The organism is Stenotrophomonas sp. GD03819 (assembly GCF_029841665.1).
In the GTDB taxonomy this organism is placed as follows: Bacteria; Pseudomonadota; Gammaproteobacteria; order Xanthomonadales; family Xanthomonadaceae; genus Stenotrophomonas; species Stenotrophomonas geniculata.
On sequence record NZ_JAOCEW010000009.1, the window covers coordinates 1 to 57,027 of the forward strand.

52 protein-coding genes and 1 tRNA gene (1 of these 53 only partly in view) are annotated in these 57,027 nt (G+C 67.9%); 15 read left to right on the forward strand and 38 right to left on the reverse strand.

Features of this window, described 5'->3' with window-relative positions; genetic code table 11:
• Positions 1–157 precede the first annotated feature (157 nt).
• From N5D45_RS07090 to N5D45_RS07100, 3 genes are all read left to right on the forward strand, one after another.
• Positions 158–925, forward strand: coding sequence for a hypothetical protein (locus N5D45_RS07090; protein ID WP_279938668.1), 768 nt, complete (start codon positions 158–160; stop codon positions 923–925).
• A gap of 188 nt (positions 926–1,113) precedes the next feature.
• Complete coding sequence (gene panE, locus N5D45_RS07095) at positions 1,114–2,052, forward strand: 2-dehydropantoate 2-reductase (RefSeq protein ID WP_197656332.1); 939 nt, start codon at positions 1,114–1,116, stop codon at positions 2,050–2,052.
• On the forward strand, positions 2,049–2,975 hold the full coding sequence (locus N5D45_RS07100; RefSeq protein ID WP_228354924.1) for an epimerase: 927 nt from the start codon (positions 2,049–2,051) through the stop codon (positions 2,973–2,975). Before panE ends, N5D45_RS07100 begins: the two co-directional genes overlap by 4 nt.
• 78 nt (positions 2,976–3,053) lie before the next feature.
• Here N5D45_RS07100 and N5D45_RS07105 read toward each other — a convergent pair whose 3' ends face one another.
• Positions 3,054–3,851: a TatD family hydrolase gene (locus N5D45_RS07105; protein ID WP_057504419.1), complete on the reverse strand. Its 798-nt coding sequence runs from the start codon at positions 3,849–3,851 to the stop codon at positions 3,054–3,056.
• 67 nt (positions 3,852–3,918) lie between these two features.
• On the opposite strand from N5D45_RS07105, the gene hrpB reads away from it, so the two are divergent.
• Both hrpB and N5D45_RS07115 read left to right on the forward strand, forming a co-directional pair.
• Positions 3,919–6,423: an ATP-dependent helicase HrpB gene (gene hrpB / locus N5D45_RS07110; RefSeq protein WP_228354925.1), complete on the forward strand. Its 2,505-nt coding sequence runs from the start codon at positions 3,919–3,921 to the stop codon at positions 6,421–6,423.
• A gap of 144 nt (positions 6,424–6,567) precedes the next feature.
• Positions 6,568–6,942 carry a hypothetical protein gene (locus N5D45_RS07115; protein WP_005411574.1) on the forward strand — a complete coding sequence of 125 codons (375 nt, stop codon included), beginning with the start codon at positions 6,568–6,570 and terminating at the stop codon, positions 6,940–6,942.
• 60 nt (positions 6,943–7,002) lie between these two features.
• Here N5D45_RS07115 and N5D45_RS07120 read toward each other — a convergent pair whose 3' ends face one another.
• The 3 genes from N5D45_RS07120 to N5D45_RS07130 form a co-directional block, all read right to left on the reverse strand.
• A complete protein-coding gene (locus N5D45_RS07120; RefSeq protein ID WP_191862667.1) occupies positions 7,003–7,542 on the reverse strand; it encodes a pseudouridine synthase in 540 nt (179 codons plus the stop codon).
• An 88-nt stretch (positions 7,543–7,630) separates the two neighbouring features.
• Positions 7,631–7,882 carry a hypothetical protein gene (locus N5D45_RS07125; RefSeq protein WP_224329425.1) on the reverse strand — a complete coding sequence of 84 codons (252 nt, stop codon included), beginning with the start codon at positions 7,880–7,882 and terminating at the stop codon, positions 7,631–7,633.
• Positions 7,883–7,994: 112 nt separating this feature from the next.
• On the reverse strand, positions 7,995–8,852 hold the full coding sequence (locus N5D45_RS07130) for a class I SAM-dependent methyltransferase (RefSeq protein ID WP_010482267.1): 858 nt from the start codon (positions 8,850–8,852) through the stop codon (positions 7,995–7,997).
• A gap of 169 nt (positions 8,853–9,021) precedes the next feature.
• Here N5D45_RS07130 and N5D45_RS07135 point away from each other — a divergent pair, with 169 nt between their 5' ends.
• The 4 genes from N5D45_RS07135 to N5D45_RS07150 all read left to right on the forward strand — a co-directional run bounded on the left by N5D45_RS07135 (position 9,022) and on the right by N5D45_RS07150 (position 13,456).
• Positions 9,022–9,978: an aldo/keto reductase gene (locus N5D45_RS07135; RefSeq protein WP_159360727.1), complete on the forward strand. Its 957-nt coding sequence runs from the start codon at positions 9,022–9,024 to the stop codon at positions 9,976–9,978.
• Between the two features lie 644 nt (positions 9,979–10,622).
• A tRNA-Thr gene (locus tag N5D45_RS07140) sits at positions 10,623–10,696 on the forward strand.
• A gap of 357 nt (positions 10,697–11,053) precedes the next feature.
• Positions 11,054–12,178: a slipin family protein gene (locus N5D45_RS07145; RefSeq protein WP_057504412.1), complete on the forward strand. Its 1,125-nt coding sequence runs from the start codon at positions 11,054–11,056 to the stop codon at positions 12,176–12,178.
• 57 nt (positions 12,179–12,235) lie between these two features.
• Positions 12,236–13,456, forward strand: a complete 1,221-nt coding sequence (locus N5D45_RS07150; RefSeq protein WP_279938669.1) for an RtcB family protein — start codon at positions 12,236–12,238, stop codon at positions 13,454–13,456.
• Positions 13,457–13,497: 41 nt separating this feature from the next.
• Here N5D45_RS07150 and N5D45_RS07155 read toward each other — a convergent pair whose 3' ends face one another.
• Positions 13,498–14,403 (reverse strand): NAD(P)/FAD-dependent oxidoreductase, encoded by a 906-nt coding sequence (locus tag N5D45_RS07155; protein ID WP_227200573.1) that lies wholly within the window; start codon positions 14,401–14,403, stop codon positions 13,498–13,500.
• Positions 14,393–14,848, reverse strand: a complete 456-nt coding sequence (locus N5D45_RS07160; protein ID WP_279938670.1) for an Rrf2 family transcriptional regulator — start codon at positions 14,846–14,848, stop codon at positions 14,393–14,395. Before N5D45_RS07160 ends, N5D45_RS07155 begins: the two co-directional genes overlap by 11 nt.
• A gap of 183 nt (positions 14,849–15,031) precedes the next feature.
• Here N5D45_RS07160 and N5D45_RS07165 point away from each other — a divergent pair, with 183 nt between their 5' ends.
• Positions 15,032–17,152, forward strand: a complete 2,121-nt coding sequence (locus tag N5D45_RS07165) for a methyl-accepting chemotaxis protein (protein ID WP_279938671.1) — start codon at positions 15,032–15,034, stop codon at positions 17,150–17,152.
• 102 nt (positions 17,153–17,254) lie between these two features.
• Here N5D45_RS07165 and N5D45_RS07170 read toward each other — a convergent pair whose 3' ends face one another.
• Positions 17,255–18,157: a LysR family transcriptional regulator gene (locus N5D45_RS07170; RefSeq protein ID WP_049454144.1), complete on the reverse strand. Its 903-nt coding sequence runs from the start codon at positions 18,155–18,157 to the stop codon at positions 17,255–17,257.
• Between the two features lie 105 nt (positions 18,158–18,262).
• Between N5D45_RS07170 and N5D45_RS07175 the strand changes: the two genes are divergently transcribed.
• Both N5D45_RS07175 and dkgB read left to right on the forward strand, forming a co-directional pair.
• The gene (locus N5D45_RS07175; RefSeq protein ID WP_164192916.1) at positions 18,263–19,477 is read left to right on the forward strand and encodes an MFS transporter; all 1,215 of its coding nucleotides are present in this window, start codon (positions 18,263–18,265) and stop codon (positions 19,475–19,477) included.
• Between the two features lie 125 nt (positions 19,478–19,602).
• Positions 19,603–20,412 (forward strand): 2,5-didehydrogluconate reductase DkgB, encoded by an 810-nt coding sequence (gene dkgB / locus N5D45_RS07180; RefSeq protein ID WP_228354929.1) that lies wholly within the window; start codon positions 19,603–19,605, stop codon positions 20,410–20,412.
• Between the two features lie 106 nt (positions 20,413–20,518).
• Here the strand turns inward: dkgB and N5D45_RS07185 are convergent, their stop codons facing one another.
• Complete coding sequence (locus N5D45_RS07185; protein WP_049454148.1) at positions 20,519–21,226, reverse strand: alpha/beta hydrolase; 708 nt, start codon at positions 21,224–21,226, stop codon at positions 20,519–20,521.
• Positions 21,227–21,324: 98 nt separating this feature from the next.
• Here N5D45_RS07185 and N5D45_RS07190 point away from each other — a divergent pair, with 98 nt between their 5' ends.
• Positions 21,325–21,705, forward strand: a complete 381-nt coding sequence (locus N5D45_RS07190) for a YbjQ family protein (protein ID WP_010482286.1) — start codon at positions 21,325–21,327, stop codon at positions 21,703–21,705.
• Positions 21,706–21,778: 73 nt separating this feature from the next.
• Here the strand turns inward: N5D45_RS07190 and N5D45_RS07195 are convergent, their stop codons facing one another.
• Together N5D45_RS07195 and mgtE are read right to left on the reverse strand one after the other, a co-directional pair.
• Entirely contained in the window at positions 21,779–24,499 is a 2,721-nt protein-coding gene (locus N5D45_RS07195; RefSeq protein ID WP_279938672.1) for a bifunctional acetate--CoA ligase family protein/GNAT family N-acetyltransferase, read from the reverse strand.
• Positions 24,500–24,583: 84 nt separating this feature from the next.
• Complete coding sequence (gene mgtE / locus N5D45_RS07200) at positions 24,584–25,954, reverse strand: magnesium transporter (RefSeq protein ID WP_010482288.1); 1,371 nt, start codon at positions 25,952–25,954, stop codon at positions 24,584–24,586.
• A gap of 346 nt (positions 25,955–26,300) precedes the next feature.
• Between mgtE and N5D45_RS07205 the strand changes: the two genes are divergently transcribed.
• On the forward strand, positions 26,301–28,079 hold the full coding sequence (locus tag N5D45_RS07205; protein WP_279938673.1) for a monovalent cation:proton antiporter-2 (CPA2) family protein: 1,779 nt from the start codon (positions 26,301–26,303) through the stop codon (positions 28,077–28,079).
• A gap of 75 nt (positions 28,080–28,154) precedes the next feature.
• On the opposite strand, the gene N5D45_RS07210 is transcribed toward N5D45_RS07205, so the two are convergent.
• From N5D45_RS07210 to N5D45_RS07345, 28 genes are all read right to left on the reverse strand, one after another.
• Positions 28,155–31,493 carry an ankyrin repeat domain-containing protein gene (locus N5D45_RS07210; RefSeq protein ID WP_043399547.1) on the reverse strand — a complete coding sequence of 1,113 codons (3,339 nt, stop codon included), beginning with the start codon at positions 31,491–31,493 and terminating at the stop codon, positions 28,155–28,157.
• The gene (locus N5D45_RS07215) at positions 31,486–31,746 is read right to left on the reverse strand and encodes a YcgL domain-containing protein (RefSeq protein ID WP_010482302.1); all 261 of its coding nucleotides are present in this window, start codon (positions 31,744–31,746) and stop codon (positions 31,486–31,488) included. The genes N5D45_RS07210 and N5D45_RS07215 overlap by 8 nt, the downstream gene beginning before the upstream one ends.
• Before the next feature lie 160 nt (positions 31,747–31,906).
• Entirely contained in the window at positions 31,907–32,347 is a 441-nt protein-coding gene (locus tag N5D45_RS07220; RefSeq protein ID WP_010482305.1) for a hypothetical protein, read from the reverse strand.
• Between the two features lie 62 nt (positions 32,348–32,409).
• Positions 32,410–33,648, reverse strand: a complete 1,239-nt coding sequence (locus N5D45_RS07225; RefSeq protein WP_010482307.1) for a beta-ketoacyl-ACP synthase — start codon at positions 33,646–33,648, stop codon at positions 32,410–32,412.
• On the reverse strand, positions 33,648–34,379 hold the full coding sequence (locus N5D45_RS07230; protein ID WP_006401885.1) for a 3-ketoacyl-ACP reductase FabG2: 732 nt from the start codon (positions 34,377–34,379) through the stop codon (positions 33,648–33,650). Before N5D45_RS07230 ends, N5D45_RS07225 begins: the two co-directional genes overlap by 1 nt.
• Positions 34,376–34,831 (reverse strand): hypothetical protein, encoded by a 456-nt coding sequence (locus tag N5D45_RS07235; protein ID WP_010482310.1) that lies wholly within the window; start codon positions 34,829–34,831, stop codon positions 34,376–34,378. Before N5D45_RS07235 ends, N5D45_RS07230 begins: the two co-directional genes overlap by 4 nt.
• Entirely contained in the window at positions 34,828–36,012 is a 1,185-nt protein-coding gene (locus tag N5D45_RS07240) for a beta-ketoacyl-ACP synthase (RefSeq protein ID WP_053443714.1), read from the reverse strand. Before N5D45_RS07240 ends, N5D45_RS07235 begins: the two co-directional genes overlap by 4 nt.
• A complete protein-coding gene (locus tag N5D45_RS07245) occupies positions 36,009–36,566 on the reverse strand; it encodes a DUF3261 domain-containing protein (RefSeq protein ID WP_053443715.1) in 558 nt (185 codons plus the stop codon). Before N5D45_RS07245 ends, N5D45_RS07240 begins: the two co-directional genes overlap by 4 nt.
• Positions 36,554–37,804, reverse strand: coding sequence for an NAD(P)/FAD-dependent oxidoreductase (locus N5D45_RS07250; RefSeq protein WP_049413136.1), 1,251 nt, complete (start codon positions 37,802–37,804; stop codon positions 36,554–36,556). The genes N5D45_RS07245 and N5D45_RS07250 overlap by 13 nt, the downstream gene beginning before the upstream one ends.
• A 53-nt stretch (positions 37,805–37,857) precedes the next feature.
• Positions 37,858–40,212, reverse strand: a complete 2,355-nt coding sequence (locus N5D45_RS07255) for an MMPL family transporter (RefSeq protein WP_029379817.1) — start codon at positions 40,210–40,212, stop codon at positions 37,858–37,860.
• Positions 40,205–40,828, reverse strand: coding sequence for an outer membrane lipoprotein carrier protein LolA (locus N5D45_RS07260; protein WP_173581534.1), 624 nt, complete (start codon positions 40,826–40,828; stop codon positions 40,205–40,207). The genes N5D45_RS07255 and N5D45_RS07260 overlap by 8 nt, the downstream gene beginning before the upstream one ends.
• A gap of 2 nt (positions 40,829–40,830) precedes the next feature.
• Entirely contained in the window at positions 40,831–41,262 is a 432-nt protein-coding gene (locus tag N5D45_RS07265; RefSeq protein WP_010482317.1) for an acyl-CoA thioesterase, read from the reverse strand.
• Positions 41,249–42,799 (reverse strand): aromatic amino acid ammonia-lyase, encoded by a 1,551-nt coding sequence (locus N5D45_RS07270; RefSeq protein ID WP_010482319.1) that lies wholly within the window; start codon positions 42,797–42,799, stop codon positions 41,249–41,251. The genes N5D45_RS07265 and N5D45_RS07270 overlap by 14 nt, the downstream gene beginning before the upstream one ends.
• Positions 42,789–43,730: an acyltransferase gene (locus N5D45_RS07275; protein WP_010482320.1), complete on the reverse strand. Its 942-nt coding sequence runs from the start codon at positions 43,728–43,730 to the stop codon at positions 42,789–42,791. Before N5D45_RS07275 ends, N5D45_RS07270 begins: the two co-directional genes overlap by 11 nt.
• A gap of 1 nt (position 43,731) precedes the next feature.
• Positions 43,732–44,502 (reverse strand): glycosyltransferase family 2 protein, encoded by a 771-nt coding sequence (locus N5D45_RS07280; RefSeq protein ID WP_010482322.1) that lies wholly within the window; start codon positions 44,500–44,502, stop codon positions 43,732–43,734.
• Positions 44,492–46,177, reverse strand: a complete 1,686-nt coding sequence (locus tag N5D45_RS07285; protein ID WP_010482324.1) for an AMP-binding protein — start codon at positions 46,175–46,177, stop codon at positions 44,492–44,494. Before N5D45_RS07285 ends, N5D45_RS07280 begins: the two co-directional genes overlap by 11 nt.
• A complete protein-coding gene (locus N5D45_RS07290) occupies positions 46,170–46,721 on the reverse strand; it encodes a membrane protein (protein ID WP_010482325.1) in 552 nt (183 codons plus the stop codon). The genes N5D45_RS07285 and N5D45_RS07290 overlap by 8 nt, the downstream gene beginning before the upstream one ends.
• 22 nt (positions 46,722–46,743) lie before the next feature.
• Positions 46,744–47,001 carry an acyl carrier protein gene (locus N5D45_RS07295; protein ID WP_006402206.1) on the reverse strand — a complete coding sequence of 86 codons (258 nt, stop codon included), beginning with the start codon at positions 46,999–47,001 and terminating at the stop codon, positions 46,744–46,746.
• Positions 47,002–47,018: 17 nt separating this feature from the next.
• Entirely contained in the window at positions 47,019–47,276 is a 258-nt protein-coding gene (locus N5D45_RS07300) for a phosphopantetheine-binding protein (RefSeq protein WP_005411610.1), read from the reverse strand.
• The gene (locus tag N5D45_RS07305) at positions 47,263–48,060 is read right to left on the reverse strand and encodes a lysophospholipid acyltransferase family protein (RefSeq protein WP_010482327.1); all 798 of its coding nucleotides are present in this window, start codon (positions 48,058–48,060) and stop codon (positions 47,263–47,265) included. The genes N5D45_RS07300 and N5D45_RS07305 overlap by 14 nt, the downstream gene beginning before the upstream one ends.
• Entirely contained in the window at positions 48,053–48,796 is a 744-nt protein-coding gene (locus N5D45_RS07310) for a beta-ketoacyl synthase chain length factor (protein WP_043399566.1), read from the reverse strand. The genes N5D45_RS07305 and N5D45_RS07310 overlap by 8 nt, the downstream gene beginning before the upstream one ends.
• 217 nt (positions 48,797–49,013) lie before the next feature.
• The gene (gene cydB / locus N5D45_RS07315) at positions 49,014–50,027 is read right to left on the reverse strand and encodes a cytochrome d ubiquinol oxidase subunit II (protein ID WP_049480315.1); all 1,014 of its coding nucleotides are present in this window, start codon (positions 50,025–50,027) and stop codon (positions 49,014–49,016) included.
• 1 nt (position 50,028) lies between these two features.
• Positions 50,029–51,426 (reverse strand): cytochrome ubiquinol oxidase subunit I, encoded by a 1,398-nt coding sequence (locus N5D45_RS07320; protein ID WP_049413148.1) that lies wholly within the window; start codon positions 51,424–51,426, stop codon positions 50,029–50,031.
• Between the two features lie 129 nt (positions 51,427–51,555).
• On the reverse strand, positions 51,556–52,755 hold the full coding sequence (locus N5D45_RS07325; protein ID WP_049413150.1) for an ABC transporter permease: 1,200 nt from the start codon (positions 52,753–52,755) through the stop codon (positions 51,556–51,558).
• Position 52,756: 1 nt separating this feature from the next.
• Complete coding sequence (locus N5D45_RS07330; protein WP_279938679.1) at positions 52,757–54,055, reverse strand: FtsX-like permease family protein; 1,299 nt, start codon at positions 54,053–54,055, stop codon at positions 52,757–52,759.
• A 471-nt stretch (positions 54,056–54,526) separates the two neighbouring features.
• Positions 54,527–54,742, reverse strand: a complete 216-nt coding sequence (locus N5D45_RS07335; RefSeq protein ID WP_049413155.1) for a hypothetical protein — start codon at positions 54,740–54,742, stop codon at positions 54,527–54,529.
• The gene (locus N5D45_RS07340; RefSeq protein ID WP_279938681.1) at positions 54,739–55,392 is read right to left on the reverse strand and encodes a sigma-70 family RNA polymerase sigma factor; all 654 of its coding nucleotides are present in this window, start codon (positions 55,390–55,392) and stop codon (positions 54,739–54,741) included. Before N5D45_RS07340 ends, N5D45_RS07335 begins: the two co-directional genes overlap by 4 nt.
• 37 nt (positions 55,393–55,429) lie before the next feature.
• On the reverse strand, positions 55,430–55,759 hold the full coding sequence (locus N5D45_RS07345; protein ID WP_279938682.1) for a hypothetical protein: 330 nt from the start codon (positions 55,757–55,759) through the stop codon (positions 55,430–55,432).
• 167 nt (positions 55,760–55,926) lie between these two features.
• Between N5D45_RS07345 and N5D45_RS07350 the strand changes: the two genes are divergently transcribed.
• Positions 55,927–57,027, forward strand: the start of a protein-coding gene (locus tag N5D45_RS07350; RefSeq protein ID WP_057503001.1) for a S9 family peptidase. It continues 1,269 nt past the right edge of the window; the window shows 1,101 of its 2,370 coding nt (coding positions 1–1,101); its start codon is at positions 55,927–55,929; the stop codon falls past the right edge of the window.

The following is a 57,027-nucleotide window of genomic DNA, read 5'->3' on the forward strand; positions in this document are numbered from 1 at the left end:
ACCCCCGCAATCGGACCCACCCCGCCTTCGACAGATTGCCGCCGCTGTGGGTAGGTGTCGACCTTGGTCGACACGATGGATCCACGCCATGCGTGAATGAAGCGTTCCAAGCCGATGCTCGGCGCTTTTCGTCTGGGATTGCGGCTAGGCTGTGGCGATGAAGATCACTTCCATTCCATTGGACAAGGCCGTGTCGGACGGCCCCATCGATGCCTTCAGCCATGTGTTGCTGGGCGATTCGTCCACGCTGGATGAGGTACTGGATTGCCTGGCGTCGCTGCACGTGGCCAATCCCCGCCATCGCTATCTGTGCACGCTCGACGATGTCGGTCAGTGCCGTTACACCAGCATGCACGCGTCCGACGACGAGCGCATCGCACTGTACGAGGACGAAGACCCGGCGACCCCAGAAGATGCGTTGGCGGCACGCGAGCGGTTGCTGGCGCATGTCGTCGCGCAGCTCGAACATTCCTCTCATCGGCTGGAATGGACCATCCTGCCGGGTACCTTGCTGTGCAATGACGCAGACATCGAGGCGCTGGTCACGGCCAATGCCGCGCCGGACCTGGTCGTCGACGAGGTGGTCTGCGTGCAGCAGGTGCCCGTGGACCGCGATGACCTGCTGATCGCCGCCCTGCCCAATGGCTACTTCAGCGCGGACTGGGACATCTTCCAGAACCACGCCCTGATACGGCACCTGCAGGAGCGCTACGACTACCGCCTGTTCGGACTCGGCGCATCGTGGCTTGGCTTCCAGCGCGACAGCGCGCCGTCGCCAGCAGAGGCGAATGCGTTGGTCGCTGACCTGCAGCGTGTCTACGCTGCCGGAACGCAGGACACCTGGTCACAACTGGCTGCAAACCTGGCCACCCGAACCACGCTTCTATTGGGATACACCGAAGACTTCAGCGAACAGCTGCGCTGAGCACCGCTCTACACGAGCGAGCGCAGCGAACGACCCGCTTCCGCTCTTGATCTGGTTCCCGTGGTCGCCGCGCCCGGCCAACCCCAATGAACAGTGCTTTCCGCGAACCACCACGGGGGACACCGCCGTTGGCCGCAATCTCCGGCACAATCGGACTCATGATTCCCCCAGCAAACGGTGAACGTGCAATGCGTATCCTGATCCTTGGCGCCGGCGGTACCGGCGGTTACTTCGGTGGTCGCCTGGCCCAGGCCGGCGTGGACGTGACCTTCCTCGTACGCCCCGCGCGCGCCGCACAGCTGGACCGCGATGGCCTGGTCATCCGCAGCCCGATCGGCGATGCCCGCTTCCCGGTGCAGCACGTCACCGCCGATGCGCTGCCCGCGCTCGCCGCGCAGAAGCCGTTCGATCTGGTCATCCTCAGCTGCAAGGCCTACGACCTGGACAGCTCGATCGACGCCATTGCGCCGGCCGTAAGCGCGAACACCACCGTGCTGCCGATCCTCAACGGCCTGCACCACTACAACGCACTGGATCTGCGCTTCGGCCGCGAGGCGGTGCTCGGCGGCCTGTGCTTCATCAGCGCCACCAAGGCCGCTGACGGCGCCGTGCTGCATCTGGGCAAGCCAGCCAAGCTCACCTTCGGCGAGCGCGATGGCGGCGCGATCTCCGCGCGAGTGCGTGCCTTCGCTGCTGCCTGCGCACAGGCCAACCTCGACCACCTGGCCAGCGAGCGCATCGGTCAGGAGCAGTGGATCAAGTACACCTTCCTGACCGCACTGGCCGCCGCCACCTGCCTGCTGCGCGCGGACATCGGCACCATCGTCGCCACCGATGATGGCGAGGCGATCGTGCGCGGCCTGTACGACGAATGCCTGGCCGTGGCCGAAGCGGCCGGTGAGCCGATTCCCGATGCCGCGCAGGACACCGCACGCGGCACCCTCACCCAGGCGGGCTCGGCGTTGAAGGCATCGATGCTGCGTGATCTGGAGGCTGGCCAGCAGGTGGAGGCCGAACAGATCGTCGGCGACATGCTGGTGCGTGCGCGCAAAGCCGACCAGGAAGGCCTGCTGCTGCAGGTGGCGTACAGCAGCCTGCAGGCCTATCAGGCACTGCGCGGCGCGTGAGCCTCCCGTTGCAGGCCAGCGCGCTGCCTACGCGGGTGCTGATCCTTGGCATGGGCTGGAGTGGGTGCGTGCTGGCCCAACATCTGCAAGCATCGGGCGTACGGGTCGTCGGCACCGCGCGCGACCCCTCGTCGGCACCGGACGATGGCCTGCTGCGGCATCAGCTGCGCGCCGACGCGCCACCTTCGTCAGCCCTGCTCGATGAGATTGCACAGGCGGAGTTCGTGCTGTGCAGCGTACCGCCAGATGCCGAGGGCGACCCGGCACTGCGTCTGCTGCTGCCGGCACTGCAGGACAGCCCGGCACTGCGCTGGGTGGGCTATCTGTCATCCACGTCGGTGTATGCCGACCGGGCCGGCGGCTGGGTTGACGAGCGCAGCGCAGCCGATGCCACTGAAGCAGCCGGCGTGCAGCGCCTGCGTGCCGAAGCGCAATGGCGTGCGCTTGCAGAAGAACGTGGCATTGCCTCTGCGGTGTTCCGCCTGCCTGGCCTGTACGGTCCCGGACGCAACGCACTGCTGCAATTGGCCGAAGGCCGTGCCCGCCATGTGATTCGGCCGGGCCTGGTGTTCAATCGCCTGCACGTAGAGGATCTTGCGGCAGTGATCATCGCGGCGATGCAGCGACCGACCCACCAGGGCCTGTACCTGCCCAGCGACGACGAACCGGCACCACCACAGGATGTGCTGGCCTTCGCCGCGCAGCTGGGCGGGTTTGCGCTGCCCCCTGCCGTGGCCTGGGACGATCCAGCGCTGAGCCCGACGCTGCAGCGCTTCTACCAGAGCAACAAGCGCATCGACAGTCGTGGCACGCGTGCGGCGCTGGGGTGGGCACCGCGGTTTCCGACATATCGGGAAGGACTGCAGGCGCTGGCCGCTTCGCTCGCCGGGCATGGCCCGGCGCTACCGGACAGCGCTTTGTAGAGCCGAGCCCATGCTCGGCTGCTCTTTGCGTCTTTCGCGCTGCGCGCGATAAGCCGAGCCTGGGCTCGGCTCTACGGATCAACCCGCGTCGGGCAGCCGGAAGAAAGTGCGCGTGGCCGCCGTGGCATTGGCCGCCGTCACCGCAACGTCCTCGCCACGGTCGCGCGCCAGCTCTTCCACGATGTGCGAGAGGAACATCGGTTCGTTGCGGCGATCCTTCGGCATCGGCTTCAGCGTGCGCGGCAGCAGATACGGCGCGTCGGTCTCGATCATTAGGCGGTTGGCCGGGATGTTCTTCACCAGTTCGCGCAGGTGCGCGCCGCGGCGCTCGTCACACAGCCAGCCGGTGATGCCGATGTACCAGTCCTGGTCCAGGTAATCGAACAGCTCATCGCGTTCGCCGGTGAAGCAATGCACCACCGCCGGGCCGATGCGGCCTTCGAAGTTCTTCATCTGTGCCATGAAATCGGCATGCGCATCGCGCTGGTGCAGGAACAGCGGCTTTCCATTCTCAGCGGCCAGCTGCAGCTGTCGCTCGAAGGCGCGGTGCTGAGCCGGGCGCGGCGAGAAATCACGGAAGTAGTCCAACCCACACTCCCCCACCGCCACTACTTCCGCGTGGGCATGCAGCGCGCGCATTTCGGCATCGCATTCCTCGGTGTATTCCACCGCGTGGTGCGGGTGCACGCCGGCCGTTGCGTACAGGAAGCCCGGATGCTGCTGGGCCAGCTGCACCGCCAACGGCGAGTGCTCGCGGCTGGCGCCGGTGATGACCATCTGCACCACGCCGGCCTGGCGCGCGCGGTCCAGCACGGCGTCACGGTCGCGGTCGAAGGAATCGTGGGTCAGGTTGGCGCCGATATCGATCAGGTGCATGGTCATCGCGGGGGAAAAGTGCCCGCGCATTGTACCTGCGCCCGCCGTGGCCCCTTATCCTTTGCACATGAACGCCCCGCTCTTCCCCATTTCCCCGCTGCTGCCACAGATCCAGCAGCACCTGGCCGCGCAGCCGCGACTGGTGCTGGAAGCCCCGCCCGGCGCCGGCAAGACCACCCAGGTACCGCTGGCACTGCTGGATGCACCGTGGCTGCAGGGCCGGAAGATCATCCTGCTGGAACCGCGCCGGGTGGCCGCGCGCAGCGCCGCGCTGTTCATGGCGCGGCAGCTCGGTGAAGAGGTGGGTGGCACCGTCGGCTATCGCATCCGCTTCGAGAACAAGGTCTCGGCGCGCACCCGCATTGAAGTCGTCACCGAAGGCATCCTCACCCGCATGCTGCAGGACGACCCGATGCTGGAAGAGGTCGGTGCGATCCTGTTCGACGAATTCCACGAGCGCCATCTCAGCGGTGATCTCGGCCTGGCACTGGCGCTCGACGTGCAGGCACAGCTGCGCGATGACCTGCGCCTGGTGGTGATGTCGGCCACGCTGGATGGCGAACGGCTGGCACGCTTCCTCGATGCGCCGCGGCTGAGCAGCGAAGGCCGCAGCTACCCGGTGACGGTCAGCCATTTCCCGGCGCGCCGCGATGAGGCGCTGGAACTGCAGGTGCGCCGCGCGGTGCAGCAGGCCCTGGCCGAACACCCCGGTGACCTGCTGGTGTTCCTGCCCGGCCAGCGCGAGATCGCGCGGGTGCAGACTGGCCTGCAGGAATCACTGGATGCCGGCGTCGAAGTGCTGGCGCTGCACGGTGAACTGCCGGTGGAACAACAGGCGCGCGTGCTGCAGGCCGCCAGCGATGGTCGCCGCCGCGTGGTGCTGGCCACCAACGTGGCCGAGTCCTCGGTGACCCTGCCCGGCGTGCGCGTGGTGATCGACAGCGGCCAGGCACGCGAGCCGCGCTACGACCCCAACAGCGGTTTTACCCGGCTGGACGTGGTGGCCATCGCGCAGGCGTCGGCCGACCAGCGCGCCGGCCGCGCCGGACGCGTGGCCGAGGGCGTGGCCTGGCGGTTGTGGCCGCAGTCGCAGCGGTTGGAGCCACAGCGTCGCGCCGAGATCGACCAGGTGGAACTGGCAGGACTGGCACTGGAACTGGCGGCCTGGGGCAGCAGCGACCTGCGCTTCCTCGACCCGCCGTCGGCCGGCCCGATGGGCGCGGCACGCGAACTGCTGCAACGGCTCGGCGCCCTGGCCAGCAGCGGTGCGATCACCGCACTTGGCCGGCGCGTGCTGGCGTTGGGCACGCATCCGCGGATGGCGGCGATGCTGCTGGCGGCGCCCGATGCACGTGCGCAGGCGCTGGCCGCTGATCTGGCCGCCCTGCTGGAGGCGCGCGACCCATTGCGCCAGGGCGGTGATGCGCTGGCCGCACGCTGGCGTGCGCTGGCCGCGTTCCGCAATGGTCGTGCGCCGTCCGATGCCAACCGCAGTGGTCTCGCCGCCATCGATGCGGCCGCCAAGCAGTGGCGACGTCGCCTGCGCTGTGATGCCGCGCCGCCCGCCAGCATCGAGGCCCACGAACTGGGTGACCTGCTCGTACATGCCTTCCCCGACCGGATCGGTTTCCAGCATCCCAGCGATCCATTGCGCTACCTGCTGGCCAATGGTCGCAGCGCGCGCCTGCACGAACTGAGCGACCTGCGTGGCGAACCGTGGCTGGTGGCCAGCGAGCTTCGCTTCGAGGCACGCGATGCGCTGCTGCTGCGTGCCGCACCGGTGGACGAAGGCCAGCTGCGCAAGGCGTGGCCGGAGCGCTTCGTCACCGAAGATGTGGTCCGCTGGGACAGCGAGCGCCGCGCCCTGGTGGCCCTGCGCGAGACCCGTTTCGACCGCGTCGTGCTGGACAGCCGCTCGGCCGGCCGGGTCGATCCGCAGCACGCCGCGCAGGCGCTGACTGACGCGGTGGCCGAGCTCGGCCTGCAGGCGCTGCCATGGACCGAAGGCCTGCGCCAGTGGCAGGCACGGGTGGAATCACTGCGGCGCTGGATGCCGGAGTTGGATCTGCCCGACTGCAGCGACGCGGCCCTGCTGGCCAACCGTGCGCAGTGGCTGCAGCCCGCGTTCGCCGGCAAGAGCCGTCTGGATGCGCTGGACGAGTCCAGCTTCGGCGAGGCGCTGAAGTCGCCGCTGGAGTGGTCGCAGCGGCAGCTGGTCGAGCGCCATGCGCCGACCCGCATCACCGTACCTTCAGGCTTGGAACGGCCGATCACCTACGCGTTGGACAGCGAAAGTGGCGAGCCGTTGCCGCCGGTGCTGGCGGTGAAGCTGCAGGAACTGTTCGGCCTGGCTGATACGCCGCGCATCGCCGATGGGCGCGTGCCGCTGACCCTGCACCTGCTGTCGCCCGGTGGCCGGCCGCTGCAGGTCACCCAGGACCTGCGCAACTTCTGGGAAAACACCTACGCCGAAGTGAAAAAGGAGATGAAGGGCCGCTACCCGCGCCATCCGTGGCCGGATGACCCGTGGACGGCCACGGCCACGCACCGGGCCAAGCCACGCGGGACCTGACCGGCCCTGCCGGCACCACCGGTTGCGGACCCTGCCTGATCCTGAATGGCTGCGGTAAAGTCACGCCACGTGCGGCCTCGACTGACATACCGTTTACGGGCAACACGCGACACTGGACTTCGACCCGAGGCAAAGGACCCCCGCATGAGCAAGCTGACCGTAATCACCGACCGCGCTCTGGAGCGCGCCCTGGAGCTGGCCCACACCGCCGGCGATGGCCTGAAGAGCGCCGGTGGTAGCCTGCGCAACGCGGACTGGATCAAGACCGGCGCCGCCCTCGGCGCAGTGAAGACCGGCGGCAAGGTCGCCACCAAGTTCGCCCGCCGCAATCCGGCCGTGACCATTGCCGCGGCTGCCGTCGGCGTCGGCCTGCTCGGCTATGCGCTGTACCGCAAGCAGCAGAAGAAGAAGGCTGCCAATGGCCACGTGGTGAATGGGCAGGCGCAGCGCATCAATGCACGTGACCGCCGCAATGACACCGTGGTGGATGAGCACAGCGATATCGGCAGCGACGCCTGAGATCGTCGGCCGCTGCCAGGGCCGGGGTCCTTCCGCAGGAAGGGCTCCGGCCTTTTCATTTCAACCGATCTGCCGCCACTGGCCCGGCTGCAGGTCGTCCAGCCGGTAGGGTCCCATCGACACGCGGACCAGCCGCAGCGTCGGCAGGTTCACCGCCGCGGTCATCCGCCGCACCTGGCGGTTGCGGCCCTCGCGGATTGTGATCGCCAACCAGCTGTCAGGCACGGTCTTGCGGAAACGTACCGGCGGATCCCGCGTCCACAGCGACGGCGCCGGATCGAGGCGCTCGATCTTCGCCGGCAGGGTCGGCCCGTCGTTCAGCTCAACGCCGTCGCGCAGCCGCTGCAGCTGCTCGTCGCTGGGGGTGCCTTCCACCTGCACCCAGTACGTCTTGTCGGCCTTGTGCTTCGGGTCGGTCAGCTTGTGCGCCAGCGCACCGTTGTCGGTCAGCAGCAGCAGGCCCTCGCTGTCATGGTCCAGGCGGCCGGCGGCATACACGCGCGGCGGCAGGCCAAACCCGGCCAGGGTCGGCCGCGGCGGCACGCTGCGGTCGGTGAACTGGCAGAGCACGTTGAAGGGCTTGTTGAAGGCAATCAGCATTGCGGGCACGGCGGGCGGCAGATGGCGCATTGTCCCACGCCGCGCTGCTCGCTCGCCGGGCACCGCTTTGGCCGAGGCTGCGGCGGGATCAGCCGAAGACCTTCCACTCCAGCAGGAACGAACCCAACACCAGTGCGATGCCGCACGCCGCGATGACATTGGCCCGGCGCCGCAGGCGGACCGGTGGCGGATTCATGGCACGCGCACGTTCCTCCAGCAGCGCACCGGCGAACAGCACGGCAAACCCCACCGTCGCCACCAGGTCGTAGGCATGGCCACCGTAGAACACGAAATCAATCAGCCGCGCCAGCACCAGCACGGCCACGGCGATGTAGAACACTTTCTTCAACAGTCCACTCCATGGATGGTAGCGCCGGGCCATGCCCGGCGGATGCACATTGCGTCGATTGCCACGCCGCTGCGCTCGCCGGGCGTGGCCCGGCCCTGCCGATTTACGGCTTGATGAAGCGCAGGGTCATGCGATCGCTCTCGCCGATCGCCTGGTACTTCGCATCGTCGGCCTTGTCGTGCTGGTTGGTCGGCGGGAGCGTCCACACGCCGTTCGGGTGGTCCTTGGTGTCCCGCGGGTTGGCGTTGACCTCGCTGCGCGCATCCAGCTTGAAACCAGCCGCCTCGGCCATCGCGATCACCTGCTGCTGGCCGACATAGCCGGTGTCATCGTCGTCGGCCACATCGGCCTTGGCGCGATGCTCGACCACGCCCAGCACGCCGCCCGGCTTGAGCACGTTGAAGAAGCCCTGGAACATGCCCTGCGCCTGGCCGGCCTTGCGCCAGTTGTGCACGTTGCGGAAGGTCAGCACCACGTCGGCTGAATTGGCCGGGCCGAACACCGGCTTGGCCGGATCGTAGGCGACCACGGCAGTCTTGCCGAACTGCGCCGGTGCGCCGGCGTACTTCTTTTCCAGGCTGTCGCGGCTGCGCTGCTGGTAGTCACGGCCGCGGCCTTCGGGTACGGCCATCGGGTCGACCACGGCGGCGACGTAATGACCCTTGTCATGCAGCAGCGGCGCCAGGATCTCCGAGTACCAGCCGTTGCCGGGGGTGATCTCGATGACGGTCTTTTCCGGAGCCACCCTGAAGAACGACAGCGTCTGCGCCGGATGACGGAAGCCATCGCGCTTGACGTTGTTGGCATCGCGGGTGGGCGCCTTCACCGCCGCGTCGATGGCCGGCGAGACCTCGATCTTCGCCGGCGCGACCGTGGCCGGTGCGGCGAACGCGGGAACAGCAGCAAGCAGGGCCGAAGCAAGCAGCAGTCGGCAACCACGCAGGGACGAAGCAGGCATCATCGGGACGACTCCAGCGGAAGATGCGGCGAGACTAGCAGTCACAGCGTCCCAGGTGTTCACAAAACGTTAGCTGCGTGCGCGCCGCGGAACACTGTTTTGTGGTCGTCGCCGCAGCACGGTCACACATCGCGTTCTATTCTGGAGCACTTCCCCCAAGGAGTCCGTGCCCATGACGGCAACCCGCGAACTGGGCCGTTCCGGCCTGCATGTACGTCCGCTCGCCTTCGGTGGCAACGTGTTCGGCTGGAGCGCCGATGAGAAGGCCAGCTTCGCCCTGCTCGATGCCTTCGTCGACGCCGGTTTCAATCTGGTCGACACCGCCGATGTGTACTCGGCCTGGGTGCCGGGCAACGCCGGCGGCGAATCGGAAACACTGATCGGCAAGTGGTTCGCGCGCAGCGGCAAGCGTGACAAGGTGGTGCTGGCGACCAAGGTGGCCAAGTGGGCCGAACGCCCCGGCCTGACCCCGGACAACATCACTGCGGCGGTCGAGGATTCGCTGCGCCGCCTGCAGACCGACGTGATCGATCTGTACCAGGCCCACGAGGATGACGAGTCGACGCCGCTGGAAGCCACGCTGGCTGCGTTCGGCCGCCTGATCGAAGCCGGCAAGGTACGTGCGATCGGTGCCTCCAACTACAGCGCCACGCGCCTGGCCGATGCGCTGAAGGTGTCCACCGACTACAAGCTGCCGCGTTACGAAACCCTGCAGCCGGAGTACAACCTGTATGACCGCGCCGGCTACGAAAAGGAACTGGAACCGCTGGTGCAGCGCGAGCAGATCGGCGTGATCGGCTACTACGCGCTGGCCAGTGGCTTCCTCAGCGGCAAGTACCGCACGCCGGCCGATGCAGCCAAGAGCCCGGCGCGTGGCGAGAACGTAGTGAAGCGCTATCTGAACCCGCGCGGCCTGCGCATCCTGCAGGCGCTGGATGACGTGGCCAGCAAGCACGGCGCCAGCGCCGCACAGATCGCGCTGGCGTGGCAGATCGCGCGGCCGTCGATCACTGCGCCGATCGTCAGCGCCACCAGCGTCGAACAGCTGCACGATCTGCTGGCAGCGGCCAACCTGTCGTTGAGCGTGCAGGACGTCGCGCAGCTGGATGCCGCCAGCGCGGAAGCCTGAGTTGTAGTGCCGGCCGCTGGCCGGCATTGCACAACAGCGAAGAAAATAATTGAACAAAATGGTTGCGCGCGACTAAATCGTGGTTTATCGTGCGCACCTCGTTTCAACGACCACTGGAAAACTCCCTTGAACGCGCATTCCGTCGCCACCGCCAAACTACTGCCATGCCTGCGCATGGACGTGCTGGCGCGCGCGTTCGGCAAGGAAGACCAGCTGACAACGGCCTGATACCCGCCCTGCGGAGATCGGCCACCCCGATCTCCGAGGCCTGACGACGCCCTCGGAACGCAAGTCCCGGGGGCGTTTTCGTTTGCGTCGGCACAAGGACCCGCGATGCCAGAACTGCACCCCGCGCGGCAACCCGCCGCTCACTGACCCAGGTTTCTTCGCCGCACCGGAGGATTTTCTCCGCGTGCATGGCAACGCCTGGACATTATCTGCATCGCACCCAAACATTATCGCTCGCCGATAATGTCGGTGGCCTGCATCTTCGATTCTCCAACGGTCCCGTTTCCACCACGGGCTGGTGCGCGCGGCGTTGCCGTGGCGTATGCCGGAGGTCGCGGACATGCCATCGCCTGGATCGCCTGCTGGAGGCAGGCACCGGTTCGCCGGTACGCGGTTCGATTCCGCGCGGTCCCCAACTGGATAGCTCAGCTTGGTCAGAGCAACGGATCCGTAATCCGTCTGTCGTGGGTTCGATTCCCACTCCAAACCACATGACCTGTCACGTCATGACTTGAAGCAACACCCGGGGCGCAAGCCCCAGCGGCCATCGTCGCCGTCCATCGTCATTGCCTTCGGGCAGGAACGTGGAAGGCAACGGACCGCACGCCGGGCCTCGGCCTGTCACCACTACCTGCCCCACTCTGCTCCGGTGCTGTCTGCCGGCAGCGATGGCCGCAAGGGTGATGACGCACCGAAGGCTCCGCGCGCGGACCGTCCGCCGATGGCCGCCCTCTTCCGCCGCCTGCACGTGGTGTGCAGGCGGCCTCGCCACGACCTGATCGACCCGGGTCATGGTGATTCATCCGCATCGGGTCGAACCACCAGAGCCATACAAGGAGAGACTCCCATGTTCTGGACCATCAAGGTCGTGATCGGCGACGGCGAGCGCGGCCTGGTGTATCGCAACCGTCGTTTCCAGCAGATCCTGCTGCCGGGCGTGCACCGCCTGTCGCCGTTCGGCGGCCGGCCGCACGTGGACCTCCACAACGCATCGAAGGGCGCGGCCTACACCGGCAGCGACCAGGACAGCCTGATCGAAGCGCTGGACGCACAGCTGGACACGCACTTCGTACTGGCCAACGTCGGCGCCGGCGAAGTCGGCCTGTTGCTGCGCAACGGCCGCATCGACGAGGTGCTGCCGCCGGGCAGCCGCCGTCTGTACTGGCGCGGTTCGGTCGACACCCAGGTACGGGTGATGGCGCTGGGTGACGAGCCGCGCATCCCGCTGGACGTGCAGCAGCGCCTGGGCCAGCTGGGCGTGCTGCCGCGTGTCGCGGTGATCAGCACCGTGCCGAGCGAGTCGGTCGGCCTGCTGTTCATCGATGGCACGCTGCGCCAGACGCTGGACGCCGGCCTGCACGCGTTCTGGAACTTCAACGGCAACGTGTCGGTGGAGCGCGTGGAGCTGCGTGCGCGTTCGCTGGACGTGTCCGGCCAGGAACTGCTCAGCCGCGACAAGGTGACCCTGCGGGTGAACCTGGCCGCGACCGTGCAGGTGGTCGACCCGGTGCGTGCACACCGCACGCTGAGCAATGCCGATGAGTTCATCTATCGGCAGCTGCAGTTCGGCCTGCGCCAGGCGATCGCCGCACGCAGCCTGGACGAGCTGCTGGGCGACAAGGCGGCACTGGACGGCGAGATCGCTGCCCATGTGCAGGCGGCGATCGAGGGCCATGGCGTGCGGCTGCTCGGCGTGGGCATCAAGGACGTGATCCTGCCGGGCGAGATGAAGGAGATCCTCAACGGCGTGGTGCTGGCCGAGAAGCAGGCCCAGGCCAGCGTGATCCGTCGCCGCGAGGAGGCCAACGCCACGCGTTCGCAGCTCAACACCGCAAAGCTGATCGAGGACAACCCGGTGCTGATGCGCTTGAAGGAGCTGGAGGCGCTGGAGAAGGTCACCGAGAAGATCGACAAGCTCACCGTGTTTGGCGGCCTGGAGGGCGTGCTGAAGCAGCTGGTGACGATCAGGTAGGGGGTCGCGGCGGCGCAGGGACGCGCCGCCGGCCCATCAAGGACATTCAACAAGACAATGGACACGCAACAGAACTATCAATGGCTGCACGCCGAGGGCACCACGCCGATCAAGGGCTGGGTCAACGGTGTGCCGCTGGAGGCACAGGCCCACGAGCAGCTGCGCAACATCGCCGCGATCCCGTTCGTCGGGCCGTGGGTGGCGGTGATGCCCGACGTGCACCTGGGCAAGGGCGCGACCGTGGGCTCGGTGATCCCGACCCGTGGCGCGATCATTCCGGCCGCGGTCGGCGTCGACATCGGCTGCGGCATGGCGGCGGTGCGTACCACGCTGCGCGCCAACGACCTGCCCGATGACCTGCGGCAACTGCGCAACAGCATCGAGCGCAGCATCCCGGTCGGCAACGGGCGCGGCGGCGAGCATCGCCGCATGCCCGACAGCATCCACACCCGGTTGGTGCGGTCCGGGCTGGCCAACGGCCTGGAGAAGATCAAGGACAAGCACCGCAGGATCCGCACCGATAAGCTGGACCGCCAGCTGGGTACGCTGGGCGGCGGCAACCACTTCATCGAACTGTGCCTGGACGAGACGGATACGGTGTGGGTGATGCTGCACAGCGGCTCGCGCGGCACCGGCAACCTGATCGGCACCTACTTCATCGAGAAGGCGCGCGAGGAGCTGGCACGGCGCGTGCTGGGCTTCCACCTGCCGGACAAGGACCTGGCGTTCTTCATGGAAGGCGAGCCGCTGTTCGATGACTACGTTGAAGCGGTGTCGTGGGCGCAGGACTACGCGCGGCAGAACCGCGAGGCGATGATGTCGCGCGTGCTGGCCGAGATGCGCCACCGCTTGCCGAAGTTCCAGCTGGCGGCGATGGCGGTGAACTGCCACCACAACTACGTGCAGAAGGAAACGCATCACGGCCAGGAGCTGCTGGTGACACGCAAGGGCGCCGTCAGTGCCCGCGAGGGCGAACTGGGCATCATTCCCGGCAGCATGGGCACGCGCAGCTACATCGTGCGCGGCAAGGGCAGCGCGGACAGCTTCCACAGCTGCAGCCACGGTGCCGGCCGGGCGATGAGCCGTGGCACGGCGCGCCAGCAGATCACGCTGGCCCAGCACCGCGAGGCCACCGCACACGTTGAGTGCCGCAAGGACAGCGGCGTGCTGGACGAGTCACCGGCGGCGTACAAGTCGATCGATGATGTCATGGCCGCCCAGCTGGACCTGGTGGACGTGGTGCACACACTGCGGCAGGTGCTGTGCGTGAAAGGGTAATGGAACGGTGCCGGCCAAGGCCGGCACCCACCGGAACACGTTCAGCGCGCCACGCTGTCTTCAGTCACCAGCGCGTGGTGCACGCCGATGCCCGCACGCACGCCCTCGGCAGCAGCCAGGGTGATGTTGCCAACTGTGGTTGCATCGCCGGCGGCGTACACGTTCGGCAACGAGGTCTGCTTCATCGCATCGACCTCGATCAGCACGCCCAGCGGGCTTTCCACCAGGGTGCAGCCCAGCTGCTGCACCAGCGGCGTCGCCATCGTCTGCGTGGCCGGCACGAACAGCGCGCGTTGCGCGATGCGGCGGCCATCAGCCAACTCCACTTCCAGCCAGGTCGGCTGGTCGCCCTGCACGCCCACCACCGGCGCGGTCTCGATCTGCACGCCGCGCTGCTGCATGGCGGCCCGCTCCTCATCGGTGATCGGCAGGCCCTGGCTGAAGAAGGTGACATTTCCCCAATCGGCGAACAGCGGCGCCTTGCTGGCGGACATCGGGTGCCCACCAAGCAGACCGATTGCGCCACCACCCACTTCGTAGCCATGGCAGTAGGGACAATGCAGCACGGTGCTGCCCCAGCGCTCGGCCAGCCCCGGCAGTTCCGGTAGCTGGTCGGTGATACCACTGGCCAGCAGCAGCTTGCGAGCAGCCAGCACCTGGCCATCAGCGGTGTGCACTTCGACGCCCGCGGCGGTGGCGGATGCCTGCACGGCCTCGGCGTGCAGCCAGCGTACGCTGGGGTAGTCCAGCAGTTGCTGGCGCGCGGTCTTCAGCAGCTCGGCGCCACTGGTGCCATCCAGCCCCAGCACGCCATGCGAATGGCTTGCGAAGCGGTTGCGCGGCAATCCGGCGTCGATGACCGTGACCGGGCGGCGGGCGCGGGCGAGGATCAGGCCGGCGGCAATGCCGGCATAGCTGCCGCCAACGATGAGCACATCAGGATTCATGATGACCTTCCAGGGAACGGTGATGGGCGAGATGGCGGGCGAAGTCGGCGCCGAGCTGGTCCAGCGTGGTCGCCTGCAGCCGCTGTTCGAGAAGGCGCTGTGCTTCGCGCGCCCCTTCGAGCAGGGCGCTGTTGACCAGCTGCTGGATAGGGCAGCCGCCGCCGGAATCGCGGGCGCCGACCTGCACCAGCGGTGGTGCGCCCACGGCCAGATAGATGTCATGCAGGGTGATCGTTGCGGGATCGCGTGCCAGCAGGCTGCCACCGCCGTGGCCACGGGTGCTGCGCACCAGACCGGCCTTGTGCATCTGCGCCAGCAGGCGGCGGATCACCACCGGATGGGTCGGCAGGCACGCGGCCAGCTGTTCGGAGGTGCGCGGGCCCGGCTGGCCGACCAGATGGGCCATCACGTGCAGCGCATCGGAGAGCGGGTTCGCGGATTTCATGTAACAAGAATAGTTACATTTAAATCGCCTGTCGAGGGTCTGCTTTCGTTCCATATGGACACATCTGTCCTATGAAACACTTCCTTCACATCGCTAAACGAAACGGTAATGTGATACACGTCGCACTTCAGAGGGGCCCACACGGGTCGATACCGAATCGCCCCTTCCCGAGAGTCCTTCCACATGAATGCGTCTGTCCGTGCACCGCGCCTGCAGTCCAAGCTGCTTGGTGCGGTCTCCGTTGGCTTGGCCGTGGTCCTGTTGTGCGCCCTCGCCGGCCTGGCCTCCGCCTGGTTGAAACTGTCCACCGAGGTTCCACCCGAAGTCGCGCACAGCCGCGATGCAGAACGCCTGCAGCGCGAGTTCCGCGGCCAGGTGCAGGAATGGAAGAATGTGCTGCTGCGCAGCCACGACGATGCGCTGCGCCAGCGCCATCTGGACGCCTTCGACAGCGAGGGCCGTCTGGTCGAGCAGCTGGCCAAGGGCCTGCTGGCCAGCCCGGACGCGCGCACGCGTGATCTGGCACAGGCCTTCATCGGCCTGCATGCGCAGCTGCAGAAGGACTATCACGCCGCCCTGCAGGCATTTGCGGAGGCCGGCTACGATCCCGCTGCCGGCGACAACCTCGTGCGCGGAAGGGATCGCCCCGTGGCGACCGCACTGGATGCGCTGAGCACGCACGCCACGCAGGTTGCCGAAGCGGCGGTGACGGCACGCTCGCAGCAGGCACGCCAGACCCTGCTGCTGTGTGCGGCGCTGACCGTGCTGGCTGCCGTGCTGCTGTTGATGGGCCTGGCCTGGTGGCTGCGGCGCGCGGTGGTGCAGCCGGTACTGGCGGTGGAAGCCGCTGCACGTGCAGTGGCTGCCGGCGACCTGCAACACGTGGTGCAGGTGCGCAGCCGCGACGAGATCGGCCGCCTCGCGCAGGCCATGCAGGCGGTGCAGTCCACGCTGCGCGGCGTGCTGGATGCACAGGCCACGATGGCGCAGGCGCATGAGGCCGGCACCATCAGCCACCGCATGGACGCCAGCGCCTTCCCCGGCGCGTTCGGCACCATGGTGGCCGACAGCAACACGCTGGTGGATGCGCACATCCAGGTGAAGATGCGCGCGATCGCGATCATGGGGCGTTACGCCGTCGGCGACCTCAGCCAGGACATGGAACGCCTGCCCGGCGAAAAGGCCGTGATCACCAACGCGTTGGATACCGCCAAGGCCAATCTCGGCATGATCAACGGCGAGATCCGCCGCCTGGCCGAAGCAGCCGCCGCCGGCGACTTCAGCCAGCGTGGCGACAGCGCGCGCTTCGAGCATGACTTCCGCGTGATGGTCGACGGCCTGAACCGCCTGATGCAGGCCACCGAGCTGAACCTGGGCGAGGTTTCCAGCATGCTGCGCGCGATTGCCGACGGCCGCCTCGGCGCGCGCATGCACGGTGATTTCCAGGGCGTGTTCGCGCGCATCGCCGGTGACGCCAACACCACCGCCGCGCAGCTGGCGACCATCGTCACCGACATCAAGCACGCGTCCGGCAACATCCACACCGCCGCCGCGGAGATCGCCGCCGGCAACAATGACCTGTCGCGCCGCACCGAGCAGCAGGCCGCCAACCTGGAGGAGACGGCGGCATCGATGGAGGAGCTGACCTCCACCGTGCGCCAGAACGCCGAACATGCGCGCCAGGCCAACCAGCTCGCGATCGGCGCGCACGCGGTCGCCTCGCAGGGCGGCAGCGTGATCGGCCAGGTGGTGGCGACGATGGGCGCGATCGAAACCTCGTCACGGCAGATCGCCGAGATCATCAGCGTGATCGATGGCATCGCCTTCCAGACCAACATCCTGGCATTGAACGCTGCGGTGGAAGCCGCGCGTGCCGGCGAGCAGGGCCGTGGCTTCGCGGTGGTTGCCAGCGAGGTCCGCACGCTGGCGCAGCGTTCGGCGGCGGCGGCGAAGGAGATCAAGTCGCTGATCGAAGCCTCGGTGGAACAGGTGGGGCACGGTGCACAGCGCGTGCGTGAGGCCGGTGACACCATGGCCGAGATCGTGGCCTCGGTGCAGCGCGTGACCGACATCATGGCCGAGATTTCCGCCGCCTCGCAGGAACAGAGCGCGGGCATCGAGCAGGTCAGCCAGACCGTGATCCAGATGGACGGCACCACCCAGCAGAACGCTGCGCTGGTGGAGGAAGCCAGCGCCGCGGCACGCAGCCTGGAACAGCAGGCGAACCGGTTGATCGAGGCGGTGGATGTGTTCGACCTGTCGACCACGGCGGATGCGAAGGGCGGGTTGGCGCGCGCGGCCTGATTGGTCCGGTTGCTGGCCAGCGTCAGATGGGTAGCGCCCGACCGTTGGTCGGGCGATGGCAGGTGCAGTGCGGACCCACGGTCCGCACCCACCCGAATCCGATCAGCGCAGGTAACCGCTCTGCGCCATTGCTTCACCCAGGTAATCCAGGAACGAGCTGATCCGCGCCGATACCGCCGTGTTGCGGTAATACACCGCGTGGATCGGCTGGTACACATCCAGCGTCTGCGCCGCCAGCACCGGCACCAGGGTGCCAGCAGCGCGGTCGCTATCGGTGACGAAGTCGGACAGGCAGGTGATGCCGACACCTTCCACCGCCAGACGGCGCAGTGTCTCGCCACTGGACACGGCGATGTCCGGCCGCACCAGCAGCAGCCCATCCGACTCTCCGGGCAACGGCCAGCGGTTGAGTGACTCCGGCTCGTTGAAGCTGAGCAGTGTGTGCTGGCCCAGTGCGGCGACGCTGGCCGGTTCGCCGTGTGCAGCCAGGTAGGCCGGGCTTGCCACCAGCCGCAGCTGGCACCGCCCCAGCGGCCGCGCATGCAACGTGGAGTCGGCCAGTGGCCCGATCCGGATCGCCAGATCGGTGCGCCGCTCCAGCAGGTCGATGTAGCGGTCGGAGCTGTTCAACTCCAGCTGCACTTCCGGGTAGCGCGCACGATAGCCGCTCACCAGCGGCGCGATCACGTGCAGCACGAACGGCATCGCCGCATCCACGCGCAGGCGCCCTGCCGGGCGCTCGCGGCGTGCCGCCATCTGTTCCTCGGCCGATTCCACCGCATCGATGATCGCCCGTGCATGGCGCAGGAACGCCTCGCCCTCGGCAGTCAGGTGCAGGCGGCGGGTGGTGCGGGTCAGCAGGGTGATCCCCAGCTTGTCCTCCAGCCGCCCCAGCGCACGGCTCACGCCCGAGGGCGTCTGCCCCAGCTGCTCGGCAGCGGCACTGATCGACCCGCTGTCGATCACCGCGAGGAAGGCCTGCATTTCATCGAGCGTAGTCTTCATCCCGCCATTATTGACTGAGCGGCAATAGTGATTGGCGTGAAGACTGGTTTTTCGGCAAAGGTGCACCGCGCACACTGCGCGCCTTCCTTCCCTCCGGAGCCGGCCATGATCCGTGGCATTCCCCTCGCCCTGCTGGCGTTGACCCTCGGTGCCTTCGCCATCGGCACCACCGAGTTCGTCATCGTCGGCCTGATTCCCACCATTGCCGCCGATCTGCAGGTCAGCCTGCCCTCCGCAGGCCTGCTGGTCTCGCTGTATGCCCTCGGGGTGGCCATCGGTGCGCCGGTGCTGACCGCGCTCACCGGCCGCGTGCCGCGCAAGTCGCTGCTGGTAGCCCTGATGGTGCTGTTCACGCTTGGCAACGTCATCGCCTTCCTGGCGCCGGGCTACACGTCGCTGATCGCCGCGCGCATCCTCACCGGCCTGGCCCACGGCGTGTTCTTCTCGATCGGTTCGATCATCGCCACCGCAGTGGTGCCGAAGGAGAAGGCCGCCGGTGCCATCGCCATCATGTTCACCGGCCTGACCGTGGCGCTGGTGACCGGTGTGCCGCTGGGCACTTTCATCGGCCAGCACCTGGGCTGGCGCGCCACCTTCCTGGCGGTGGCCGGGCTCGGCGTGATCGCATTGCTGGGTGCGCTGCTGTTCGTGCCGCGCAGCGTGCCGCAGAGCGCGCCGTCCAGCTTCCGCCAGCAGCTGGCCGTGCTGGCCCAGCCGCGCCTGCTGCTGGTCTATGCGATGACCACGCTGGGTTATGGCGGGACCTTCCTGGCCTTCACCTACCTGGCGCCGATCCTGCAGGACGTCACCGGTTTCTCGGCCAATGCGGTCAGCCTGGTGCTGCTGGTGTACGGCGTGTCAGTGGCGATCGGCAACCTGTGGGGCGGGCGCATGGCGGACCGCATGGGCCCGGTGCCCGCGCTGAAGCGCATCTTCGCGCTGCTGGCCATCGTGCTGTTCGCGCTCACCTTCACCGCCTGGAACGCCTGGCTGATGCTGCTGACCGTGCTGGCGCTGGGCGCCGTGGCCTTCGGCAACGTGCCCGGCCTGCAGGTCTATGTGGTCAAGCAGGCGCAGCGCTATGCGCCGCAGGCCACCGACGTGGCCTCGGGGCTGAACATCGCCGCCTTCAACATCGGCATCGCGCTGGGCGCCTCGCTCGGTGGCCTGGTAGTGGAGAACATCGGCCTGATGCACACGCCGTGGCTGGGCGCACTGGTGGTACTGGGCGCGTATGCGCTGACCGCGCTCAGCGGCCGCCTGGACCGTCGTGATGGCATCGATGATCGCGCCGATGGCATCGCCGTGGCCGCGCATTGAGACAGGTCATGCCGTGCCGGCACCCTGCCGGTACGGTGGTGCAATGCACCGTTGCCGGCACGTATGCGGCCACTGGCCTACCCTTTGCCGGATATTCGCATCCCTCCCCTCTGCTGGAGCTCCCCATGACTGTCCCCGCCTTCGGTCTCGGCACCTTCCGCCTCAAAGACCAGACCGTGATCGACTCCGTGCGCAACGCGCTGGATGTCGGCTACCGCGCCATCGATACCGCACAGATCTACGGCAATGAAGCCGAGGTCGGCCAGGCCATTGCCGACTCCGGTGTGCCGCGCGATGAGATCTACCTGACCACCAAGGTCTGGATCACCGAGTTCAAGCGCGAAGCGCTGCTGGCCAGCCTGCGCACCAGCCTGCAGAAGCTGCGCACCGACCACGTCGACCTGGCACTGATCCACTGGCCGTCGCCGAACGACAAGGTCGACGTGCCGATGGAGGAGTACCTGACCGCACTGGCCGAGGCCAAGGTACAGGGCCTGACGAAGGAGATCGGCATCTCCAACTTCACCATCGCACAGACCCGCAAGGCGATCGAGATCCTCGGCGCCGATGCGATCACCACCAACCAGATCGAGATCCATCCGTACCTGCAGAACCGCCTGCTGGTGAAGTTCCTGCAGGACAACGGCATCCACATTACCGCCTACATGAGCCTGGCCTATGGCGAGGTGATCAAGGACCCGGTGATCCAGGCCATTGCCGGCCGTCACCAGGCCACGCCCGCGCAGATCGCACTGGCCTGGGCACTGCAGCAGGGTTACTCGGTCATTCCGTCTTCGACCAAGCGCGAGAACCTGTCGGGCAACCTGGAAGCGGCAGCAATCCGCCTCACCGACGAAGACATGGCGCAGATCGCCAAGCTGGATCGTGGGCACCGCCTGGCCAACCCGGAAGGCATTGCGCCGGCCTGGGATTGAGGCCGACCGCGGTTGCGGAACCAAATCGGTAGGTGCCGACCTGGGTCGGCACTGACCTGTGATTGATCGTTGAAACAGCATGCCGACCCAGGTCGGCACCTACCGTTCACTCCCTACCCTGCAGCAACCACCCACGCATCGCTGCACTGACCTCGTCCGGCTTTTCCATCGGGGCCAGGTGCCCGCAATCGGGCACCACCACCAGCTGCGAGTGCGGCACCAGGTCGTGCATTTCCTCGCTCACTGCCAGCGGCGTGATGCGGTCGTTGGCCCCGCAGACGATCAACAGCGGATCTTGGTAGCCCGCCAGCACGTCATGGCCGTCGCGCCGCTCCAGCGCACTCTGGCGCAGGAATACCTCCGCCCCCAGGCGGGCGGTCATGTCGCGCACGCGCTGCACCAGCACGTAGTCGTCCAGCCGCGAGGCGTCGATGTAGCTGCGCATCAGCGCATCGCCGAAGCCGTGGAACCTGCCCGGCAGGCGCACGCTGGCGCGCTGGCTGCGGCGTTGTTCGGCACGTTCCGGTGAATCGGCGTGGATCGAGGTATCGATCAGCGCCAGCTGCAGCACGCGCTCCGGCGCAATGCGCAGGATCTGCTGGGCAACGAAGCCGCCCAGTGAGAAACCAGCCAGCGCAAAGCGCTCCGGTGCCTGTGCGAGCACGTCCTCGGCGACCGCTTGGAGGGTCTCGCCACGGGTCTGGTCGCCTACCGTGCAGTCAGCGATGTCGGCCAGGTCGGCCATCTGCGCACGCCACAGCTCGGCATCGTTGAGCAGGCCGGGCAGCAGCAACAGGGGGATACGGTCGGTCATGGGGATATTGTCGCGCCGGCGGGGTGACGGCACCATGCCGCAACGGGTGATTGCACTGTAGAGTCGAGCAAGCTCGACTCTACGACACGGACGCGACCATGGCAGACCCCTACAACAGCAGCCCCACGTCCCCGCCCGCGCTGCGTTTCGACGATGCGCTGGTCACCACCGCCTTCGAGCTGCCCGGCCATCGCGTGGTGCGCAACCTCGGCGTGGTACGCGGCATCACCGTGCGCTCGCGCTCGATCGTCGGCAATTTCCTCGGCGGCATCCAGACCCTGTTCGGCGGCAACATCACCATCTACACCGAACTGTGCGAACAGGCCCGCGAGGAAACCTACCGCGACATGGTCAAGCACGCGCGGCAGCTGGGCGCCAACGCGATCATCGGCATGCGCTACGACGCCACCGATGTGATGACCGGGCTGACCGAGGTTCTGTGCTATGGCACGGCGGTGGTGGTGGAGCCGGTGCGTTGATACTGTAGAGCCGAGTCCATGCTCGGCTCAGGCGCGCCCGTGCGATGCAAGGCAGCCGAGCGTGGGCTCGGCTCTACAGAGGGGTCTCAGGCACTTCGACCTGCTGCACCGGCAGGGTCACCATCATCACCGTCGGGTCGTCCGGGTCGAGTTTCGTCTTGAACCCCAGGCTCTGGCACATCGCCAGCATGGTGCTGTTCTCGCGCAGCACCTGGCCTTCGACCACGTCCAGGCCCAGCCACTTGGCGTACTCGATCATGATCGCCATCAGCCGCCAGCCGATGCCGTGGCCCTTCAGGTCCGAGCGGATCAGGATGCCGTATTCGCCACGGTGGTAATCGGCATCGGCGTGCAGGCGCACCGCGCCAAGCATTTCGCCGCTGCGTGGCTCGATCGCCACCAGTGCGATCGAGCGTGCGTAATCGAGCTGGGTCAGGCGCGCGATGAATTCGTGGCTGAAGTGCTTCACCGACTGGAAGAAGCGCAGGCGCAGGTCCTCGTCACTGACCCGGGCGAAGAACGCACGGAACAGTGCATCGTCTTCCGGCCGCACCGGCCGCACGAAGGCGCGGCCGCCGTCGGACAGTTCGATGGTGCGCTCCCACTCCTTCGGGTACGGGAACACCGAGAAGCGCGGATGGCCACGGCCCTTGTGCAGGATGCGCGACGGCGCCACCGCCACGCGTGCGTCGAGGGCAAGAATGCCCTTGCTGTCGACCAGCAGCGGGTTGATGTCCAGCGTGCGCACTTCGGGAATGTCCGCGGCCAGCTGTGCCAGCTTGACCAGCGCCAGCGCCAGTGCGCGCTCGTCGGCGGCGGGCACATCGCCATAGGCCTTGAGGATGCGCGAAGCCCGGGTCTGCCCGATCAGCTCATGGGCCAGGCGCAGGTCCAGCGGCGGCAACGCCAACGCCTTGTCATTGATCACTTCAACTGCGGTACCGCCACGACCGACTACGATCACCGGGCCGAACGTCGCGTCATCGGCGATGCCGACAATCAGTTCACGCGCCTTCGGGCGAACAATGGTCGGCTGCACCAGCAGGCCATCGATGCGGGCATCCGGCCGCAGCTGGCGTGCGCGCGACAGGATCGCGTTGGCCGCGCTCTGCACCGCCGGCAACGTGGACAGGTTCAGGCGCACGCCGTCCACTTCCGACTTGTGCGGGATGTCCGGTGACAGGATCTTCAGTGCGACCGTGGCACCGCGCTCGAGCAGCGGCTGCGCCAGGTCCATCGCCTCGTGCGCATCGCGCGCATGCATCACCGGTGCGGACGGAATGCCGTAGGCCTTGAGCAGTTCATGGGTGGCCAGCGGGTCCAGCCACTGCTGGCCGTTGGCCAGCGCGGCATCGACCAGCGCGCGTGCGGCCGCTGCATCGACACTGAAGTCCTGCGGCAGGCTGGGTGGCGTTTCCATCAGGGCGTTCTGCGCTTCACGGTAACGCACCAGATGCTGGAAGCCGCGTACTGCCTCCGCCTCGGTCGGATAGGTCGGCACCCGCGCCGCGTTGAGCGTGGCGGTGGCCTGGTCATCGTTGCCCAGCCACACCGCGAACACCGGCTTGTCGCGATGATGGCGCGGACGCAGGCCGAGCGTGCGGGTGAGCGCCTGCGCAGCGTCTGCGGACGAGGTGAATGCGGTCGGCACGTTGACCACCATCACCGCGTCGTTCTCGTTGTCGGCCAGCAGCGCTTCGATGGCCGCGGCATAGCGGTCACCATCGGCGTCGACCACGATGTCGACCGGATTGCTGCGCGACCAGCCCTGCGGCAGCACGGCGTCCAGCTTTTCGACCGTGGTGTCGGACAGGTTGGCCAGGGTGCCACGCAATGCGATCAGCTGGTCCACGGCGAGGCGACCGACGCCGCCGCCGTTGCTGAGAATCGCCAGCCGACGACCAGGGAATGTACCCAGCCGCCCCAGCGACTCCGCAGCAGTGAACAGTTCGTCCAGCGCGCCCACGCGCAGCAGGCCGGCACGGTTGAACGCGGCGCCGTACACGTCGTCGGCGCGGGCCAGTGCCTGCACATGGGTATCACGACTGCCCGGCTGCACGCGTTCGGCGCGGCCGGACTTCACCACCACCACCGGCTTGGCGCGGGCGGCGGCACGCGCGGCCGACATGAACTTGCGCGCGTCCTTGATCTGCTCGACATAGAGCAGGATGGCGCGGGTGCGGTAGTCGGTGGCGAAGTAGTCGAGCAGGTCGCCGAAGTCGACGTCCATCGTGTCGCCCAGCGAGACCACCGCGGAGAAGCCGACCGAGCGCGCTACGCCCCACTCCACCAGCGCGGCGGCGATCGCCGAGGATTCGGAGATCAGGGCGAGGTCACCTGCCTGCGGGAAATGTGCGGCGATACTGGCATTGAGTCGCGCGTGCGGCGCGATCACGCCCAGGCAGTGCGGCCCGAGGATGCGCAGGCCATGCTTGCGCGCCACCGCCTCTACCTGTGCGGACAACGAACCCGGGCCTTCGCCCAGGTGCGCAGTGAGGATGATCGCCGCCTGCACGCCACGCTCGGCAGCGGTACGCACCACCTGCGGCACGATCGCCGCCGGTGCGGTGATCACCACCAGGTCGGGCACCCAGTCCAGGTCCTTCAGCCGCTTGATCGTGCGGATGCCATCGATCTCGGCATGCCGCGGGTTGATCCACGCCACCTTGCCGGGGAAGCCGGTGCCGCGCAGATTGCGCATCACCGCACGGCCGGCTGAACGCTCACGCGGACTGCCGCCGATCACCGCGACCGACTGCGGACGGAACACAGACTGCAGGTGGTAGGTACTCATGCGCCTACGGTACCCAAAAAAGGGGACGGAGGGGATTAAGTCGTTTGTGCACAAACGACTTAATCCCCTCCGTCCCCTTTTTTGTTACAGCAGCGTGCCGTGCAGGATCATCGCGGCGATGCTGAAATAGATCACCAGGCCGGTGACATCCACCAGGGTGGCCACGAACGGCGCCGAGGCGCTGGCCGGGTCGAAGCCGAGCCGCTTGAGGATGAAGGGCAGCATCGAGCCGGACAGCGAGCCGAAGGTGACGATGCCGACCAGGGCGGCACCGATGGTGATCGCCAGCAGGATCCAGTGCTCGCCGTAGTCATGCAGGCCGCCCAGCTGCCAGATCACGATGCGCACGATCGCCAGGCAGCCGAGGATGGCACCCAGCACCATGCCGGTCGGGATCTCGCGGATGGCCACCTTCCACCAGTCGCGCAGGCGCAGTTCACGCAGCGCCAGGCTGCGGATCAGCAGCGAGGTGGCCTGCGAACCGGAATTGCCGCCCGAACTCATGATCAGTGGGATGAACAGGGTCAGCACCACCGCGCGCGCCAGTTCGTCCTCGTAGTGCTGCATCGCGCTGGCGGTCAGCATCTCGCCCAGGAACAGCACGCTCAGCCATCCGGCGCGCTTGCGCAGCATCTCGAAGAAGCCGATCTGCATGTACGGCTTGTCCAGCGCTTCCATGCCACCGAACTTATGCGCGTCTTCGGTGGATTCCTCGATCAGTGCATCGAGCACGTCGTCCACGGTGACGATGCCGAGCATCTGCAGCTGCGCATCGACCACCGGAATCGCCAGCAGGTCGTGGCGGCGGATCAGCCGCGCCACTTCTTCCTGGTCCATCAGCGCATCCACCGTCACCGGCGGATTGACCTGGGCCACGTCCAGGATCGACTCCTCCGGCAGGCCGGTGATCAGCCGGCGCATGGTCACCACCTGCTGCAGCTGCTGGCTGGCCGGGTCGAGCACGTAGATGGCGTACACGGTCTCGCGGGTGCGCTCGACCTGGCGGATGTGCTGCAGGGTCTGCGCCACGGTCCAGCTGGCGGGTACCGCCACGTACTCGGTGGTCATCAGCGCGCCGGCGGTGTTGGGCGGGTAGCTGAGCAGCTTCTGGATGGCCTGGCGGGCGTCGGTGCCCAGCAGCGGGATCAGCCGCGCGCGCTCTTCCTCGTCCAGCTCGTGGACGATGTCGGTGGCACGGTCATCGGCCATCAGCCCAAGCAGGGCGGCGGCGCGGGCCGGCGGCAGCGCGGCTACCAGTTCGCCGCTGCGGTGCAGTTCCGGTGCCTCCAGCATCTTCACCGCACGCGGCAACGGCAGCGCGGCCAGCGTTTCCGCAGCGCGCACGAGTTCCAGCGTGTTGAGGAATTCCACCGCATCGGCGGTGTTGTAGTTCGCCAATGGTGCGGCCAGTGCGGCGGCATCGGCCACCGGGCGCAGCAATTGCTTCTGGTTCATCGGGTTTGCCTTGTGGGGGTGCGACCTCGCGCAACGCCAACGCAGGCAAACCGTCCCGATGTCAGGCGGTGGCCATCGCTGGCGTCGAACGAGGTCGACTTCTACTGTCGCTGGACATGGGTTGGGGACTCCGGGATGCGTGTGCCGGCGGACGCGCCGCCAGCGGCGGGCAGTCTGGACCCGTGGGCCATGCAGGTCAACCCGGCCGCTGTGCGCAGGGCGCCTGCCCGGCAGGTTGTTCTCGTGCATACACAGGCCGGCGCGCATAATGACGCGGTGGTACTCGCCACCCCTTCCCCCACCCGAATGGACGCACAGCGGGCTCCGCCGATGACCAGGTATTCCCATGCATAGCGGTGGTCTGGAACTGGCCCTGGTGCTGCTGCTGGCGGCGGTCATCGCCGTGCCGGTGTTCAAGAAGTTCGGCTTCGGCGCGGTGCTGGGCTACCTGGCCGCCGGTGTGGTGCTGGGCCCGGACGGGCTGGGCTTCGTGCAGGACGCCGACCGCATCCTCGGTGCCGCCGAGATCGGCGTGGTGATGCTGCTGTTCGTGATCGGCCTGGAGCTGTCGCCGGCACGCCTGAAGGTGATGCGGCGCTCGGTGTTCGGCGCCGGCACGGCACAGGTGGCGTTGTCCGGGCTGGTGCTGGGCGGCCTGCTGCTGCTTGACCATTTCCAATGGAAAAGCGCGCTGGTGGTGGGCGTGGCGCTGGCGTTGTCATCCACCGCGGTGGGCCTGCAGCTGCTGTCCGAGCACAAGGCGATCAACAGCGACCATGGCCGGCTCGGGTTCGCCATCCTGCTGTTCCAGGACCTGATCGCGATTCCGCTGCTGGCGGCCATCCCGCTGCTGGGCGGGGTGAAGAACGAGACCCTGCGCTGGGAAGACGCCGCCGTGGCCCTCGGTGCGCTGGCCGTGGTGATCCTGTGCGGGCGACCGGTGCTGCGCAAGGTGTTCAGCATCATCGCGCGCACCCGCAGCCCGGAAGTATTCACCGCCACGGCACTGCTGATGGTGCTGGGCACCGCCTGGTTCATGCAGGAAGCCGGCCTCAGCCCCAGCCTGGGCGCGTTCCTGGCCGGCGTGCTGCTGTCCGATTCGGAGTTCCGGCACGAGTTGGAAGCGCAGATCGAGCCGTTCAAGGGGCTGCTGCTGGGCCTGTTCTTCATCGCGGTGGGGATGGGCATCGATCTGGACCGCATCGCCGCCGAGCCGTGGCTGATCGCTGCCGGCGTGGCGATCCTGCTGGTGGTCAAGTTCAGCCTGCTCTACGTGATCGGGCGTATCGCCAAACTCAGTTCGCGACAGTCGCTGCTGCTGGGCAGCGTGCTGTGGCTGGGCGGCGAGTTCGCCTTCGTGGTGTTCAACGAAGCGCAGCGCGCGCACCTGCTGGGCAACGCCAACCATGACCGGCTGGTGGCCATCGTCGGCCTGTCGATGGCGATCACGCCACTGCTGATGATTGCGCTGCTTAAGCTGCTCGGCCAGGAGAAGGCCGCACCGCGTCAGGCCGCCGAGGCCGACAAGGTGGCGCCGGACAATCGGCCGAAGGTGCTGATCGCCGGCATGGGCCGTTTCGGCCAGGTGATCGCGCGCCTGCTGACCGCGCAGAAGGTGCCGTTCGTCGCGCTGGAAGCGAACCCGGACACCGTGGCCGACCTGCGCCGCTTCGGCAACCAGCTCTACTACGGCGACCCGACCCGGCCGGAGATGCTGCGTGCGGCGGGCGGTGAGCACATTGATGTGTTCGTGATCACTGTGGACGACCCGGAGACCAACCTGCGCGCGGTGCGCATGGTGCGTCGGCTGTACCCGGACGCGACGGTGCTGGCGCGTGCACGCAACCGCCAGCATGCGTGGCGCCTGATGGACATGTCGGCCGAGCCGTTCCGCGAAGTGTTCGGCACCAGCCTGGAGATGAGCGGCCGCGTGCTGACCGCGCTGGGCGTGGCACCGGACGTTGCCGAACGCCATGTGCAGCGCTTCCGCGAGCACGACGAACAGCTGCTGCGCGACCAGTATCTGGTGTACGACGACGAGGCGGCGGTGATCCAGACCTCGCGCGATGCACGCAACGACCTGATGCATCTGTTCGAGGCCGACGCGGAAAGCGACGGCAAGTAGGGGGCCGACCAACGGTCGGCACCCACCACAGATTGCGGTTGCCGGCCAGCGGCCGGCACGACCCTTTTCCAGGAATCAGCCGTTGTCGCGCAGGAACCGCGCCATCGACGAAACGCCCGGCACGCGCGGTTCGAACTCACCGGCCACGTCGATGAAGCCACGCATCACCGCGATCTCGCGCGGGCTGCGGTTGAGGCTGTCGCGCACTTCCGGATCGGCACCGGCACGCAGCAGGCGCTGCACCAGCAGCGGCAGGCCATGCAGCGCGGCCAGGTGCAGCGGGCCGAAACCGCGCGGATCGCGCACGTCCAGGCTGACGTCTTCATCCAGCAGGCGCTCCACCGCCGCCATCACCACCTGCTCGTCGCAGGCGGTACCCGGCTCGGCACGCGCACCCAGCAACAGCAGCAGCGGCGTCACCGAACCGGCAGCGGCCTGGTCCGGTTCGGCACCGGCCAGCAGCAGGGTGTCGAGCAGGGCCAGCAGGCGCGAGCGGTCGCGGGCACTGAAACCGTACAGTGCGGCGCAGTGCAGCGGGCCCAGCTGTTGCGCATCACCGGCATGCACGTCGGCACCGGCAGTGAGCAGGCGCGCGACGATGTCCGGCAGGCCCAGCGCCGAGGCCAGCATCAGCACGGTCACGCCGCCCGGCAGGCGGTGTTCCAGCTTGGCGCCGGCGTCGAGCAGGGCCGAGACGATATCCACCTGGCGCATGCTGACCGCCGCCGACAGCGGCGTAGCCCCACTGGCCGCAGCGTGCTGCGGATCGGCGCCACGCGCCAGCAGCAGGTCAGTCACCGCCAGATGGCCACCACCGGCGGCGCGCAGCAGCGCGGTGCAGCCCTGTGCGTCGACCGCATCAACGGCGAAGCCCAGGTCGATCAGGCGGCGCACGGCGTCCACATCACCGGCCATCGCGGCGGCCGGCAGATCGGCCTCGCGCAGGGTACGGCGCGGCAACGGCCACACCCGCCAGTCCAGCCAGTCAGCCAGATCGCGGCGACCAATCGACAGCGCCACGCCCAGCGGCGTCTGGCCGTCGGCGGCACGGGCTTCCGGCGAGGCACCGTGCTGCACCAGCAGCTTCAGCGCGCCTTCGCGGGCCAATGCGGTGGCCAGATGCAATGCGGTCATGCCATGGCTGTCGCGCGCTTCGCGATCGACACCGGCCTTGAGCAGGGCCTGCTGCAGGCGCAGCCAGCCCAGGCGCACCGCCAGCGACAGCGGCGGATCACCGGCCGGCGAGGCGGCGAACGGATCGGCGCCACGTTCCAGCAGTTCCAGTGCCAGCTGTTCCAGGCCACGGGCGGCCTGGTCGTGCTGCGCACACGCGGCGAGGAAGCGTGCCAGGCCACCGCGTCCGGCCGGCGACAGGCCACGCTGCAGCATGACCTGCAGCGCCGGCACCGCGTCGATGCCGCGCGACAACAGCGCGAACATCGGCGTGTCGGAACAGGCGTCACGCACGTAGGGATCGGCACCGTGGGCCAGCAGCCAATCGACCGCACGCGGCTCCAGCGCCAGTTCCGGATCGAGCAGCAGGCCACCCAGTTCTTCCGGCTGGCACAGCTTGGCCAGCGCGGCCATGCCTTCGGTGTTGCCGAAGCCCAGCGCTTCACGCAGCAGGGTCAACGGCGGACGGTCCGGCAGCAGGCCACTGGCACTGGCGGCTTCGCCGCGCTCGGCCAGGCCATCACTGACCGCGGCCGGCAACGGATAGGAGGGGTCCAGCAGAGCCACGATCGCCCAGCGGCCGGCTTCGGCAGCGTAGTCCACCGCACGGCGACCGACCGGATCGGCGGCATCGGCGGCGATGCCCAGTTCGACCAGGCGCTTGATCAGCAGCGGTGAGACATCCTCGGCCATCGCCGCCAGCTGCACCGCGTTGCGGCCTTCGCCGTCCACCGCGACCAGGTCCGGCTTGTGCGGCAGCAGATGCTCGACCACGGCGGCACGACCGGCACGGGCCGCTTCCAGCCATGGCGTACGGCCCAGCGCATCGCGCGCTTCCAGATTGGCACCGGCGCCGAGCAGCACGCCGATGATCTCCACGTGGCCGGCCAGGGCCGCCTCGTGCAATGCACTGCGGCGCTGGCGATCGCGGGCGTCGGCGCGCGCCTTGTGCTTGAGCAGCAGCTGCACCCCGGCCGGATCGTCATCTTCGGTGGCAGCGGCGGCCAGCAGCACCGGCGTGCCCTCGGCCGGTTCGCTGCGCGCACCGCGTTCGAGCAGGAAGCGGGCCAGGCGCCAGTTGCCGACCTGGCAGGCCACCGCCAGCGGCGACCAGCCCTCGTTGTTCAACGCATCGACTTCGGCGGCGGCATCGCGCAGCAGCGCGGCCACGCCCGGGTCGGAACTGCGCGCGGCATGGTGCAGCGGGGTGTTGCCATCGCTGTCGACGGCACGCGAGTCGGCGCCGTTGGCGAGCAGGGTCATCACCGCTTCGGGGCGGCCGTGCCAGCTGTCGCGGGTGGCGGCCAGCAGCGGGGTCATGCCCCGGTGCGGCGCATTCACATCGACGCCGCGGGCGATCAGTTCGCGCAGCAGGCGCAGGTCCGGCAGCACCGCCGCCAGCACCGCCAGGCTGCGCTGGTCGCGCCAGTTCGGGTCCGGCAGCGCATACGGATCGGCACCGGCCTGCAGCAGCTGCAGGCCCCGGTCGATGCGGCCATGGCGGGCGGCTTCATACAGTGCCGGGGTCAGTTCCTGCGGTGCCATCGCCTCCAGCGGCGCGGTTTCGGCCGCGGCGGCGAACATCGGTTCGTGCTCGTTGCCGGCGGTGGCCAACGGGCTCGCGCGCAGCGACACCAGCGGCGCGGGCGCGACCCGCTGCAGCAGCAGGTGCAGCACCGGCGACAGCAGCACGACCGCCAGCGCGGCGGGCCAGCGCGCGCTTTCCGGCAGCAGGCCCGGCCAGGCCGGCAGCACCACCAGCGCGGCCAGCGCGATCACCAGCGCGGCCACGCCGAGGCCACGCCAGGCGGTCAGGTCGCGCCCAGCCAGCGCCTGCCAGTGCTGGGCCAGGCTGCCATCGAGGCGTTCGACATCGTTCCACAGCGGCCAGGTGCGCCAGGCCGCCAGCAGGCCGGCACTGACCAGCACGCTCAGGCCCAGCACCGCCGCAAGGCTGCCGCTGTCACGCAGTGCGGCCAGCGGCCAGGCCAGCAGCAGCGCCAGCAACAACGGCGCTGCCGTCCACAACGCCAGCAGCGCCGGCAGGTCCTGGCGCGCGACCACGTTCAGCGGCAGCAGCGCGCGGCTGCGCCGCCACCACGAGACACCCAGCGCGAACGCAGGCTGCGCCAGGGCGGCAAGGATGGCACCCGGAACGCCGCCCACGGCGGCGCCCAGCGCCAGTACGGCACCCACGGCGAAGGCGATCGACAGGGCGCGCGGACGGGACGTGTCAGTCATAGTGGCGCGGCATCAGGCTGGCCACCGACGGCGGCACCTGCAGGTAGAACCCGCGCTCGCTCATTTCGCTGCGGACCTTTTCCGGATCGGCCTGGGCCAGGCGGCGCTGGGCATCCAGGGCCACGTCCAGGACGAAGGCGAGCGTCCCCAGCGAGGTGAGCAGCGGCGCAGGCAGCGCGCTGAAATCATCGCGACGGGGAACGTAGACGTAGGTGTCCGGCTTGAGTTGGCTTTTATAGACGTAGGCGTGCATGTCCGCGGGACGATAACCCGGGAAGAGCCATGATTGTGTCGGAAAGCCGACACCGGGGAAAGCCGTCAGCCGACGATGACGGCGTGATCGACGGCGTTTCCCCGGCGGGGTTCAGCAATGTGGCGGCGGCGTTCAGCCACAGCCGCCACCACGCAGGCGCTTACTTGACCTTGGCGTAGGTACCCTTCAGCGCGACGCCGGCGAGGATCGCACCGGCGTAGCATTCGTAGTTGGTGCTGCTCTTGAACTCGTTCTTCTTGTAGTAGCTGACGATGTCGACCACGGCGTTGGCGCCGCGCGACTTGGCGCCGTCCTGCAGCGCGCGCAGCGCCGACAGTGCGACCCAGCGGCAGGCCTCGGCATCGCTCTTGTTGGCGGCGTTGGTCTTCTTGTTGGTCACGTCTTCGCCCAGGCGCTGCTGCACGCTGACCGGCTGGCCGGCCAGGTAGAAGCGGACGCTGCCGTCGATGCCGGCGTCCTTGGCAGCCTGCGAACTGACCAGTTCCTGCAGGGACTGCTCCACGCGGGTATCGCGGGCAGAAGCGGTGGAGGCCAGGGCCAGCAGTGCGGTGGCCGTGGCGATCATCAGGGTGCGGCGCATCGGAACATCTCCTTGTCGAGGGTGCGGGTAGGTTGCGGGAACAACGGCGGTGGGGCGGTGGATCACTCGCGCCAGCGGCGGAACACCAGCGAGGTGTTGATGCCGCCGAAGGCGAAGTTGTTGCTCATCACGTACTCGGCCTGCAGTTCGCGGCCTTGACCGGTGATGAAGTCGAGCTGGCCACAGCGCGGGTCGACCTCGGCCAGGTTCAGGGTCGGCGCGAACCAGCCAGCACGCATCATCTCGATGCTCATCCAGGCCTCGAACGCACCACAGGCGCCGAGCATGTGGCCGACATAGCTCTTCAGCGAGCTGATCGGCATGCGGCTGCCGAACACCTGCGCGGTGGCCTGAGTCTCGGCGATGTCGCCGTGATCGGTGGCGGTGCCGTGGGCGTTGACGTAGTCGATCTGCGCCGGCTCCAGGCCCGCATCCTCCAGCGCCAGGCGCATGGCCTGGGCCATGGTGTCGGCGCTGGGCTGGGTGACGTGCTGGCCGTCGCTGTTGGTGCCGTAGCCGACCACCTCGGCAAGAATGGTGGCACCGCGCGCCTGCGCGTGCTCCAGGTCTTCCAGGATCAGCGTACAGGCACCCTCGCCCAGCACCAGGCCATCACGGCCAGCATCGAACGGGCGCGGCGTGGTCTGCGGCGCATCGTTGCGCACGCTGGTGGCGAACAGGGTGTCGAATACCGCCGCAGCGGTGGCATCGAGCTGCTCGGCACCGCCGGCCACCATCACCGTCTGCTTGCCGCTGCGGATCGCTTCATAGGCCGCGCCCACGCCCTGGCTGCCCGAGGTGCAGGCGCTGGAGGTGGTGTAGACGCGCCCGGACAAACCGAAGAACACGCCGATGTTGACCGGCGCGGTGTGGCTCATCATCTTCAGGTAGGTGGTGGCACTGATGCCTTCGGTGGTGAATTCGTTGAGCATGCGCCCGAATTCGCCGGTGGCCTCATGGCTGCCCGAGGACGAGCCGTAGGCCACGCCGGTACGGCCGCTGCGCAGTACCGGATGCTCGTGCAGGCCGGCTTCGCGCAGCGCCACCTCGGTGGCGCGCACCGACATGACCGCGACCTTGCCCATCGAGCGGGTGGTCTTGCGGTTGTAGTTCGGCGGCAGCTCGAAGTCCTGCGCCGGCGCGGCCAGCTTGGTGTTCAGGCCGGCATAGACATCCCATTCGGGCATCGTGCGCACGGCATTGCGGCAGCTGCGCAGATGCGCTTCGATGGTGGGCCAGTCGTGGCCAAGCGGACTGATGGCCGCAGCACCGGTAACCACCACGCGACGATCGGCGGCCATCAGAGCATGCCCCCGTTCACCGAGATCACCTGGCGGGTGATGTAGCCGGCCGGCTCGGACAGCAGGAACGCCACCGTCGCCGCCACTTCGTCGGGGCGGCCGACACGGCCAGCGGGAATCAGCTTGAGCGCGTGTTCGATCACTTCATCGTTGAGCATTTCGGTCTCGATCAGGCCCGGAGCCACGCAGTTGACGGTGATCTGGCGGCTGGCCAGTTCGAGCGCCAGGGCCTTGGTGGCACCGATGATGCCGGCCTTGGCGGCACTGTAGTTGACCTGGCCGCGGTTGCCGGCCAGTCCGGACACCGACGACAGGGTGACGATGCGGCCGGGCTTGCGCCGCCGCACCATCGGCATGATCAGCGGATGCAGCACGTTGTAGAAGCCATCCAGGTTGGTGTGGATGACCTGGTCCCAATCCTCGGCCGACAGTGCCGGGAAAGCACCATCACGGGCGATGCCGGCGTTGCAGACCACGCCGTAGTACGCGCCATGCGCCTCGACATCGGCCTCCAGCGCGGCGCGTGCGGCCTCGCGGTCAGCCACGTCGAACGCCAGCACGCGGGCCTGCTGGCCCAGTGCATGGATCTCGGCCACCACGGCCTGTGCCTCTTCCAGGCGGCTGCGGCAATGCACCACCACGTCGAAGCCATCACGCGCGATGCGCAGCGCGATGGCCCGGCCGATGCCCCGGCTGGCGCCGGTCACCAGCACGCTTCGATTCCCTGTCATGCCTGTCCACTCTCCAGATAGGCCATCGCGTCGGCCGGTTCGAACACCGACACGTTGGCTGTCGCCCATTCGTCCTCACCTGCCAGGATGCGGCAGGCGAACATCCCCAATCCATTGTCACCCAACAGCTCGCAGCGCGCCTGTACGCGCAGCCGCGAACCGGCGGGGAAGCTGCTGCGCGCGCTGCTGTAGCGGCGGCTGCCGAGCAGGAAGCCCAGCTGCGGCGGCTTGCCGGCCGCACGCGCGCGGCAGCCGGCCCAGGCCGCGATGGCCTGCGCCATGTATTCGATGCCGACCCACGCCGGCACTTCGCCGTTCTCCACGAACAGGCCGGCCTCGGGCACCACCAGTTCGGCCTCGAGGGTGTCCTGGTCCCAATGCGTGATGCGCTGCAGCAGGCACATGTCCTGGCGGTGCGGCACCACCTCTTCGATTGCATACAGCGTGTTCATCGACGCTCCAGTGCCAGCACGGCGTTGCTGCCGCCGAAAGCGAACGAATTGCTCAGCACCCGTCGCGGCGGCTGCGCCAGGCGGGTGGCCGGTGCGACCAGCGGCAACACCGGCAGCGCTGGGTCGGCCACGCCGTCCCACCAGTGCGGCGGCAGCTGCTGCTGCGGGTTCTCGGCCAGCAGGATCCAGCACAGCGCGGCCTCGATCGCGCCCGAGGCACCCAGCGTGTGCCCGGTCAGCGGCTTGGTCGAACTGGCTGGCACGCTGTTGCCCAGCACCTGCGAGACCGCCAGGCTTTCCATCGCATCGTTGTGGCCGGTGGCGGTGCCATGCAGGTTCACGTAATCCACTTCGTCGGCGCCCCAGCCTGCGCGCAGCAGTGCCTGCTGCAGCGCGTCGATGGCACCCAGCCCCTGCGGGTCGGGAGCGGACATGTGGTGCGCGTCGGCCGATTCGCCCCACCCCGCCAGGCACACCGGGCCGAGCTCGCGGGTGAGCAGGAACAGCGCGGCGCCTTCGCCGATGTTGATGCCGGCGCGGTGCTGCGAGAACGGGTTGCAGCGTGCCGCCGACACCGATTCCAGCGCGCTGAAGCCAGCCACGGTGAAGCGGCACAGCGAATCGGCGCCACCGGCGATCACCGCATCGACGATGCCGGCGCGCAGCATGCGCGCGGCTGACATCAGTGCCTTGGCACTGGACGAACACGCCGTGGACAGGGTCCACGCCGGTCCCTGTGCGCCGCTGCGCTGGCGCACGAACTGCGCGGCGGTGCCCATTTCCTGCTGGGCGTAATCGAAGCCCTGCGGCCACTGGCCCTGTTCGGCGTGGCTGCGCAGGGCCTGCTCGGATTCACCGATGCCCGAGGTGCTGGTGCCCAGCACCACCGCCACGCGCTCGGCACCATGGCGGGCAATCGCCGCGGCCACCGCCGGTGCGATCTGCGCCAGCGCCACGTCCAGCAGGGCGTTGTTGCGCCCGCGCAGGGCCACCGGCAGGTCTTCCAGCGCCGGCAGCGGCGTGCGGACCTCTCCCAGCGCCAGGGTGCGCCCCGGCAGCAGGCTGTCGTTGTCGCTGAGCCCGCCCGGCACATCGGCGAACATCGCCGACGCGACCGCAGTGCGGCCATCGCCGAGCGCGCAGACCACGCCCAGGTCGTTCAGGTAGATCGGTGCACTCATGGGTCCTGCCCGGCCATATCGATCGATTCGATGCGCAGCGCATAGCCTTCGGCGCGGTTGTCCAGCTGCACGCTGCCATCGTCCAGGCGCTGCAGCAGCAGCCACACCGTGCCATCGCGCGACAGGCTGCGCTGCTGGCCGTCGTCGATGACCTCCCAGCCGGTCGGCAGCGCGGCGGCGATGGCCGCGGTCGGCCACAGCGCGAACTGCAGGTCATCCAGCACACGCTCGGCACGCACCTGCGACGGCAACCACGGCGCACGCTGCTGGGTCAGCTGCTGGCCGTCCCACTGCAGGCGCACGCCGGTCTGGCCCATCGCCTGCACCGCCAGCTGCACCTGCTGTGCATCGGCCTCCAGCAGCGCGTCGAGGTCGCGCTCATGGCTGCCGAAGCGGAAATGCAGCTGCTGCTGCAGCGCCAGCGGCGCCGGCAGGCTGGCCGGCGACAGGCGCAGCGGCGGCAGTTCCACCTGTGGCTTGGGCATGCGCCCGGCACAGGCGGCCAGCAGGAGGCACAGCAGCAGGGCCGCAGTACGGAAGATCAGGCGCTGCACAATTCCTCCAGCACGCGCATGCGACGGCCGCTTTCGTCGGCCACATACGGGTTGTTGGTGTCCCAGGCGTAGCCGGCCAGGATGGAGCTGATCATGTCGCGCACTTCGGGCTGCTGCTGCGGGTGGTAGATGATCTTCTGGAAGCCGCCTTCGTACCAGCTTTCGACGAAGCGGCGGAAGGTCTTCACGCCGGCGCGCAGCGGGATCGAGAATTCAGCTTCCCAGTCGACGGTTTCACCGGCATAGCGGCGCGCCAGACATTCGCTGGCCAGCTGCGCGGACTTGAAGGCAATGGTCACACCGGACGAGAACACCGGGTCGAGGAACTCGCCGGCGTTGCCCAGCAGGGCATAGCCGGGCCCCCACAGCGAACGGACGTTGGCCGAGTAGCCGGTGATGCGGCGCACCGGCAGCACCGCCCATTCGGCGTTGGCCAGCAGGCGGGTCAGGTTGGGGTCCTCGCCGACGATGGCCTGCAGCTTCTGCAGGTCGTCACCCTCGTAGCGCTCGAAGAACGACGGCTCGGCGACCACGCCCAGCGAGCAGCAGCCGTTGGAGAACGGGATCGTCCAGTACCAGACGTCGACGTGCTCGGGGTGGGTGGTGATCAGGATCTTGTTGCGATCGAAGTCCGCTTCGGCCGGAATGTTGTCGCGCACGTGGCAGAAGATCGCGCCGCGCACCGGGAAGTTGGATGGCGATTCCAGCTGCAGCAGGCGCGGCAGCAGGCGTGCGAAGCCGGAGGCATCGAGGATGAAGTCGGCTTCGATGCGGTATTCGCTGCCATCCGGGCGGCGCACGTTCACCGTGGGCTGTTCACCGGGTTCGACCGACAGCACTTCATCACCGAAACGCAGCGTGGTGCCCATGCGCTCGGCACCGCGTGCCAGCACGTTGTCGAAGTCGGCGCGCTGCACCTGGTAGGTGGTGCCCCAGCCTGGCGAGAACTTCTTCCGGAAGTCGAAGGCGGTACGCGCTTCGCCGTGCACGAAAGCGGCGCCGTTCTTGTACTGGAAGCCGGCCTCGACCACATCCTGCAGCAGCCCGGCGGCTTCAATGTATTCCATGCTCTGGGGCAGCAGGCTTTCGCCGATGGAGAAGCGCGGGAACTGCTGACGCTCCAGCATCAGCACCTGGCGGCCCTGCTGGCGCAGCATCGCCGCAGCCACGGAGCCGGCCGGGCCGGCACCGATGATCAGGATCTCAGTACGTTCGACAGCATCCACAGCAGTATTCATCGGTGCGTCCTTGTTGCTCGATCAGGTGGAAAGAAGGAAGTCGGAAGACAGGTTCAGGCTGGCGGCAGCTCATGCGGCGGCGGCCGGAACAACGGCGAGATCAACCAGACCAGGCCGATGCCGAACAGCAGGGTCAGGCCGAACGCGCGCAGCGCCGGGGTCTGCGACAGGCCCAGCAGACCGAACGACAGCCAGGTACTGGCCGCACCCACGCACACCGCCAGCCAGGCGCTGGCATCGCCACGGTGCTCGATCAGGAAGATGCCGTAGTCGATGCCCATGCCCAGCAGCAGCATCAACGCCAGCACGTTGAACAGCTGCAGCGGCTGGCCGAACAGGCCCAGCAGGCCCAGGGTCAGCGCGCCGGCGATCAGGGTCGGGGCGAACACGCGCCAGGCCTGGCGGCGGTAGCGCAGCCACAGCGCACCGAACACCAGTGCAATGCCGACCAGCAGCAGCCCACCCATCAGCTTGCGATAGTGGCCGAGCAGCTGCGAGAAATCGGCGGTGCGGTCGACCCAGCGCACGCCCGGCAGGCCCTCGGCCGCGCCACGCAGGGTCGTCAGTGCATCGGCGCGTGACAGGTCATCGACCATCACCACGCTGATCATCTGCCCACCCACCGCACCCACCCAAAGATGGCGGAACGGCTGCGACGCCGGCGAAGCGAGGAAGGCCTCGGCGGTAAGCGGTGCAGCCGCGAACTGCGGTCGCTGCAGCGGTTCACCCACGGCCTCGGACACGGCCGACAGCACGCCGGGTTCCACCTTCGCGGTAAGCGCGGCATCGGCTTGCTGGCGCGCCGGCGACGGCAGCCAATCGCTGATCGCGCGATAGCCACCAATGCGCTTGTCGTTGGCCAGTACACGCAGGCGCTCGGTCAGTGCTTCCTCGCGCTGCAGCAGCTGCGCGGCATCCGCGCCCTGCACCAGGTAGAACTGCGCCGGGCTGGGCATGCCCAGCAGCTGGCTCAGGCGGATCTGCTGCGCCATCAACGCTGGCGGTGATGACTGCAGGCTGCGCAGGTCGTCGTTGCTCTGCAGGCGTGCGATGCCGATTGCAGACAGTGCCAGCGTGATCACCACGAACATCGTCACCGCGCGACGGCCATGCAGGCGCGGGAAGCGCTCCAGCGTGTTGCCCAGCCACTGCGAGAAGCGGGTCTGGCGGATCTCGCCACCATCCAGCCACGGGAACCAGAAGATCACCGTGAGGAACGCAGCGGCCAGGCCCACCACCGAGAACAGCGCCATCTGGCGCAGGCCGGGGAACGGGGCCAGGCCCAACGCGAGGTAGGCCAGCGCACTGGTCAGCAGGGCCAGCCACAGGCCCGGCAGCAGATGCCGCAGCAGCTTCCAGCGGCGATCGGCCGGTTCGGCCTGGCGCGAGGCGAACCAGTGAATGCCGTAATCCTCGGCCACACCCACCAGCGACGCACCAAATACCAGGGTCAGCACGTGTACCTTGCCGAACACCAGCACGGTCACCGCCAGCGCCACACCACAACCGATCAGCAGCGAGGCGGCGACCAGCAGGATCGGCCGCAGTGAGCGGAATGCCAGCCACACCAGCAGCAGCACCGCCGCCAGCGAACCCCAACCGATGGTGTTGATTTCCTGATTGGCCTGCACCGCGGCGGCCTCGGCATGCAGCGGCACGCCGGCATGCAGGATTTCCAGCTCCGGCGCTGCGGTCTTGGCCGCCTTTCCGGCCCGCTCCAGCAGGCCATCAAGATGGCGCTCGCCATCGAGCTGGAACGCCGAACCCGGCGTATCGAACTGCAGCGCCGCCCAATGCTTGCCTTCTGCTTCCAGCAGGCCATCATCGCCCAACCGCAGGCCCGAACCCTGCGCATGTTGCTGCCACCACTGCGGCCACAGCGACAGCGGGTCCTGTCGCCAGTCGGTCAGGCGCGGCGCGCCCATCGGGCCGTACAGTGCAGCCAGCGCCTGCTCGGCCAACGCGCCCGGTTCACTGCCCTGCAGCTGCTCGCGCTGGGCCGGGGTCAGCAGGCGGTCGCGGTACGGCGCGTAGAACGCGCGCGCCTCATCGAACCAGCCTTCGATCGAACCACTGGGCACCAACAAGGCGTGGTCGGCGTCCTTGGCCATGGCCGCCGCAAAGGCCGCCTGCGCGCGCTTGGCGGCCGCGCTGTCCTTGCTGCCGAGCAGCACCACCACCTGCCGCGAACTGCCATCGGCGATGCGCCGGGTGACGTCGCTCAACAGGCGGTCATGCGCATCCTGCGGCAGCAACGCGAGGATGTCGGTGTCGATCCGCGATTGCTGGCTCCACAAATGCCACTGCTGTGCGCCCAGCGCCAGCAGCAGCACCAGCCAGGCGATGCCCAGCCAGTGCCACCAGCGCCGCAGGCGGTCCGGTGCGTTGGATGCCACGGCCTCACTCAAAACGGCGGGCCTCGTCGGCGTTGAGCGTGGCCGGCGTCTCGCTCAACGCGCTGAACTGGATCTGCGTGCGGTCCTTGTTGGCCTCGACGATCTCGACCTGGCGCACGTAGCGATCGCCCTGCAGGGTCAGCGATTCGAAAGCCTTGGCCAGCATCGCCGACTTCGGCGTCAGGCGCAGCCGCCAGCCCTGTCCTTCACGGCTGGCCGCCACGTTGAACTGGCTGGACAGCGCCTGCACGTCGCCACTCATCAGCGCGAACATGATGGCGTTGACCGAACGCATCGCTGGCTGCTGCCGCGCATCGAGCTCAACGCGGGTGCTGCCATCGCGCTGGCGGCTGAGGATGCGGTCGGCGGTGACCACCACCTCGGAGGGGAACGGCTTGAGCGTGGTCCAGATCACGCCGTGCTGGCGTGCGACCACGAACCGGCCCTGCGAACGCAGCGGGTTCTTGAAGCCGCTGACCTGCTTTTCCTGGCTGAACTGGCCACGCAGCACCTCCGGCCGCGCCACCGCCTGGGTAATCGCATCGACAGCGGGGTCGGCAGCCTGCACCCGCGGTGCGGCCACCAGCAGCAGCGTGCACAGCAGCACGCTCGAAAGACGGGCAAGCATGGTCACGGCGCAGGCACTCCCAGGCGTTCCCACAGTACCGGCGGGCACTGGTACAGCATTTCCCTGCTGGTCGCGTCCACCGCGACCTGGATGGTCATCGCGCGGGTCAGCACCTGGCCGCTTTCCGCATCGAGGATCTCGTACTCGATCTTCAGCCGGTTCTCCCATTCCACGATGCGCGCGATCACGCGCAGGGCCTGGTTGAACAGCAGCGGGCGCACATATTTCACCCGTGCATCGACCACCGGCCACAGGTAGCCCGATTCGAGCATCTGCGGGTAGTCGTAGTCGTAGCGCCCGAGCAACGCGCAGCGCGCGATCTCGAAGTACTTGAAGTAGTTGCCATGCCAGACCACGTTCATCGGGTCGCAGTCATGGAAGGCGGGGGTCAACGCAATCTCGCCAACCCGTTCAATGGCCTCATTCACCGGCATACAGCTCCCAACGTTGCGCGCGGATCTCCACCAGCAGTTCCCGCAGTTCGCGATCCAGCGCGCGGTCTTCTTCAACCAGGGCGATGCGCTGCCCCAGGTCGGCGTACATGTCGGCCAGACTGCCATGCAGCTGCGCGTTCAGGCCAACCCGTTCGCGCAGCGCCAGGCCCTGGCGGGCGGCGATCAGCATCGCCGCCACCACCTGTTCGGTCAGTTCGATCACCCGCAGGCAGTCGCGCGCGGCGATGGTGCCCATGCTGACCTTGTCCTGGTTGTGGCATTCGGTGGAACGCGAGAACACGCTGGCCGGCATGGTCTGCTTCAGCGCTTCGGCGGTCCACGCCGAAACGCTGATCTGCAGCGCCTTCAGGCCATGGTTGATGGCCGCGCGCGGGCCGGTGGCCGCCGACAGGTTGGCCGGCAGGCCATGGTTGTAGCGGGCATCGACCACCAGTGCCAGCTGCCGGTCCAGCAGATCGGCAACATTGGCCACGGTGTTCTTCAGGGTGTCCATTGCCAGCGCGATGTGGCCGCCGTAGAAGTGGCCGCCATGCAGGATGCGCTCGCCGTCGGCGTCGATCAGCGGGTTGTCGTTGGCACTGTTCAGTTCGGTTTCGATCAGCTGGCGCAGGAACGGCAGGCTGTCTTCCAGCACGCCGATCACATGCGGCGCGCAGCGCAGCGAATAGCGGTCCTGCAGGCGCTGTTCATTGCGCGGCGGGCGCTCGCTGTGCAGGTCGCTGCGCAAGCGCGCGGCGATGCGGCCCTGGCCCGGGTGCGGCTTGGCCGCGAACAGGGTCTCGTCGAAGTGGTGCGCGTTGCCGTCGCTGGCCAGCACGTTGAACGCGGTCAGGCGCGTGGCCATGCGGGCCAGGTAATCGGCGCGCTGCCAGGCCAGGCAGGCCAGGCCGGTCATCACCGCGGTGCCGTTCATGATCGCCAGGCCTTCCTTCGGCCGCAGCTTCAGCGGGGTCATGCCGATCTTCGCCAGCACCTCGGCCGCCGGCTGCACGCGGCCGTCGAACAGTACCTCGCGCTCGCCGCACAGCACCGCCGCCACGTAGGACAGCGGGGTCAGGTCGCCACTGGCACCGACCGAGCCTTCGGCCGGAATCATCGGCAGCACGTCGTGCTGCAGCAGCGTGGCCAGGCCTTCCAGCAGCGGCACGCTGACACCGGACATGCCGCGCACCAGCGACGCCAGGCGCGCAGCCAACACCGCACGGGTCTCGACCGGGTCCAGGTAACGACCCAGGCCACAACCATGGTAGGTGTAGAGGTGGTGCGGCAGCTCGGCCACCAGCGCCGGCGGGATGTTCACCGTGCACGAGTCGCCATAGCCGGTGGTCACACCGTAGATCACGCCGTCCTCGCGCAGCAGGCGGTCGAGGAAGTCGGCACCACGCTGGATGTGCGCACGGAATGCCGGCGCGTCGCTCAGTGCGGCCTCGCACTGGCGCTGGGCCAGGGCAACCACGTCTTCGATGGTCAACGGTGCATCGCCAAAGCGGCACACGGGTACGGCGTCAGTCGTCATGCGGAGCCTGATCCCAGAAGGGGAAGAAATTGAACCAGTCCAACGGGGACTGGATGAGCTGGAGTTCCAGCCAGCGCGCGAAGCGCTGTGCCTGTTCGGCCAGTGCCGCATCGCGTGAGCCACGCGGCAGCACGATGCGTTCGGCGAACTGTTCAAACGCCACGCGATAGCCCTCGCCCTGGTGCAGGCAGGCCATGGTGTAGACCGGGCAGCCCAGCGCGGCGGCGAGCACGTAGGCGCCGATCGGGAACGGCGCCCGGTGGCCGAGAAAATCGGCGGTGACGCTGCGACCGCCCTGCACCGGCGTGCGGTCGCCGACGATGGCGACAAAGCCACCGGCGGCCACGCGCTCGGCCAGCATCACCGCCGTGGCCGGGCCCATCTCGGTGACCTGCACCAGTTCCACCGCCGCCAGCGGGTCCAGGCGCTGCAGCAGGCGGTTGAAGCGCTGCGCATGCGCGGTGTGCACCAGCACGGTGATGCGGAACCCCGGCACCTGTTCGGCCAGCACCTGGCACAGTTCCAGGCAGCCGATGTGCGCGGTAAGGATCAGCCCACCTTCGCGGCGCGCGATCTTCTCCAGCACCAGGTCACGATGCAGGTGGATGCGTTCGGCCGGATAGCGCCCGCCCAGGCCGAGGATCTTGTCCAGCATCGTGTCGGCGAAGGCGAAGAAATGGCGCAGGCTGTCACGCCGCGTTGGCGTGCGGCCGAGCACGCCGCTGTGCGCCTGCAGCCGCTGCAGGTACTGCATCGAGGCCTGGCGCCCTACACGGTTGCCCAGCCAATGGCAGGCCACCACTGGCCACACGCACAGGCGGAACGGCCAGCGCCCGAACCAGCGGTGCACCCAGCACAGGAACAGCACGCCGGCCACCGACGTCGATTCGCCGATGTCGGCCCAGTGCGGGGCACCCTGCGCGGTCGCCATCTCAGTGCTGCCCCCGCAGGCGGCGCCACAGCAGGCGTGGTGCGCGCCAGAGCATGCCGAAGAACAGGCGGGTATGCATGCGGCTGATGCGCACGTTGTCGCGCCACACATCGAAGTGCGACACGCCATCGGCGGGATAGGTCACGCGCGTGGCCAGGTGCTCGACCGGCAGCTGCCGCCAGTACAGGCGCACCATCACCTCGGTATCGAAATCCATGCGGCGGCCGATGGTCTCTTCATCGATCAGGCGCAGCACCGCCGGCAGCGGATACACGCGGAAGCCGCACATGGTGTCGCGCAGGTGCAGCGAAAGCGTGTTGATCCAGACCCAGATGTGGGTCGCGTAGCGCCCGTACAGGCGCGCCTTCGGAACACTGGCGTCGTAGGCCGGAATGCCGCAGATCACCGCCTCGGGATGGGCGCGCGCCGCTTCGATGAAGCGTGGCAGGTCAGCGGTGTCGTGCTGGCCATCGGCATCGATCTGCAGCACGTGGCTGTAGCCACGCGCACCGGCTTCGGCGAAACCGGCCAGCATTGCCCCGCCCTTGCCCTGGTTGATGTCCAGGCGCAGCAGGTCGACGCCCTGGCGCTGTGCCAGCGAGCGCAGTGCATTCGCGCACGCCTCATGCGAGCCATCATCGACCAGCAGGCACGGCAGGCCGGCGGCCTGCACGCCGTCGACCACCGCCGCGATGGCGTGCTCGTGGTCGTAGACGGGGATCACCACCAGTGGCGCGAACGCGGCACTGGCAACGGCCGGCTCAGTCCGCATCGGCGAAGACCACCTTGCCGCTGGCATGCACACCGTGGCTGGAGGTGTAGCGGAAGGCCAGCACGTTGCGTGCGGCATCCCAGTCCAGCTGCAGGGTCAGCTCATCGCCCGGGCGGGCCACATGCTGGAACTTCACCGCATCCATGCGCAGGAACGCTGCCGGCATCGCGAACATCTGGCGGCCAAAACGCACTGCCCAGTCCAGCTGCGCCACGCCGGGCAGGATCGCCGCCTGCGGGAAGTGGCCCTGGAACGGCCGCAGCGCCGGGTCGAGGGTCATGCGCAGGGTGGCGCTGGCGGCGTCGCGGCGGTCCCAGACCGGCACCGGCATCAGTGGCTGGAACAGCGCTGCCAGCGCCGCCTGGGTGACCTTGCCCTGTGCGTTGATCGGCAGCGTCGGCACCAGCCGCCAGCGGCGCGGCCGGGTGACCGCGTCATGTGCCTGTGCCAGGCGCGCGCCCAGGCGCTGGCCCAGCGCGCGGCGCGCGGCGTCACCGCCCTCCAGCAGCGCCAGGTCGGCCGGCACCACCACGGCCGCCAGCTGCTCGCGCTGGCCGGGCAGGACCAGCACGCGCACGTCGTCCACTTCGGCGTCTTCGCGCAGCGCGCGTTCGAGCGCATCCAGCGAAACGCGGCGCTCTTCGATCTTGACGATGCGATCGGCACGGCCCAGCAGGCGGAAGCGGCCGTCGGCCAAGGCTTCCACGCGGTCCTGGGTGCGCCACCAGTCGAGGGTTTCCAGATGCGCCGAGGCGACGGCCAGGCAGCCATCCTCGATGCGCCACTGCACGCCCGGCAGCGGCTGCCACGGCGGCAGGTCGGCGTCCCAGCGGCGCCAGGCGATACCACCGGTCTCGCTGCTGCCATAGACCTCGGTCGGTGCCACGCCCAGCCACTGCCGTACCTGGCGTGCAGCTTCTTCCGGCAGTGGGCCACCGGAGGAGAACACCGCACGCAGGCGGCCATGCAGGCTGGCCCAGTCGAGCTGCTCGGGCAGGCGCTTGAGGTGAGCCGGGGTCGCCACCAGCACCGTGTCGGTACCGGCCAGCGCGCCCACCAGGTCTTCATGGAAGAACCGGCGTGGATGGATCAGGCGGCCGGCGGCCAGTGGCCACAGCACGCGGAACAGCAGGCCGTAGATGTGCTGGTGGGACACCGTGCCATGTACCTGCACGCCTTCCAGCTGCGCGCCGAACGCGGCCTGCAGCGCATCCACCTCGCGCGCCAGCTGGTCCATGCGCTTGCTGATCGCGCTCGGCTGGCCGGTGCTTCCGGAGGTGAACACGCACAGTTCGCAGGCGCGCTCGTCCAGCGCCTGCAGTACGTCGTCCAGCGCGGCGTCCAGCGCCGCCAGCGGGCGGTAATCGGCGGACACGTCGCCTGCGAAACCGCTCACCTGCGGCTGCAGCGCCTGCAGCGTGGCCGGCAGGTTGTCGGCGGCCAGGAACACCCGCTTGCCGGCATGCCAGGCGCCGAACAGCGCCGCCGCAAAGGCCACGGCATCGTCGAAATACAGGGCCCAGTCACGGCCTTCGGCGGCCGCAAAGGCCGCGCGCCAGGCCAGCACGCGCTGGCGGAAGCGAGCGTGGTCGATCACCTCGCCATCGCAGACGCCAACATTGCGCTGCGGCCGCGCCTCCAGCAGCAGCCGGTCCAGGGCAATCCACTCAGCCATGCGCGTGCGCCGCCTTCACCCGCCGCCGCACCAGCCACTCACCTGCGAACAACACGCCCATCATCACGTACGCCAACAATCCGTTGTAGAGCATCCAGACCCGGTCCGACGCGTACAGCGCGGTCAGCAGGGCCAGGCTGCCGTTGAGAACGAAGAAGCCACACCACACCTGGGTGACGCGGCGGGTATAGGCCACTGCGAACGCTGGCAGGTCCGGTTCCTGCAGCCGTGCCAGGCGTTCCACCAGCGGCGGGCCGAAACGCAGGCTGGTGCCAAACACCGCCAGCATCACTGCATTGACCAGCGCCGGGTACAGCTTCAGCGGCAGGGCCTGGTTGAGTACCGTGGCCAGCACCGCCAGCAGGCCGGTGCCCGCGGCCGCGGCCCACCACAGCGGCTGGCGCGTACTCAGCGCGCGCAGCAGGGCCAGGGTAAACAGCAGCAGCGACAGCCAGCGTGGCTCGAAACGGCCCATCGCCAGATACACCAGCACCGGGTAGGCCAGCGAGATCGCAGCCACCACGACCGTGCGTGCGCGTGCCATGGTGGAGCCGCCGGCGCTGCGGTCAGGCGGCTGCCTGGTCCGGCAGCAGCCTGTGCACCACATCAACGATGTCCTGCACGGTACGCACGGCCTTGAACGCTTCCGGCTGCAGATTGCGGCCGAGCAGCGGCTTGAGCTGCACGATCAGGTCCACCGCATCGATGCTGTCGATGTCCAGGTCGTCGTACAGGCGGGCCTCGGGCGTGATCCGGGCGGTTTCGATCTCGAAGCTGTCGGTCAGGATGCTGACGATGCGTTCGAACAGTTCATTCTTGGTCATGGCAGGTCCTGGCACCGTTACGACTGGCGGGCGGCGACGAACTCGCCGAGCGCGCGCACGCTGGAGAAATGGCGACGGGTTTCTTCCGAATCGGCCGAGAGGCTCACACCGTACTTCTTCTGCAGCGCCAGGCCCAGCTCCAGCGCGTCGATCGAATCCAGGCCAAGGCCCTCGACGAACAGCGGCGCGGTCGGATCGATGTCCTCCGGCGTGATGTCCTCCAGCGAAAGGGAGGAAATGATCAATTCCTTGATCTCGTGCTCAAGTGCTTGCACGGTTCGGATCTCCAGACAGGTCGAAATAACGAGAAAGGTGCTCGGTGACGCGACGGGCTGCCAAGGCATCCCCCCTTGGCGAGTCGTCTTCGGCCAGAAATGGCGCGATCGGGATATCTTCGCCGATCTGCAGCCGAACGTGAAAGCGACGTGAGGGGACACGATACCACTTCTGCCCCTTGGTCAGCGTTGGCGGGCTGCAGGTGATCCGCACCGGGGTGATGTCCAGGCGGCCGCGCACGGCGATGTTGGCCGCGCCCCGCTGCAGCCGCGGCGGCTGTCCGGGCACGCTGCGGGTGCCCTCCGGGAAGATGACCAGGGTGCCTCCAGCGCGCACTGCGGCCACACAGTCATCGACCAGCCCGGCACCATCGTCGTTGGCGATGTAGCCGGCGGCCCGTACCGGACCGCGCATGAACGGGTTGCAGGCCACGGCCCGCTTGACCACGCAGTCGGCGTTGGGAAGCAGCGAGATCAGGCAGACCACGTCGATCAGGGTGGGGTGGTTGGCCAGCACCAGCAGGCCGTCGCGCTGCAGGCGCTCACCGCCCTCGATCTCGTAGGTCATCACCCCCAGCCCGCGCATCAGCCGCAGGTGGCTGGCGAACGCGACCTGGACCACGCGCCGGGCGCGGCGGCGGCGCGCCACCGGGTCACGCATCAGCAGCAGTACCGGCATCACCAGAACGCCGAGCAGCAGCCCGCCCAGGCCAAACGCGACGAAGCTGAGGCCGGTGCCAAACACACGCCAGGCATGGTCGAGGCGGCGCAGCAGCTCAGCCACGGCGGCTCCAGCACCAGCGCTGGCCGTGGGCCACGTGTTCCAGTGCCGGCGCGCCGGACAACAGGAACCGGTGCAGGTCCAGCGCATGCGGCAGCAGGCCGGGCGCAGTGCTGGCCTGGCCGTCGGCCGGCTGCCACTGCAGCGACAGCGTCGGCCGGCCCTCTGCCGGAGCGGTCAAACGCCAGCACCATGCAAAGAACGGATCGGGTTCGTCGGCGAACGTCGCGTAAATTTCAGGAAGTGGCGACTCGTAGACCACTACCCGTACCTCGCGGGCGCCATCGGCCAGCAGGCCGACGGCCTCCAGGCACGCCGTCTCCACCGTGGCCTGGCCCGCCGCCAGCGCCAGGTAGTTGCCGCGGTGACCGCGGGCGATCGAATACAGCGCGGCGATCGCGTTGTGCACGGACAGGCCGAATCCGGTCGGCGACAACGGCTGGTCGCCGACCAGCGCGCCCAGCAGGTCCATCGAACGGGCCACGTCGCCGTGGCGGCTGGCGAACACCAGCGGGACGTCACTGTCGGCGCCCTGCCCGTCCTCGCACCAGCACGCGGCCTGGATCGCCATACGACCCAGCCGCTCAATGCGACGGCGCTGCATCGCCGGCACTTCGGCCAGCGCCGGCGTGTCCCCGCCATGCGGCAGGTACGGCGTATCGGCCCAGCCCAGCCACTGGCTGCGCTCACTCAGGCCGGGCGCCCAGGCGGCCCAGTCGACGATGGAAAATTCGATCATTTGGCGATGGTGCTTCAACGGGAGAACGATAGGCACGAGCCATTACGGCGACGCGCGGCGGCCCCCCGTTCCTGCAGCCGTGCGTCCGTCCAGGACGTCGCCGGCTGCCCCCCTGGCCGCCGGAAAGGAGCGCACGCTAGCACGTCCCGCGCGGGGTGTGCAGGTTTCACATTCCCCAACACGGGGCCCGGCAAGCGCAGGCCCCGTCTTCAATCGATCAGTGGTAACCGGTGTCGGCGTGCACCTTGCCGCGGAATACCCGGTACGACCATGCCGTGTAGCCGAGGATGACCGGCAGCAGAATGACCAGCCCGACCAGGGTGAAGCCCAGCGAGGAGGCCGGCGCGGCAGCCTGCCACAGCGTCATCGACGGCGGCAGCAGGTAGGGCCACATGCCCAGCACCAGGCCGAGGAAGCCGAGCACGAACAGGGCCAGGCTGAGCAGGAACGGCGGCAGGTCACGGCGCGGGTGGGTGGCACTGCGCCACAGCGCGGCGGCTACCGCCAGGGTCAGCAGCGGCACCGGCGACAGCCACCAGAAGTTGCCGTCGCTGAACCAGCGATCCATCAACCGCGAATCGAGGAACGGCAGCCAGCTGCTGACCAGGCCCATCGCCGCGATCACCGCCACCACCAGCGGCCGGGTCAGCTGCCGCGCCAGCGCCTGCACGCGCCCTTCGGTCTTCAGGATCAGCCAGGTGCTGCCCAGCAGCGCGTAGCCGGCGACCAGCGCGGCGCCGGTCAGCATCGCGAACGGGCTGAACCAGGCGAATGGCCCGCCCTGATAGACACCGTCCACCAGCGGGATGCCCTGCACCAGGGTGCCGAGGATCACGCCCTGGGCGAAGGTCGCCAGCAGCGAACCGAGGCCGAACGCCACGCTCCACAGCCGGCGCGAACGATGCGCCTTGAAGCGGAACTCGAACGCCACGCCGCGGAACACCAGCGCCACCACCAGCAGCAGCACCGGCAGGTACAGCGCCGACAGCAGCACCGCATACGCCTTCGGGAACGCCGCCAGCAGGCCGGCGCCACCGAGCACCAACCAGGTCTCGTTGCCGTCCCAGATCGGCGCGGCGGTGTTCATCATCAGGTCCAGCTGTTCCTCGTCCTCGGCGAACGGGGCGAGGATGCCGATGCCGAGCACGAAGCCGTCCAGCACCACGTACATCAGCACGCCGAAGCCGATCACCGCGAACCATGCCACCGGCAGCCAGGTCATCAGGTCCATGTCAGCGTTCCTCCAGCGGTTCGTCGGCGGCCGACAGCGGGCGTGCCGGGGTATGGCTGCCGTGGTCCAGCGACGGCCCCTCGGCGTACGGCTGCGGCCCATGGCGCAGGATCTTCACCAGGTACCAGATGCCCCAGCCAAACACGAAGGCATAGCCAACAACGTAGACGCCCAGCGACAGCGCGGTCATCCACGCGCTCTGCGGGCCCACTGCATCAGCGGTGCGCAGCACGCCATACACCACCCACGGCTGGCGCCCCATCTCGGTAACGAACCAACCCGACAGCAGCGCGATGAAGCCACTGGGCAGCATCCAGTTCCAGCCGCGCAGCAGCCACGGCGAATCCAGCAGCTTCTTCCGCCACAACTGGAAGGCCGACACCCAGGCCAGCAACAGCATCAGCGTGCCCAGCCCGACCATGATGCGGAAGGCGAAGAACACCGGCGTCACCGGCGGCCGCTCGCTGGCGGGTACCGAGGTGAGAGGATCGAAGGTACCGTCCAGGCTGTGGGTGAGGATCACGCTGCCCAGCTTCGGGATGGCAACTTCGAAATCGTTGCGCTCTTCCTTCTCGTTTGGCAACGCGAAGACCACCAGCGGCACGCCCTCGCCTTCCTTGGTTTCATGCCAGTGCGCTTCCATCGCCGCGATCTTCATCGGCTGATGCTTGAGCGTGTTCAGGCCATGCATGTCGCCGACGAAGATCTGCACCGGCACGGTCAGTGCTGCGAACCCCACCGCCGCGATCAGCATGCGTCGGCCCGCTTCCACGTGCGTTCCCTTTCGCAGGTACCACGCACCCACGCCACCGATCACGAAACAGGTGGTGATGAACGAGCCCAGCGCCATGTGCGCCAGGCGATAGGGGAACGAGGGGTTGAACACCACTTGCCACCAATCGACTGGATGCACGATGCCGTTGACCATCTCGTAGCCGGCCGGTGTATGCAGCCAGCTGTTGGACGACAGGATCCAGAACGTGGAGAACAGCGTGCCCAGCGCGACCATGCAGGTGGACAGGAAATGCAGGCGCGGCGAGACCCGGCCCCAGCCGAACATCATCACGCCGAGGAAGCTGGCTTCCAGGAAGAACGCGGTCAGCACCTCGTAGGTCAGCAGCGGGCCGATGACCGTGCCAGCTACCTCGCTCAGCCGCGGCCAGTTGGTACCGAACTGGAAGGCCATGACGATGCCGCTGACCACGCCCATGCCGAACGACACCGCGAAGATCTTCTGCCAGAAGAAATACAGCTCGCGCCACACGGGCAACTTCGTGCGCAGCCAGCGCCATTCGATGAAGGCCAGCCAGCTGGCCGTACCGATGGTGAAGGCGGGGAACAGCACGTGGAAACTGATGACGAATCCGAACTGGATCCGGGACAACAACAACGCGTCCAAGGGACGCCTCCTGCCAGCTGCCGGTGGGATACCGCACCACTTTAGGGGGATATTGTTAAAGCGGGATGCGACCGGGTGACGCGCTGCTTCACTTTGTCGCAGGTGGAGCTGGGCTCACGGGCGAACGAATCAGAACGGCTTCAACAACGCCAATGGCTCCTCCCGCACCGTTCGCCATGCACGGGGCAGCAGGGCAGCAAGACTCGCCACCATCACCAACATGAACGCCATCAACCCTGTCAGCCACGACGATATCGAGCTTCGGTCCTCGGGCGACCAGAACAGGTACAGCGAACACGCGCCCAGCACGGCGCCAGAAATGGTGAAAATGCTGACTTCGAAGATGATCTCCGTGAAGATCACCGATGCGCGCGCACCCAACGTTCGACGGATACCGATGGAGCGCCGCCTACGCTCCAGCCATGCGCCTACCACGCCGGACACGCCGGCCATCAGCACACCCAGGACCACCGCTGCCATGAAAGCGAGCATGGCCGTCGTGAAGCGGTCTGCACGAAGGTAGGCATCGCGATATCCGGCCAACGTGTCAACGCCTGTCGGATTCACGACGCGATAGGGCTGCCGCAGCGCCTCAACGGTGCGGTCAAGCAACACGCGATCCACCTCCGCGTGGGATCCGATCAGGTAATAGCGGCTCGCACCGGTTGGAAAACCGGGAAACAGCGCCCACTGCGAGTCCCGATCGTTTCCACTTGGCGCAGGCCCGACGATGGACGAGAACACACCCACGATCACCCTGCTGCTTCCCGGCCCGAAGTACAGCTGACGACCCACGGCGCTCTCCGAGCCAAACAGATGGACGGCCAATGCCTCGCTGATCAGCACGACCGGCGCGCCGTCGGTCGCCTCATGGTCTGCCGGCAAACGCCCCTTCACCACCTGTGCCCCCAGCATCGTCAACAGGCCTGGGCTGGCGGTTATCACGGGAATGCGATCACAGCCTGCCACGTCGCTGCTGCCAGCCGCCATGGCGTGTGCCATGGCTGCATCACTGGTGCATGCACCGTAATGATGAGCCCTGCCTCCGAACGGAACCGAATCGCTGGCGACCGCCTGCCGGACGCCAGGGAGCTGGATGGCGGAGAGGTCCGATCGCACCAACGAAGGCGCCACCCTCTCTTCGATATCGGAGACCCGGATGACACCGATCGCCTGTGCTCCCTCGATGCCCCGCGTGTTCAATCGTGAGAAACCATCTGCGGCAGACTGCAGGGCAAAGGCGCAGGCCAGGCTGGCCAGTGCGGCCTGTACAAACAGCAGCGACGCGCGGCCCAGGTGGTTGCGGACTTCCTGCATTGAATCCAGCATTTCACGCCGCTCCCTTTGCAAACAACCGCGACAGCGATCCGCTCCGGCAGACTTCCAGCGCGGGGATGAACGCGCACAACAGCGCTGTCGCGAACCCAACCCCGGCTGCCATCAGTACGGACGCGGGGTCCAGCGTAGTGATGGCCGACGGAAGCACCTCCCCTGTCGCCACCAGCCGCATGCCCACCGCATACGCAATGGCCGCCAATGCAGCACTGGCCAATCCCGACGATGCGGATTCCCACATGAGCTGGGCAAAAACATCCCCCCGCCGGGCACCCAGCGCGCGACGTATCGCAAGCTCGCGACGGCGCGCGCCCAGGCTGAATCCCAGCAGCGCGGCTGCATTGACGATGCAGACCACCAGCAGAAGCAGTGCCAGATGAAGCTGTGTCCGGGTGCGTTCAGGGACCAGCCCCTGTCGGTCCAGCCACGCCATCAGCGGCCAGAGCCCGACCTGATCGCTGTCCGGGTCAACCTGCAGATCCCGGGCTTGCGCGTACGCGTTCAGCATCGCGCGGTATCCAGACACGTCATCCACTGTCGGTAACCATGTCCACAGTTGCAGCCAGGACGCCTGCGGGCCAGCAAGGTCCACTCCCTCCCCACCGCCCCAGACCGCCACGCCGTCGACCACGGTCAATCCGTCCGCAATGGCAGTTTCAACCGGTAGATAGATCTGATCGGGTTCCACGAAAGGACGACGGGTCACGTCTCCCTGGAACATCGGCACCGGATGCCAGTCCTCCGCCACGCCGACAACCGTGTATGTGCGCCCGCTCAGCTCCAGCGGATGACCGATGCATCCGGCCGGGCACTCGACCGCTGCGAGTGCCCGTGACAGCACAGCGATCCGACTTCCAGCCTGCCCTTCCTCCGCCGTCCACGATCGCCCTTGCACCAGAGTGATCCCGAGCACGCCGAACACTCCTGACGTTGCGTATCTGGCACGCAGCCGGGCGCTTGATTGCCCGGGTTTCAGCAGGGTCACGGCACCACCGGCCATGGCCGCCTGATTCCAGGCATACCCTTGGTCCAGCAGGGCTTTGGCATCAGGCCAGGTCAACCCCTGCCCAGGATCAGGTGACGCCGCGTGCTGTGCTCCCGGGCGCACGTCCAGGTGTGGACGGAAGAGCGACCCGCTGCGTCCCGGGACCGGATCGGAGGATGCCTGCAGCACAATGGACAGCATCACCATGGCGGTTCCCACTCCCGCACCGAGCATGAGAGCGACGGCAATGTGCGTCCGGAGGCGTTGCCGAAAGCGCTTAAGCGACAGAGAAACGTAATAGAAGATCACACACCCTCCATGGAGTTGACCCTGTGCCTAGACAGACGCGATCGGCATCCCACGCAGAAGCAGATCCCTGCTTCTCACTGGATCGCCAAGGGTGGCCAGATACGGGCTGAATGCACGGGCAGCACAGACTTGTCGATCTTCGACATGACGCATCTCCGTTGAAGTTGATGGAACGCGAACAGGTCCAAGCCTCCCCGGCTATGACCTGCGTCAGCGATTGCCGACGACCGAGAGTTCCCCAGGACGCACATGAACCTCAATAGCGGAATGGAACTCTGCAACTATCCTCAAGATGGTTGAGAGCTCAGAATCATTGTCGGCAACATCAGCCTACGATTGGCGGCGCGATCACGACTCGTCATGGCGCTAATCACCACATATTGATGAAGCTCGCGAGTTTCACGAGTCCTCATTCCAGGTCATTGGGCCTGCAGACCACGCAGAATGCGTCTAACGCATCACCACGTCCTGTCAGCGCCAGAAGTACCAGACAGCCCCTGCCACCAACGCCCCCAGCAACACCACCTGCACCACCACATAGCCCACGCCACTGTCGCGCGACTCAGCGGCGATGCGCTTCTGCAGCGCCTCGCTCACATCCGGTGTCTGTTCCTGCTGCGCCTGCTCACGCAAGGCCTGCGCCAGCGCGCGCTCTTCCGCATCGCGAGGGTCGGTCGGTGGGTTCACAGCAGTTCTCCAGCGGTGGCATGCCGCGTCAGTTCCTGCTTCAGGACCTGGCGCGCGCGGTACAGGTGGCTCTTGATGGTACCGCGTGCCAGCCCGGTCACCTGTTCGATCTCGGCCAGATCGAAATCCTCCAGGTAATGCAGGCCGACGATCAGCCGCTGCGGTGCACTCAGCCGTTCCAGTGCCGCGCCAAGATGGCGACCAGCCTGCAGCGCCTCGCTCAGTTCAGCCGGCCCCGGCCCTTCATCGCCAATACCCAGTTCCTCGGGTACTTCCACCGCCACCATCCATTGCGCCTCCAGCCGTCGCCGGCGCAGGTGCTGCAACGCCGTGGTGTAAGCCACCCGTGAAACCCAGGTGCGCAGCGAGGATTCAAAGCGGAACCGGTGCAGCTGGCGGAACACGGCCAGGAAGGTTTCCTGCAGCAGGTCGGCCACCTGATCACGGTCGCCCACCATGCGCCCGATCACATGCGCGCAGGTGCGTTGATGAGTCTCGACCAGCTGCGAAAACGCCGCCTGCGAGCCATCGATGATGGCCCGCACCAAGGCTTGGTCCGCATCCAGCGGTGCAGCGGGTGCCGCCGTCGCCGCTGCATCGTGGCGGCGACGGCCCCGAAGTGCCGACAGCGCTTCGCCGAGCAGGCTCATGCGCGGGGCGCCCCCTGTGCCCGTGGCATGTCCTGGCTCAGCCCTTGCGTGCGGCAGGACGGGTGAAGTGCCAGGCCAGCAGCTGGCCGAGGCCGGCACTGCCGACCATCGCGGCGGCGGCGCCGAAGGTCAGTTCGCGTGCACCGATCGCCTCCAGCAGGCCCATTGCCACGGCCAGGCTGACCATGCTGATGCCCCAGCGCAGCGCGCCCTGGCGGCGGCGTTCTTCTTCCAGTACCGCCAGCGAGCGGATCACTTCCTCCGGCACGTGCGGAGCCACCAGCTTGCTGCGGGCGCGGGCATCGGCAATGGCATGGATCGCGTAGGCGATGCAGATGAAGAGGGTGATCGGGATCAGTTCCTGCATGGTCGGACTCCTGTTCGGTGGATGATGCGGGTTCAGGAGAATGGATGCGCGACCACGGCAACCGGTTGCACCACTTTGCCAATCCCGCTGCCATGACCTGTGGCCCCTGCCCCGGGCCGGGGCGGCTGGTACCCTTGGCCGGTTTCCTCTTCTGGTGCCGTCCGCCCATGTCCCGAGTGCTGCCCCTGTCCCTCCTGCTGTCGGCCGTGCTGGCCGCACCGGCTGCGCATGCCGCGCCGACGCCGATCACCATCGAACAGGCCATGGCCGACCCGGACTGGATCGGTCCGCCGGTCGAGAAGGCCTGGTGGTCGTGGAACAGCCAGCAGGTGGAATACCAGCTCAAGCGCAGCGGCAGCCCGGTGCGCGATACCTTCCGCCAGCCGCTGGCCGGTGGCGTGGCCGCGCAGGTCGCCGATGACCAGCGCGGCACCCTGGACGTGGCCGAGCCGGTCTACGACCGCAGCCGCAGCCGCAGCGCCTTCGTGCGCAATGGCGACGTGTTCGTGCGCGACCTGCGCAGCGGCGCGCTGACCCAGCTGACCCGCAGTAACGAGCGCGCGGGCAACGTGAACTTCGCCGCCGACAACGGCGTGATCTGGCGCGTCGGCCAGAACTGGTTCCACTGGACCGCCGCCAGCGGCGTGCAGCAGGTGGCCAGCCTGAAGGCCGAGAAGGATCCGCGCACGGCACCGAAGGCCGACGTGCTGCGCGACCAGCAGCTGCGCACGCTGGAAACCCTGCGCCGCGACCGTGACCAGCGCGAAGCACTGAAGGACCAGGACCAGCGCTGGCGCCAGGCCGACCCGACCCGCGCGCCGGGCCCGGTGTACCTGGGCGCCGACGTGGAGATCGCCGACAGCGTGCTGTCGCCGGACCTGACCCACCTGATCGTGGTGACCAAGCCGAAGGACTTCGATGACGGCCGTGGCGGCAAGATGCCGCTGTACGTGACCGAATCGGGCTACGAGGAAACCGAAGACACCCGCACCCGCGTCGGCCGCAACGGCTTCGAACCGCATACCCTGTGGTACGTGGACGTGCGCACCGGCAAGGCCGAGAAGGTTTCGCTGGCTGGCCTGCCGGGCATCAGCACCGATCCGCTGGCCGAGCTGCGCCGCAAGGCCGGCAAGGACGCGCTGAAGGGCGAGCGCAGCCTGCAGGTGATGAGCGACTTCATGGGCGGTGGCATCCGCTGGAGCGCCGACGGCCAGCAAGCTGCGGTGATGCTGCGTGCCAACGACAACAAGGACCGCTGGATCATCAGC

Excerpts from the sequence above, each read along its gene's own strand:
- N5D45_RS07210 (WP_043399547.1), bottom strand. The coding sequence starts at position 31,493 with ATGACTGACACGTCCCGTCCGCGCGCCCTGTCGATCGCCTTCGCCGTG.
- N5D45_RS07260 (WP_173581534.1), bottom strand. The coding sequence starts at position 40,828 with ATGCTTGCCCGTCTTTCGAGCGTGCTGCTGTGCACGCTGCTGCTGGTG.
- N5D45_RS07190 (WP_010482286.1), top strand. The coding sequence starts at position 21,325 with ATGGCAGACCCCTACAACAGCAGCCCCACGTCCCCGCCCGCGCTGCGT.
- N5D45_RS07155 (WP_227200573.1), bottom strand. The coding sequence starts at position 14,403 with ATGAATCCTGATGTGCTCATCGTTGGCGGCAGCTATGCCGGCATTGCC.
- N5D45_RS07265 (WP_010482317.1), bottom strand. The coding sequence starts at position 41,262 with ATGCCGGTGAATGAGGCCATTGAACGGGTTGGCGAGATTGCGTTGACC.
- N5D45_RS07270 (WP_010482319.1), bottom strand. The coding sequence starts at position 42,799 with ATGACGACTGACGCCGTACCCGTGTGCCGCTTTGGCGATGCACCGTTG.
- N5D45_RS07185 (WP_049454148.1), bottom strand. The coding sequence starts at position 21,226 with ATGACCGACCGTATCCCCCTGTTGCTGCTGCCCGGCCTGCTCAACGAT.
- N5D45_RS07215 (WP_010482302.1), bottom strand. The coding sequence starts at position 31,746 with ATGCACGCCTACGTCTATAAAAGCCAACTCAAGCCGGACACCTACGTC.
- N5D45_RS07205 (WP_279938673.1), top strand. The coding sequence starts at position 26,301 with ATGCATAGCGGTGGTCTGGAACTGGCCCTGGTGCTGCTGCTGGCGGCG.
- N5D45_RS07225 (WP_010482307.1), bottom strand. The coding sequence starts at position 33,648 with ATGGCCGCCGATCGTCGCGTGGTGGTTACCGGTGCTGCGGCCATCAGT.
- N5D45_RS07325 (WP_049413150.1), bottom strand. The coding sequence starts at position 52,755 with ATGCTGGATTCAATGCAGGAAGTCCGCAACCACCTGGGCCGCGCGTCG.
- N5D45_RS07220 (WP_010482305.1), bottom strand. The coding sequence starts at position 32,347 with ATGCGCCGCACCCTGATGATCGCCACGGCCACCGCACTGCTGGCCCTG.
- N5D45_RS07120 (WP_191862667.1), bottom strand. The coding sequence starts at position 7,542 with ATGCTGATTGCCTTCAACAAGCCCTTCAACGTGCTCTGCCAGTTCACC.
- N5D45_RS07280 (WP_010482322.1), bottom strand. The coding sequence starts at position 44,502 with ATGCGGACTGAGCCGGCCGTTGCCAGTGCCGCGTTCGCGCCACTGGTG.
- N5D45_RS07130 (WP_010482267.1), bottom strand. The coding sequence starts at position 8,852 with ATGATGCCTGCTTCGTCCCTGCGTGGTTGCCGACTGCTGCTTGCTTCG.
- N5D45_RS07165 (WP_279938671.1), top strand. The coding sequence starts at position 15,032 with ATGAATGCGTCTGTCCGTGCACCGCGCCTGCAGTCCAAGCTGCTTGGT.
- N5D45_RS07345 (WP_279938682.1), bottom strand. The coding sequence starts at position 55,759 with ATGCAGGAACTGATCCCGATCACCCTCTTCATCTGCATCGCCTACGCG.
- N5D45_RS07145 (WP_057504412.1), top strand. The coding sequence starts at position 11,054 with ATGTTCTGGACCATCAAGGTCGTGATCGGCGACGGCGAGCGCGGCCTG.
- N5D45_RS07170 (WP_049454144.1), bottom strand. The coding sequence starts at position 18,157 with ATGAAGACTACGCTCGATGAAATGCAGGCCTTCCTCGCGGTGATCGAC.
- N5D45_RS07115 (WP_005411574.1), top strand. The coding sequence starts at position 6,568 with ATGAGCAAGCTGACCGTAATCACCGACCGCGCTCTGGAGCGCGCCCTG.
- N5D45_RS07250 (WP_049413136.1), bottom strand. The coding sequence starts at position 37,804 with ATGAATACTGCTGTGGATGCTGTCGAACGTACTGAGATCCTGATCATC.
- N5D45_RS07105 (WP_057504419.1), bottom strand. The coding sequence starts at position 3,851 with ATGCACCTGATCGATATCGGCGCCAACCTGACCCACGATTCCTTCGAC.
- N5D45_RS07290 (WP_010482325.1), bottom strand. The coding sequence starts at position 46,721 with ATGGCACGCGCACGCACGGTCGTGGTGGCTGCGATCTCGCTGGCCTAC.
- mgtE (WP_010482288.1), bottom strand. The coding sequence starts at position 25,954 with ATGAACCAGAAGCAATTGCTGCGCCCGGTGGCCGATGCCGCCGCACTG.
- N5D45_RS07195 (WP_279938672.1), bottom strand. The coding sequence starts at position 24,499 with ATGAGTACCTACCACCTGCAGTCTGTGTTCCGTCCGCAGTCGGTCGCG.
- panE (WP_197656332.1), top strand. The coding sequence starts at position 1,114 with ATGCGTATCCTGATCCTTGGCGCCGGCGGTACCGGCGGTTACTTCGGT.
- N5D45_RS07240 (WP_053443714.1), bottom strand. The coding sequence starts at position 36,012 with ATGAGTGCACCGATCTACCTGAACGACCTGGGCGTGGTCTGCGCGCTC.
- N5D45_RS07090 (WP_279938668.1), top strand. The coding sequence starts at position 158 with ATGAAGATCACTTCCATTCCATTGGACAAGGCCGTGTCGGACGGCCCC.
- N5D45_RS07230 (WP_006401885.1), bottom strand. The coding sequence starts at position 34,379 with ATGACAGGGAATCGAAGCGTGCTGGTGACCGGCGCCAGCCGGGGCATC.
- N5D45_RS07285 (WP_010482324.1), bottom strand. The coding sequence starts at position 46,177 with ATGGCTGAGTGGATTGCCCTGGACCGGCTGCTGCTGGAGGCGCGGCCG.
- N5D45_RS07310 (WP_043399566.1), bottom strand. The coding sequence starts at position 48,796 with ATGATCGAATTTTCCATCGTCGACTGGGCCGCCTGGGCGCCCGGCCTG.
- N5D45_RS07295 (WP_006402206.1), bottom strand. The coding sequence starts at position 47,001 with ATGACCAAGAATGAACTGTTCGAACGCATCGTCAGCATCCTGACCGAC.
- N5D45_RS07160 (WP_279938670.1), bottom strand. The coding sequence starts at position 14,848 with ATGAAATCCGCGAACCCGCTCTCCGATGCGCTGCACGTGATGGCCCAT.
- dkgB (WP_228354929.1), top strand. The coding sequence starts at position 19,603 with ATGACTGTCCCCGCCTTCGGTCTCGGCACCTTCCGCCTCAAAGACCAG.
- cydB (WP_049480315.1), bottom strand. The coding sequence starts at position 50,027 with ATGGACCTGATGACCTGGCTGCCGGTGGCATGGTTCGCGGTGATCGGC.
- N5D45_RS07150 (WP_279938669.1), top strand. The coding sequence starts at position 12,236 with ATGGACACGCAACAGAACTATCAATGGCTGCACGCCGAGGGCACCACG.
- N5D45_RS07135 (WP_159360727.1), top strand. The coding sequence starts at position 9,022 with ATGACGGCAACCCGCGAACTGGGCCGTTCCGGCCTGCATGTACGTCCG.
- hrpB (WP_228354925.1), top strand. The coding sequence starts at position 3,919 with ATGAACGCCCCGCTCTTCCCCATTTCCCCGCTGCTGCCACAGATCCAG.
- N5D45_RS07340 (WP_279938681.1), bottom strand. The coding sequence starts at position 55,392 with ATGAGCCTGCTCGGCGAAGCGCTGTCGGCACTTCGGGGCCGTCGCCGC.
- N5D45_RS07275 (WP_010482320.1), bottom strand. The coding sequence starts at position 43,730 with ATGGCGACCGCGCAGGGTGCCCCGCACTGGGCCGACATCGGCGAATCG.
- N5D45_RS07175 (WP_164192916.1), top strand. The coding sequence starts at position 18,263 with ATGATCCGTGGCATTCCCCTCGCCCTGCTGGCGTTGACCCTCGGTGCC.
- N5D45_RS07235 (WP_010482310.1), bottom strand. The coding sequence starts at position 34,831 with ATGAACACGCTGTATGCAATCGAAGAGGTGGTGCCGCACCGCCAGGAC.